The following is a 42,404-nucleotide window of genomic DNA, read 5'->3' as shown; positions in this document are numbered from 1 at the left end:
GAACATCGGTTCAAGACCACGAGGCCGCTGAGGAAGCGCTGCGTCACGCAGGGTTTAAGCAGTAAGCCTGGGCCGTTGAACGATCGCCTTGCCGTCAATCGACAAACGTCCACAAAGAGGTGGAACCGTTGCTCGTGAGGGACCGGCGCGGACGGCCGGATCACTCCGATAACTGCCATTGAAGCCCTGGCGGCTCGAACGGCGGCTTCGGGTCGGCAAGGAGCATTCGAATTTCTCGTAAGCGAGGCCGTCCCTGGAACGTCGAGTGCCTGTCGAACACTTGAGTCGAAGCGAGGTGCACGATTGCGCCCTAGGTCCGCGCTTTACACCACGCTCAACTTGTCCACGACGCGCTGTACTCCCTTCGCTGACCACGCAGCCCCGCACGCAGCGCGCTTTTCTGCCAGCGAACTGACAGTACCTGTCAGCGTTACGACCCCGTCGTGCACGTCGATTGCGATGCTGGCGAACTCTCGCTGTGCACGTCGCGCAAGTGCTGCAGAAATCTGGGTGCCAACGTCCGCGGCGACTTTATCGGCCCGGACGGTGATCTGGTTCGACACACCCATTACTCCACGCATGCGGCTCACCAGCATTTCAGCGGCATGATGCTGATAGCCCCAGTCGACTTCGCCGGCAAGGGCCACGCAACCGCGTTCGACCTCGACCTGAATGGCGTCCTTGGGGAAGTCTTCCTGCCACTTGAGCGCCGATAGGATCGCGGTGGCGAGATCCTCGTCGCTGTGCGACGCAGGCGACGATTCCGGGACATTCAATTCGATCACGAGCGCGCGGCAGCCGGTCACGCGTTGCGTAGCCTTCTGCGCCGCGAGTTTCTGTGCGTAACTCGCCACTGCCCCCCGAGCGTAACGATGCGATCATGAACCGTTACCCTGGTCTGCCTGGCGTCGATTGCTGGGTCCCAGAGCAATTCCTGCTCGACGTCTTGTTTTAGCGCTTGATCTGACTTCATCCCGGTCTCCTGCACAATCGTCGACGGCGCCGAAGGACGCCGCCACGGCGACGCATCCCGCACGTGGCGTGATGCACAACTTCTAGCATCGTCCGAAGCGTTCTGGCTATGTTGATATCGATCAACCCAGAGCTTCGGTGTCCGCGGCCGCGGCCCGGCCCCGGCGCGCACCCGCTATGACGGTGATCGGCCAGAAACGGTTACATGCTCGGCGCGTTACTCGGACACTCGTAGGATTGCTATTCATTAGATAAACGACATTCGAAGCCGCGCACCTTCATGCTGCTCCACACCCCCGATCTCGTCAAACGCGGCAATTCCAGACCGTTTCAGGAGTTTGGAGCAGCCCCCGTAAGCCACTGGACGCGGTTATCGACGATGGCGCGATCCCGGACGGGCACCTCTACGAAGGAATACAACCATCCCGTCGCGCGGGAATTCTTCAGACCACGCGCTGACCACTCTCGGCGTGAAACTTCATCGCCCGGTGATAACGTGGGAAAGGAATAGTTGACCGGCAGGTCCGTACCGTCATTTTGTTGATCAGAGTCAACCAACCCGACTGGATCGGCGCGATGATCCAGCGAACGGCCACGTACCGTTCGCAAGATTTAGCGATTTAGTGGGGGTCGACGATGGGAATTGGTATGCAAATAGCCTATCTTGGCCTCCCGGGAACCGCATCCCTGGAGGCAGAAGCGGCCGTGCAACTATTGCGCCTTCAACCGTACGGCACCTACTTCTCGGATTGTCAACTGGTGATCGAGCATGTGGGCCAGCGCTCAGGAAGTAGTCTGTACGAGGTTCGCCTTGAAATCGGGACCGCCGCGCTCGCACTGAGACGCATCGCACGTTGCGTACGCGACAGCGCCGAAGCGGCTATTAGATGTGCGTTCAATAAGGCGGTGCGGGCACTCGAAATTCTTTCCGCACATGGCAAGCTGTGAAAAACAACAAGCGCAGCGGCGACATTATGTCTTCGGCCACTGGTCGAATCGACTATGAACATATACTGTCCGACGCGAACGGAGGAACGGCGGTTGCACCTCAGAAGCAGCCGTTAGGCTGCAGCTAGGCCCTGTGGCCGCAAGGGATCGAAGGCCCTTGGTTGTCGTCGCGGCCGTATCTCTGATAAGGCTTCGCTATAATCAATCGCTTCCCGGCGTCGCCATGTCGAAACAATGTCTTCCAAGCGAAACAGGTCCCCCGGCCGAGCCCGCAGGCCGCTGACGAAAGCACTTCTATTGCCGATGGCTCGCGCCTCCGCCAGTGAGCGGTCGCTGTCCTGTCATCTTGCGCTGGTCGCATGCCGCGACGGACATGGCAACAGCCATCTGGTCAATGAACTTATGCGCGCGGTGTACCTGAGCTGGTATCTGCAGCGTGCTGGTTATGGCAACCAACTGGTGGAGCAGTTCAAGGTCGCCGAATATGCGGTCGAGAACACCTTGGCGCACGCTCACGAGACGGGGAGTGGTGGCTTGCGTCTGAGGTAATCAGCGACTTTGAAGCGCTGCTTTCTCTCTATGACGCCCAGCTCGAAAGGGCTCCTCTTCACGAAGTATTCCAAGCGGAGCGGCAGCTGCGGGTTTTTCTGACGGGAACGGACCATTCCCCGATCCCGTAATCGCCGTATAGGTAAGCCTTGGCAGGTTACCATTCGTGGCCGAGCCCCCGCCGACTGGATCATTGCATAATTGATTGAGCTGTCGATATAGTTCGTATTCCTTTATAGTTTACATAATGATATTGATCAATTTCGGGTATATGCTGGACTGCGACATAGCGACCGCGGAGCGCGCGCCGGACGCGTTGTGAAAATCTGCCAAAGTCCTTGGGCAATTCCCTTCACGTGCAGGAAGGCGCATGAACACAACCGCTTTCGGCGCGAACTGATCGCGCCATTTGACTCGGCAGAATAGTTGTTCTGTTCGAGGTTGAGGAGGCGAGTACGACGAGCATCCTCGCTGTTCGGCACCAGCACGAGGATGACTATCACCAGGCAACCGCCTGCTCACCCGTTGCATCATCGAACAACCAGTCAAGGGCAGCGTGCGAGCGGCGAATCGTCGGCACGGTGAACGACGGACATCCTCGTTGCGGTCCTCCTGCAGAGTAGGGCTGGACAGTATCTCCGGAATCATGCCTCGTCACTCGGATCGAGTAGTTCGAGTCTGAATTGCCATCCTTCGAAGGCCATCAGGATCGCACCGAAATCGTTCCATTCCACACGCCGGCCATCGATGACGACACACGGCTGGCGGACGTCTTCGACCCCATTCCACTCGATACGGCCTCTGACCATTGTGTCAGCGACCTGCAGGCCACCAGCGTCCTCGCGTAGGTGTTTCATTGCCAATGCGCGCATCATCTTCTGCACAAGCTTTCCGAGCAGCACGAAGGGATCTGATCGCGGCTCGTCGAGAATCTGGAACCAGTATCCTTCTGATTCGTCGTCGTCCGCAAGTTCGAACGCTTCAAGCGAAAGCTGGTCCCCGAGCAGAAGGCTGCGGAAGTGGAATTCGTGCGAGCCGCCATCCATGTCGAGCAGACGAACCGGCGTGAACTGCGGATGTTCGAAGCCGACAATATCAGCCCACTGCGCCATGTCCTCGTTGAAACACCGGCTGCAGAGCAGGCGGTAGGTGCCGTCTGATGACGCCGCATTCACGGTATCGTACGGTGGCGTTCTCGCGCCGCAACGGACGCAGGTTTGCTCGGTCATCAATGCACCATCACGTATCGCCCGGCAAGGACGTTGCATCATTGTCGCATGTGCGTCAGGGTGCGCGTCGGCCCGCTCAAAGACGATTTTTATGCGCGGCAGCGCAGCCTTCAGCATGGCGTACCACCCTCAAAGGAGTTGCACGACGAACTTGCCGGTTGATTTCGTGAGATCTGTCGGGTGATGCGGTCGCCTTCTGGATCTACGCCCCAAATGCTGCAACCGGCTCGGGTAACCAAGGTATCGGCACGTCACTCGCGAATGTTCTGCCAGGGATTGATACTGTTGAAGTCGCTGACCGTCTTTCTCGCGAGGTTGTCGACAGTCTTCTTTCCCTTAACTGGCGTGTGTGAACGGCAACTGGCGTGGTCCCTCCGATCGAAGGGTCGCACGCAATCCTGGTTGATTGCCAGGACTACCACCGAGGTACATAGACATGACTCGAATGTACAACCCTCCGCAGCGGGGCGAGACGCTATGCGAGGACATGCCGACGGCGCTCGTAGTGTCGATTACTCAAGCCGCCAAGCAGTTCGCCGTCGCGCGCAGCTCTTTCGCGCATCCTGAACGAGCATACCGGCATCTCGCCGGAGACAGTGCTGCGCCTCGAACAGTGGCTCGGCGTCGCGAACGGTGGCAGCGCGGCCGTCAGTGCGGGCGTTATCGTGACGACGGCTTTGACTATTGTCTCGTTTCCAGCAACAGTCATTTCATACATTAGGTATTTACCCTAACGATAGTCCCTCTTAGACTGTGTCCATGGGCTGCAAACAAGTGCGTTTGTAGCACCACATAAAACAATCTCTGGAGGTAGGAATCATGAAATCGCTCATCAAAGCTGTCGCTGTTGCACTCGTCCTCTCAGCTCCGGTCGCATCGTTTGCTCAATCGAACCAACCGGTTACGCGCGCTGAAGTCCGCGCTCAACTGGTCCAGCTCGAAAAGGCCGGCTATAACCCGTCGACCGCAAACAGCGACGATTATCCGCAGAACATCCAGGCTGCAGAAGCCCGTGTCGCTGCGCAAAACCAGCTTGCACAAGCTGACACATCTGGAGTTGGTGGCGTCGTTAGCGGTTCGTCGGTGGCCGGCGTCCATGCCTACAAGAGCGAGGCAGAAGCCACTGGCCCGCACTCGATCTACTTCGGTCAATAACCGGTCAGGTTGGCAAGCCGCTGGCACACCAAGCGGCCGCCAGCATCGCTTCACCTCCTGGGTGAGCAGTAGGTCTGCGCACCGCCATTCACGCAACTGGCTCGCTATCGAGGTAACTGCCGTGGCGAGCCAGTTGCGTATCAAATACCTCCACCGCCAGATATTCTGGCGGGTTTGCCCAGCGACCCTGTCTGGGCTTTTTTTGGTGCGCCGAACTGGACTGAGGACTCGCACCCCTAACTGTTGCACATGCGAAGCACTTCTAGTGGAACGCAACGGTTTCCATGGTTTATAAATGCAACTAACCGTCTAATACCAACTCCCAACTCACAACACCAAACCCAAGTCTGCAAAGGGTGAGGGCGAACCGTGCACCCCTACGTCCGTCGTCTCTAGTGCTGGGGGCGGTCCGCCGCCGAGCGTGCTCTGGTAAATTGGAAGCGATTGACAGCAACGGCAACAGTTAGCCGATGAACCCACGTGTTGTGATGGACGTGCTTGATTTCACCGCTGGCGTGTCGTCGGACGGGAGCGAAATCGCCTTCCGGTTGCCAGACCCATTGATGACGCCGAGTGTGTAATTCCGCGCGAGGCACCCGACGTCCATTTCTGGCTGTCGGTAGGCGCCGGTGCTGGTGGTCGATGGTAAGGGTGCGTCTGTCGATCTGAGGCATGAGCCTGTCCTTCCTTCGATCTTCGATCGTCTATATCTTCGGGAGCGAGCGGGATCATCGCGTTCAGGTGCCCGAAGATGCGCTATTCAGTCGCGAAGCCACGGTAGGGCGCCAGTGGCACGATGCAGACCGCCTCTTGCATGCCCAAACCAAACAACGGCAGCCTGTTCAGGGCAGACTTTGCGCCGTCTTCGGACTCGACTTCGAGCAGGAGGCATGCGCCCCCCACGTCGCCACGGTGCCAAATGTGGCGCACGATGCCCTCGCCATAGAGTTTGCGAACGGCGGCGGTTTCGGCTGCGAGCCTCTCAGGGGTATATTCGGAGTCCGGAAATTTTTCGCTACGGCGGCGGGTTATGACGATGTATTGCATTTGATTGCTCCTGGTGTGTTGCCTCGAAGGGGAGCGCAGCGGAGCGTTGGGGGGGCCGGATTGTGCCTCCAATGATGACTACGCGTGTCAGCTCTCAAGAGGTAGAAGGCGGGAAAACCTCAGGGTTCGAACGAGGTTGCGGTGGCCCGCTCGCGCCAGGCCGCCATGTCGGAATGTACTTTCGCGATCTTTTCATCAATCCTGGCAAAGGCATCGGCGCCCAGCGGCAGCCGCAATGGCGGGGCCTCGGATTGCGCAGCCGCAATGATCACCTGCACAGCCTTCGCCGGATCGCCGGGCTGGCTACCATCGCGGCTTCCGACGTTCGCGCGTGTCACGCCGGCGGTGGACGCGTAGTCCTCGATCACGCGCTCGGCTTTGGACATGGATTGCGACGACAGGAATTCGGTCCGGAAGTAACCGGGCTCGACGATCATCACGCGAATGCCGAAAGGTTTCACCTCCAGGGCAAGCGCTTCGGACATGCCTTCGACGGCAAATTTGGTCGCGTTGTAGATCCCGAACCCGGCCGAACCCGCCATGCCGCCAACCGACGAGAAGTTGATGATCAGGCCGGAACGCTGTTCTCTGAATGAGGGTAGAACCGCTTGTATGACGTTCAGCGTTCCAAACACATTCGTTGCGAACACATGTCGCGCTTCATCCGGCGAGACCTCCTCGACCGCGCCGACCATGCCGAAGCCGGCATTGTTGACTGCTACATCGATTGGCCCGACGGTCTCGATGATATCCAGGACGACTGCGTGCGCATCCTCCGGGTTCGTCACGTCGAGCTTGAATACGGTCAGATTTTCATGGCGAAGATCGCTGAGGCCGCTGCGTGTCGTACCAGCGACATGGTGTCCATTCTTCAGAAGTGCTTCCGACAATTGCTTTCCGAAGCCTCGGGAAATTCCAGTTATCAACCAGTTCGACACGATTTAACTCCTCTGCGTTGTTCATCTCGTGCAAAAAGGATACGATTGGCCACGCTCACCGTCCAATTGACTATCATCGGCTCTGTGATTAGATAACCTTATGAGCCCGATCGACGTTAAACATCTGCGCTATTTTGTCGGCGTCGCCGACGAATTGCATTTCGGACGCGCGGCAGCAAAGCTCGCGGTAACGCAGCCAGCGTTGAGCCAGCAGATCGCGGCGCTGGAAGCCATTCTGGGTGTGCAGCTTCTGGTCCGTGATCGCAGAGGCGTCGTACTGACGGCCGCAGGTGAGGTCTTTCAGGCGCAGGCCATCGAGATCCTGGCCCAGATGGAAACGATGGTAGAAGTCACGCGTCGCACCGCATTTCAAAACGAACAGCGGATCGCGATCGCTATGGTCGAATACACCGATCTGCCCTTCATCGTGCCTGCGTTGACGGAACTGCAGAAGCTCTATCCCAACGTCAAGATCAACCGCAAGGAGATGGTGTCAACGCAGCAAATCAAGGCCCTGATCACCCACCAGATCGACATTGGCATTGGCGTGCTGTTGACGAATGAAGATCAGACTGCGAACGTTTCGACCCGGTTTGTCCTCGACGGGCGATGGCTATTGGCCGCGCCGCGCATTCACCGGCTAGCCCAGGTCAAGGTTATTCATCTGACAGATCTCCTGGACGAAAACCTGATCATCTTTTCCCGCAATGTCAACGAGCCGCTCTACGATGCTGTTCTGGCGAGCTTCCAACGCGCCAAGGTTGAGCCAAACTTCGTCTACGAGACCACACAAGCGCAGATCGGTCTGCGCATCGTCAAGGATAGTGGCGGACTAATGCTCGGCGCCGACTACGTGTTGAGAGAGAGGCACGATGACATCGTCTATATCCCGATCGAAGGGCTCCCGAATTTGAACGTGCATATCTTTTGGCGGGAGCAGGAAAGCTCCGGTCTCGTCCTGGACTTCGTGGAGTTCCTGGCTGAGGCGGCACTGCGTGACTGAAGGCACACGGCGTCTTTCCGCTGTGCTGGGATCGAGAAACCGCGTCGGGTAAATATCTTTCAACTATCTTCGCAACGACCGTGGGGTCAACCCCGTTGTACCGTTTTCTGTCTATGGCGAACCACAAGAATCAACATCCGGAATCGAACGCTACCCCATCGAATAGATCGCTCGAGCGAGGGCTCGAACTGCTGCGCGCGTTCGGTCCCGGTGCGACGCTTCTCGGCAACGGAGAACTCGCGGAACGCACCGGCCTGCCGAAGGCGACGGTGAGCCGCCTGACGCGAACACTCGTGGAGGCGGGCTATCTCGAGCACGATGTGGTACGCAGGGCGTACAGACTGGGCCTGCCCGTACTCAGTTTGGCGCAGGCGTTGCGCAGCGGATCCACAGTACTCAATGCTGCAGGACCGCTAATCCGCGACACTGTCCAGGCAAAGCGCATCAATGTCGGAATCGCAGGCGCCGACCGGGAAGAGATGGTCTACCTTGAGTCCATTCGTTATAACCAGCGAGCCTCATTACGTACGATTGTCTCGGGACAACGCGTGCCGATGGAACTGACTTCGCTCGGGCGCGCGTATCTCGCAGCGCTGCCGCAGGCGGAATTCACCGCCCTGATGGACGCGTTCAAGCGGCGCAAACGGTGCGGCTGGGAGCGTCTCGAGCGGGAAATCACTGAAGCTGTAGACGATGTGCGCCGAAGTGGCTTCTGCGTTGCAAGCTGGCAGCCGGAGGTGATCGCACTCGCGACGCCCCTCGCCATTCCTGGACATCGTTTGCTGGTCCTCAACTTTAGCGTCCGTACGGCGGCGTCAAACGACAGCGTTGTAAGCGAACTCGCGGCGCCCCTGCTGCGTCTGCGCGACGAGATTACAGCCGCGTGCGCGCGCCTGGAAGGCTGAAGACTGCACGCTTCTCTTTCATTCCCGGCGTTCACTGATCGCGCGCGCTGGAATACCTAGCACCACTGCAAGACCGCCGAGAATGGAGACGAACGCAACCGCATAGAGGCCCACGGCGCTGCTGCCGAAGTGCGTCGATGCATAGCCGATGACCGAAGGTGCCGAAATCCCGCCAAACTGGCCGAGGCTGCTAATGAGGCCGATGCCGCTTGCTGCCGCGGTGCTCGACAGGTATGCGGGTGGGATGGTCCAGAACAGCGACAGCATGCCCAGATAACCAGCCGTCGCGATGCAAAGCAGTGCTACCAGAATGCCTGCGTGATTCGCCGCCGCCGGCAAAAGCGCGACGCCCAGCGCGGCCATCAATGCGCTTGCCATGAAATGCCACCGCCTCTCCAACATGCGATCCGAGTTCCGGCCGAGCAGGTACATCGCGACTGCGCCGGCCACATACGGAATCGCGGAAAGAAGCCCAATGTGCCAGTAGTTCGATACGCCGCTTTTCTGGATCACGCTCGGTGCCCAGATGTGCACGACGATGCTCGCCCACGGCACACTGAAATAGGCGAACGTCAGGAAATAGAACTTTGGCTCCTTCAATGCGACCCAGATCGAACCATGAGCGCGTGCGGCCTTCGTTTGCGCGTCCCGGTTAAGCTCCGCCAGCAGGAGAGCCTTCTCGCCGTCCGAGAGCCAGGTCGCCTGATCGGGGCGGTCCGTCAGATAGACATAGGCAAAGACACCGGCGATCACTGAAGGAAATCCTTCGAGAAGGAACAGCCATTGCCAGCCGTTGTAGCCAAGTAAGCCCGACATGCTATTGAGAATCCATCCCGACACGGGTCCACTGATAATGCCGGATACGCAGATCGCCGTCATAAAGATTGACGTGACTCGGGCCCGCCGCGCGGCCGGAAACCAGTAGGTGAAATAGAGAATCACGCCCGGGAAGAATCCTGCTTCTGCTGCGCCCAGCAATACGCGCGCGATGTAGAACTGCGTCGGCGTCTGCACGAATGCGGTGCCCGCCGAAACGATGCCCCATAGCGCCATGATCCGCATGAGCGTTTTTCTCACGCCGACTCGGGCGAGCCACAGGTTGCTCGGCACCTCGAAAAGCATGTAACCCACGTAGAAGAGCCCTACGCCCAGACCGAATGCGGCGTCGGAAAGACCAATGTCACGCGAGAACTGTAGGTGCGCAAAGCCGATATTGGCGCGATCCAGATACGCGAAGACGTAACAAATAAAGAGGAACGGCAGCAGCCGCCAGGTGACTTTCCGGTAGACAGCCTCTGTCTGTGGTTGCGCGACGGCGCTTACGTCGATCGGATTGGAACGGGCTGCGTGCATCATGTCTCCGGGCTTGTATGGACCGCAGGATCGTTCATGGCAAGTGTCCTGCGTTGGAATCCATTATCGGCGCCGAACGCTCGATGACAATCAGTCAATTCCATCCAGTGGAATTGCTCAACCCTAGGGATAAAACTCGCTCCGTTCCACAGAATGGAATTGATGGGGTGTCGCGGGTGGCCGGTGGGGCTAAGCTGCATTGGCAGTTTGATCAGTCAGTCGACTCCAATTCAACCATCGAGACGCGCATGAGCACATCCATCATTCAAGTCACCATCGACTCACAGGTCGCCACGATCGCGCTGAATCGTCCTGAAAAGCGTAACGCCATCACCAACGAAATGCGTGCCGAACTGATCGCGGCGCTGGAGACCGTGTCGCGCGACCGTGACGTACGCGCCGTGGTGTTGACTGGCAACGGCAAGGGATTTTGCGCTGGGGGTGATGTAAGCGGCATGGCGCAACGTATGGAAGCGCCCGCCGGCGAGGTTGCGTTCAATGGTTGGTCCCGTCAGCAACTCGTGCACTACACAGTCGATCTACTTTACTCGATGCCCAAACCTACCATCGCCGCAGTCAACGGCGCAGCGGCCGGCCTCGGTGCTGATATGGCGCTCTCCTGCGACTTTGTCCTCGCGTCGCAGGATGCGAGCTTCACGTGGAGCTACATCAAACGCGGGCTGATTCCCGACGGCGGTGGCATGTACTTTTTGCCGCGACGGGTCGGCCTCGCGCGGGCGAAGGAACTGATTTTCAGCGGGCGCAAGGTGGATGCAAAGGAAGCGCTGGAAATCGGCATCGCGGATCGCCTGAGCGAGCCGGATTCGCTCATCACCGACGCTCACGCCTGGGCCGCTGAATTGAGCCAGGGTTCGGCCACAGCGCTCGCGCTGGGCAAGAGCATTCTCAACCAGAGCTACGAACTGTCCGCGCATCAGGTGTTTGCACAAGGCAGCCAGGCACAGGCCGTCTGCTACACAAGCCGTGAACATCGCGACTCGGTGCTCGCATTCCTGAACAAAACCAAGTGAGCACGAAGGAGATCGACATGAACGCAATTTCAAAATTGATGCATCCGGCGAGCGTAGCGGTAATCGGCGCATCGGCGGACGCAGCCAAGACTTCAGGCCGCCCAGTGGCTTACCTCAGGAAGCACGGCTTCGGCGGCGACATCTACCCTGTTAACCCGCGTTACGACTCGATCGATGGCCTGCCCTGTTATCCCGATGTAGCGTCCTTGCCGCACGCGCCCGATGTCGGCATGGTGCTGCTTGGGGCCGAGCGCGCCCACGTTGCGGTGCGGGATTTGGCGAGCCGCGGAACGAGCGCGGCAATCGTGCTGGCGAGTGGCTATGCAGAGATCGGCGAGGAAGGTGCCAGACGTCAGGCGCAATTGATCGAGGCAGCAGGGTCCATGCGCCTGCTCGGCCCGAATACGATCGGGCTCGTCAATCTCACCGATCGCATCACGCTGTCAGCAAGCGGTGCGCTGGAGACCGACGCTTTCACAGTTGGTGGGATCGGCGTGGTATCACAAAGCGGGGGAATTCTTGGCTCGCTGTTGTCGCGGGCGGCAGCACGCGGTATTGGCCTGTCAAAGCTGGTGTCGACGAGCAATGAAGCAGATCTCGACATGGCAGACTTCGTCGATTATCTGGTTGACGATGATTCGACTTCCGTTATCGCGCTCTACATGGAAGGGCTGCGTCATCCGGACCGATTCCGGCGTGCGGCGTTACGGGCGGCGGCAGCAGGCAAGCCGGTCGTGGTGTTCAAGATCGGCCGCTCAGAATCCGGCGCACGCTCGGCGGTCTCGCATACGGGCGCGCTGGCCGGCTCCGACCGCATGTACGAAGCGCTTTTTAGCCAGGTCGGCGTGATTCGCGCCCAGACGTTTGCCGATTTACTCGACATTCCTCATGCGCTCGCTACGCGCCGCAAGCTCTCCGGGCGACGGGTGGCGATTCTGACCTCGACCGGCGGCGCGGGTACGCTCGTCACCGATACCCTCGGCATGGCGCACTTTGAGACCCCGCCTCCTGATGAAACGACTGCTGCAAAGCTGCGCGCGCTCCAGACCGGCGATCATGCAGTGCTCGACCGCAATCCGATCGACGTGACGCTCGCGGGTCTGCAGCCGGCTCTCCTGCGCGGTGCGATCGGCACGCTACTCGACAGTCCGACTTACGACGCGGTCGTGGTTATCGTTGGATCATCGGGCCTCGCGATGCCTGACCTGATGGCTGACGCGATCCGCAGTTCGCTGCCCGGGAGTGACAAACCCGTGATGGCATTTGTAAGCCCGCACGCGCCGGAGATCACACAGTTGCTTAACGGGCAGGGAGTGCCGGCGTTCTCATCGCCCGAAAGCGTGACGAGCGCACTTGCGGCGATGTGGCAGTACGGCGAGTACATGCACCGCACAGTGAGTTTGGACGAACAACACTCTGAAGCAGAAGTCAACGTGAGCGATCTACCCGCAGGATCACTAAACGAAGCGCAGTCGAAAGACCTTTTTGCCCGCTTCGGTGTGACAGCGGTACGCGAGCGTGTCGTCACGAACGCGAATGAAGCCGAAAGCGCCGCTCGCGAGCTGGGTGACAAGGTCGTGCTCAAACTGCTGTCGAACACGATCACCCACAAGAGCGATGTCGGCGGCGTAGCGGTTGGGGTCACTGCTGACAGCATCGGGGTGCGCTTGAACCGTATGCGGGACGACGTTGAAACCGCGACTGGCGTATCTGCGAATGCGTTTCTCGTTCAGGAAATGGTGACCGGTGGAACGGAACTGATTCTCGGTCTTCGTCGAGACCCATTGGGCACAGCATTGCTGCTCGGCATGGGCGGCGTCACAGCGGAATTGTTCAAGGACACGACGATGCGACTCCTCTCCAGCGAAGCGCCGCTGTCGCGCGATGACGCACTCGAGATGATTCATGAACTGAAAACGTGGCCGCTGCTCGACGGGTATCGTGGACGGCCGCGCGCTGATATTGATGCCCTCGTGACCGCAATCGTCGGCTTTGCGCGAATGGCGGTGCAGCTTGGCGGGCGTATTGTCGAAGCAGAAATCAATCCGATCTTCGTGTTGCCAGCAGGACAAGGCGTGCGGGCAGCCGACGGCGTTGCTGTACTCGCATCGGAGCCTCACGATGAATGACGAGGCTCTAGTCATACTCTCATCAAATTCTTGCTAAGAAGGCGCCTATCCTCATGAGATCGATGCGGCTCTCCAAGCCTTTGGCGTCGCGATGAGCCCCTTGGCCGTTGCTGACATGCTGGGACTTGATATCGCGTGGCGGATGCGCAGAGTTCGTGTAGCAAGTCGCCCTGCCGATGTACGCTATATCGACATTCCCAACAGGTTGTGCGAAGCGGGCTGCCTCGGGCGCAAGACGGGCGCGGGTTATTGTCAATACGCCGCCGGTTCAAACGCTCGCTAACGCCTCGATCGTCGCATCCAGAAGTGCACGTAGTCGCGCGACGCGACGCAGATCGCGGTGATAGCCAAGCCAGACATCGCGCCCAGGCGGCGCTTCGCCCAGATCGATCCGCCGAAGTCCAGGCGTCGCATCGCCAAGCGGGCAAGGCAGCACGGCGAAACCACTTCCTTCGACACACATGCGCGCCTGTACGCCACGATTGTTGCTGCCGAACACAATCTTCGCCTTGGGCAGCATGCGCTTGACCCACTCGACGTCGGGCAGCGAACCGAACGCGCTGTCCATGCTGATCAGCTTGTGTCCGTCACCTTCCCCGCAAGAAGGCGGGATCAGATCGACATGCCCGTACAGCGCATAGTCGATGTGCATGAGCTTGCGCTGGATGACGTCGGGTTCGTCAAAGGGCGTAATGCGGAACACCAGATCCGCTTCGCGCCGAGCGAGGTTGTAGAGGCGCGAATCCGTGACAAGCTCCAGCGAGATACCTGGGTGCTTCGCCAGAAAGCGCGCGAACACCGGCGTGAGTATGTGCATGCCGAACCAGTCCGACGACGAGACCCGCAGCAGCCCGGTTAGCTGCGTTTCCTTGCCGGTTAACGCGCGCGTGAAGCCAAGCGCTTCCTCCTCCATTCTCTCGGCATAGGACAGCACAACCGCGCCGTCGTCTGTCAGGACGAAGCCATCGCTGGTGCGCTGAAACAGCGTGTGTCCGAGCGCTTCCTCGAGCGCGCGCAACCGGCGGCCCATGGTCGGCTGGGTCTGTCCAACGCGCTTTGCAGCCGCCCCCAGCGTGCCGCAGCGGGCAATCGCCAGAAAGATCCGAACATCGCTCCAGTCGAACGTCATCTCATTCATTTTTGTTTGACATCTGTGCAATAACATTAATTTACATGCTTTCCGGCATGGCTCATTCTGCACGTATCAACTTGTTTGTTCCATCGGAAAGGAAATGATCATGACCATGCAGGCGCTCGTCCTCAATCGCTACAACGGCCCGCTCGAATTGACAGAAATCTCAATGCCACAAGCCGCGCACGGCCAGGTGCGGGTGCGCATTGCCGCGAGCGGCCTCAATCTGCTCGACACCAAGATACGCGCCGGAAGCGCAGCGCATGCCAAACATCCGCTGCCGCTGCTGTTAGGCATTGATATGGCCGGCGTAGTTGACGCCATTGGCCCCGGCGTCACCGCGTTCAAGGTCGGCGACGAGGTGTACGGGATGACGGGCGGCGTTGGCGGCATTCAGGGCTCGCTGGCCCAGTATGCAGCAGTCGATGCAGACCTCCTCGCGATCAAACCGGCCAATCTTTCGATGCGCGAAGCCGCGGCACTGCCCCTCGCGTTTATCACGTCGTATTCCGGCATTGTCGATCGGGCGCGTTTGCAAGCGGGGCAAACCGTGCTGGTACAGGGAGGAGCAGGCGGTGTCGGGCATATCTCGGTGCAACTGGCGCGCGCACTCGGTGCACAGGTCTTCACGACAGCGAGTTCACGGGACCACGATCTCGTTGCGCGTCTAGGCGCTACGCCGATCGATTACCGGGCGCAGTCTGTGGAGCAATACGTCGAATCATTGACGCAGGGCGCAGGCTTTGACCTGGTGGTAGACACCGTTGGCGGCCCAACGCTCGATGCTTCGTTCGCCGCAGTCAAACATTTTGGTCACGTGGTCAGCGCGTTGGGTTGGGGTACACATTCGCTGGCTCCGCTGTCGTTTCGCGAAGCGACGTACTCAGGGGTGTTCACCCTATATCCGCTCCTGACGGGTCTGCAACGCGCGCACCACGGAGAGATGCTGCGCGAAGCTACACGACTGGCGGAAGCCGGCAAGCTCATGCCGAATCTCGATCCTCGCCGGTTCGATCTAGGGTCAGCGGAACGCGCCTATGTTGCCATAACGGACGCTACCGCACGTGGGAAAATCGTGGTGGACGTCGCATAAGGTGCGCTGAGTTAACGTGAAAACTGGCTGGGGTTTCGATTTTGGCAGCAGCAAAGGGCCGCTATCAGCCGATGCCCCGCTGTTTGGTTACCTTTCGCGACTGTCTGTTCATGGCCGGAAGTACGCGTTCGCACAAACCGCCGGAAAGCTGCCATTGAGAATTCCAACATCCTCTCGGCGACACCGTCGTCGAACTGGTGCAATCGGCGAACAAGAGCCGTCGACGATTTTGATTCGGGCGGCAAAAATCAGCTTGATACCGGTCGTTCGATCACCGCCGACGGATGTTTCTGTTAGAGCCTCTTTCGCATGCACATGGCGGTCGAAGGGCACAGGACTGCGAACTGCCTGCACAACCGCACCTCGCTGGGTACATCGTCGCGACTTGCCAGCTCATAGCCGGCTCGCGCAAAAAAGCGCTCAGCAGTCGTTATCAGCAGCCAGACTTCCTGTTGGCCGAGTGAGCGTGCGTTGTCTTCAAGCAGTTCGACCAGCTTCCTTGCGACGCCTGTCCCGCGCCATTCTGGCGTGATGGCAAGCGATCGCAGGAGCACACTTGAGCCGAGCTGCTCGAGACCGCCGCTACCGACAACCGTTCCCCTTGCATCTTCGGCAACGAGGAATCCTTCGATGAGCGTCGTCGAGACATCTTCAACAGGTAGATCGTTCGCGTTTAACAGGTTTTGGATCGTGCCGAGGTCGGCTTCGTTGGCCTTTCTTATCTTCATGGCAGTATGCTCACTCGAAACTGGCCTGATGTTCGACAAATTTTTTGGCAGAGGCGAAGCGTATGGCGAGAATGAACGCAGCAGCTGAAATCAGCGACACCAACAGCACAGTCCATTCGACAGGCACATAATTGCTGCTGACCGTCCAGATCGCCGCGGCTGAAATCGGTGCGATCCCCTTGGCAATGTTCGAGGGCATCGATAGCAGTCCGCTCACAGCTCCATAGCCCTCCGTCCACATCACGTCCTGCACAATCGTCCCGCGCAGGATCGTCATCATGCCGTTGGCGCCACCGTAGACGACTGCGAACAGAATCAACAATGCAGACGACGTGCCTGCGCACATAAGAACAACAACCGACGCGGGAAACGCTGTTGTGATAACGATGCCGACAATCGACGGACGAACATTGCGGCCGATCGTGAACCACAGCACGCGCGCAAGCACCTGAGCCGGACCGATCACCGCCATTGTCATCAAGATCATTGCTGGCGACACTCGCGGCTCCGCCATGAGCGGGACCAGGTGGAAGGTCAGCGCCGCAAATGTCGCATAGTAGGCCGTGAAACAGACCGCAAGCGCCCAGAATGTCGGCGTCCGTAAAGCGCGCCCGGTTGCCGCTTCGTTGGTCGCCTTCAGCGCGGCCTTGTAGTCCCGATCGTCTTCGCGGGGCGCATCGCGACCGATTGCGAAAACATGTATGGGTAGACAGATTGCCAGATTGAATCCGGCAAGCGCGAGCAGCGCGTCTCGCCAGTGGAGAAAGTCGACCAGAACCTGTGTCAGGGGGATAAAGACGGTACTGGCGAAGCCGGCCACCAACGTGACCAATGTAATCTTTGTGCGAAAGCTGCCTGGAAAGTCCCGTGTGATCACCGCGAAAACCGGATCGTAAAGCGTCGCGGCCATTGCGACGCCAAGGCCGATCCAGACGACAAACAGTGTCACGAGGCTATGTGCCTGCGACCACAGCGCCAGCATCGCTGCGGCCAACACTGTCCCGCAGACCATGACACGCCGGCCGTGGCCGTGGTCGATCCACTTTCCGACCGGATAAGCCGCCAACCCTGAAATCAGCAGGCCGACCGAGAGCGCTGCGTTCGTCGCCGTCCGGCTCCATCCCATCGCTCCTTCCATCGGCACGACAAACAGGGAGAACGCGTAATAGATCGATCCCCAGGAAACGAGTTGCGCAACTGCGAGCGCCCACGTTGCGATAGTGTCGCGATCACTGTTGCGTCCGTCACTCCGTTTCGCTGTCGTCGGTGTCTGCATTCGTGGTCACTGCCTCATGGTTCATGGCGGCCGCCGCTAGTGTTATTGCAAGCTCCGGGTGCGCTTCTTTCCGTTCACTGTAACGATCTGTCAGGTAGTCCGAGCGGTCACGTACCAGCAGCGTGAACTTGTACAGTTCTTCCATCACGTCCACGACACGATCGTAATATGCCGAGGGTTTCATCCGACCGTTTGCGTCGAACTCCTGCCAGGCCTTCGCCACCGAAGACTGATTCGGGATGGTCACCATACGCATCCATCGCCCAAGAATGCGCAGCGCGTTCACCGCGTTGAACGATTGCGATCCACCGCACACCTGCATTACCGCGAGCGTGCGGCCTTGCGTAGGGCGAACGCCGCCGCTTTCCAGTGGTAGCCAGTCGATCTGGTTCTTGAATACTGCCGTCAAGGTTCCGTGACGTTCCGGGCTGCACCAGACATGCCCTTCCGACCACTCCGAGAGTTTCCGTAGTTCGACCACCTTCGGATGGTCGGCCGGCACGCTGTCAACAAGCGGCAGGCCGTGCGGATCGAAGACACGCGTTTCCGCCCCGAAATGGCGCAGGATGCGTTCGGCTTCGAGCGTGAGAAGTCGGCTGTACGACGTAGGACGCAACGAACCGTAGAGCAACAGGATTCGCGGCCCGTGCTGCGAAACTGCACGCGGTTCGAGCTTCTTCAGGTCAGGCGTGTCGAGATGCGGGGCGCTGACGTTAGGCGTGTCCTGCGTCATTAGAGAAGTCTCCTCCCGTCGCTATCGACAACCTGCTCTCCGTCCTCTTTCATGAATGATCCTTTCTGCCCAACAGGCAGGATGTCGAGCACGACCTCGGACGGCCGGCACAGACGGACGCCAAGCGGTGTCACGACTAGCGGGCGGTTAATCAGGATCGGATGTTCCATCATGGCATCAAGCAACTGCGCATCGGTCAAGGACGTATCGCTCAGACCGAGCTCGGCGTAAGGCGTGCCCTTTTCACGCAACGCGGCGCGTACCGTCAGGCCAGCTCGAGAAATCAGATTCTTCAATGTTTCCCGATCAGGCGGAGTCCTCAGATACTCGACAATTTGCGGCTCGATCCCGGCATTGCGGATCATTGCCAGCGTGTTGCGCGACGTACCGCAGTCGGGGTTGTGATAAATCGTGACGCTCATATCTGTTGCCCCCCTGTGCTGTGTTTCGTTTCGTACCAGTTCTGCGAGCGGTTGACAATGCCGACGACGACGAGCATCACCGGCACTTCGATCAGCACGCCAACCACTGTGGCCAGGGCTGCACCGGAATGGAACCCGAACAGACTGATTGCCGTCGCAACCGCTAGTTCAAAGAAATTGCTGGCACCGATCAAACTCGATGGCCCAGCGACGCAGTGCGCAACGCCGAGCCTGCGATTCAACAGGTAAGCGAGGCCGGAATTGAAGAACACCTGTATCAGGATCGGCACCGCGAGCATGGCGATAACGAGCGGTTCCTTGACGATTGCCTGTCCCTGAAAGGCAAACAGCAGGACGAGTGTCGCGAGCAGCGCGCTGATCGAGTACGGGCCGAGATGTGCGACCACCTGCCGGAAATGCGCTTCTCCTCTGGCCAGCAAATGCCGGCGCAGCAACTGGGCAAGGATGACGGGAATGACGATGTATAACCCAACCGAAATGATCAACGTATCCCATGGCACCGTAATCGCGGACAGGCCAAGCAGGAGCGCTACAAGGGGCGCGAATGCCACGATCATGATGGAGTCATTCAGCGCCACCTGAGAGAGCGTGAAATACGGATCGCCTTTGCAGAGTTGTGACCACACGAACACCATGGCCGTGCAGGGGGCCGCGGCCAGCAGGATCAGGCCGGCAATATAGCTGTCGAGCTGGTCGGCGGCAAGCCACGACGCAAACACATGACGGATGAAAATCCAGCCCAGCAATGCCATGGAGAAGGGCTTGACGAGCCAGTTCACGAACAGCGTCACGCCGATGCCGCGCCACTGGCTCCTCACCTGGGTCATCGCGCCGAAATCGATCTTGATCAGCATCGGAATGATCATCACCCAGATCAGCACACCGACAGGAAGATTGACGTGCGCCACTTCCATCCGGCCGATCGCCTGGAAAAGCTGGGGCAGCACCTGCCCGACCAGGATGCCGCCCACGATGCAGAGGGCAACCCAGACCGTCAGATACCGCTCGAAAAATCCGATTGCCGGCCGTGCCGTGCCGATCGCTGTATCAGTGCTGCTCATTTGATTCCTCTGCGGGCTTGTCACCGATCGCGCGCATTTCGCGCTGAATCGCATTACGGTCCAGCACATGCAGAGGCAGATTCACGAACTGACTCACGCGGTTCATGATCTGCCGATAGACCTTGCTGAATACCTTGCGTTTCTCGTCGTCGCTACCCTCGAAAGCCGCCGGGTCCTCGAAACCCCAATGTGCCGTCATCGGGTGGCCTGGCCAGATTGGACAGACTTCACCCGCAGCCTGGTCGCAGACCGTGATGACGAAATCCATGTGCGGAGCGTCAGGCGTCGCAAACTCGTCCCAGCTCTTGCTGCGGAGCCCCGCTGTGTCATAACCCAGCGCTTCACAGCGTTCAATGGCGAACGGGTTCACCGCCCCGGATGGGTGACTGCCGGCGCTATACGCCTGAAATTTGCCCTTCCCAAGTACGTTGAAAAGCGCTTCGGCCATGATGCTGCGCGCGCTGTTGCCCGTGCAGAGAATGAGAATCGAGTAAGGTTTGTCGCTCACGGACGGCTCCGGAAAGTCACGATAGGTTCAATTAGCCGGCGTGCAGCATGCAGCCGACGATTGCGGATGTGATTGTGATTGGACGCGCGAGTGACCGTAGACCGGCGCGGCTTCGAGTGTTCGAAACGTTTCCCAGGCGACGCCCTGCGGATCAATGGTCCACGCTTTGTCCGACCTGGCATAGCAACAGGTCGTGCCGGTTTGCGCCGCAATAGGCAGTTGCGCCGTCGCGAATCGCGCATTCATCTCTTCCAACTCCGCGTCGGTTTCGACCTGAATGCCGACGTGATCAATACCTGGTTTTGCACCACGCTGCGAAATCGCGAAATTCACCGCGGGGTCCTTCAACTCCCATTTGCAGTAATCGGTCTTTAGAACGGTGGGCTCGGCGTTGCCGAACATCGCGCTGTAGAACCGAATACTGTCGCCAAGATTTTCGACTGCGACATGGATATGCATACGCTTCATGGTGTGTCTCCGCAGCAGTTTGGAAGATCGCTCGGGGCACAGGTCGCACCCGCGCAGCAGTTCTCCGTCAGGAAACTGATCAGACCCGTCATGGCATCGAAGTTCGCCGTGTAGATAACGAAACGCCCTTGCTGTCGCGGCTTCACGAGGTCTGCATGTGACAGGTCCTTCAGATGAAAAGACAGGCTTGAAGGGGAAAGCTCCAGCTGCTGCGCGATTTCACCGGCGGCCATACCGTTTGGACCGGCCACAACCAGGGCACGGAAGATCGCGAGGCGCGATTCATGGGCGAGCGCGCTCAGGGCGCGTACAACGAGGTTTGAGTCCATGCCCGGAACAATAGATCATTCATTTTAACATTTCAAGTATTATTGAATTAATGGCTAGGGCGCTACGGGGCGACAACGTGCCACCTCCGTTGCGCGGAGGTTCGGCAGGGTAGGACACGGAATGTACGTCCGATAATTGGCGCTACAGAATCAGTTCCCTGCTACCCATCAGACATGGAGGCTCTCATGCGACTACGCTTCGCGACGCCTGACGATGCTGAGGCCATTTCATCGATTTACGCCCCAGTAGTAACAGGCACCGCCATCTCTTTCGAACTTGAACCACCGACGGCGGACGAGATGCATCGGCGATTGATCGCGACATTGCGACGGCTCCCATGGCTAGTCAGTCTCGATGATGCGGGTCTGGTGAATGGTTACGCCTATGCTGGCGCTCATCGTGAGAGGCAGGCCTACCAATGGTCGGTCGATACAACAGTCTATGTCCGCGCTGCCAGTCGAGGGCGAGGTGTTGGTCGCGGACTGTACGAAGCCTTGCTGGCGGAGCTAACGGAGCTAGGCTACGCGCGGGGGTTCGCAGGCATCGCGCTGCCCAACGCCGCGAGTATCGCGCTGCATGAAACGATTGGATTCAAGCATATCGGTGTCTATGAAAAGGTCGGATTCAAGCTCGGGGCATGGCGAGATGTCGGTTGGTGGCAAAAGACGCTGCGTTCTTACGCAAGTGAACCTGTTGCGCCGAGAGCTTTTGACGCACCCGCCAATTTCTGAAAACTTCGATTGAGTACCAAGGTGATATCAACCCGGCCACGCGTGTGGCGGGCGCGTAATTCCATGCTGTCGGAAACCAATGTCAGTCCCGCGAAAAAACCGCTTTGAGCGTTTGCTTTGCGACCGGCTTGAGACAATGATTGAGCAACTGCGACAGGCAGTTGTGGGTCGATCTCGGTCCTTCGATGTCTGAGGGGAGGGGCGCGAGCCGCCAGATCACTGCGGCAGTAGATCTGGCCACATGGGTAGCCGTGATAACAACTGCCATGACATGTCCACGCGAGCGTCACACTGATGCCACCTCCGCGAGCATCACCGTGCGAGCGGCGGCGGGTCAACTGAGGATCATTTCGGTCTGGCAGGCTTGGGGTCAGCATGCCTCGCAGGCGAAGCGGACCACGGTTCACTACCATAGAAAGCATGACCTCGAAGAAATGACGGTTACGTTCGGGTCTGTTTGCGCCGCTGAACTGAGGGAGATCACCCATCGCCTGAGCGAACTGCCGCGGGTCGTGGCAGCCTCGCTCCACACTGCAGGAACATCGTCTCCAAATACTCGCAGTGAGGCCGATCGGAAGCGGGGCCGCTAACGCGGCGCCAGGTTTTTTGGGCTTCCTCGACCAGTTTGAATGCCGACCTCCGCACAACATAGAGCGTCAAGGATTTCGCGCCTGCCCGTCCGATGTCGGACTGCAGCACATCCGGCTGCAATAACTCGAGTCGCACGGGCAGAGAAGCGAGCGAAGATCATGGCATATCAAAATCAAGCGCGTGTGACCGACAAATTACTCTCCGCTCCATCTTCGATCGGCAGCGTCACTCGCGTCAGCATCAGCACGTTCAACCATGAGGCGTAGCAAGCTTGCCCAGCGATCGGCAGCGTCAGCCACAAGCTGATGGCATTGTAGGTAACGCTGACGTTTTGAACTATCGGGATTAAATTTCCTGCCAATTGCACTTTCGGCCATCGGCGTGGCTCTGAACGGCGGCAGTTTTTTCAGGTAGCGGGAGCGTCGGCGCAGAACCATAGACGTTGACCTTGCGCGCCATCTGAACGGTTGCGGATTTCAGAGGTGAGCCAATACGGGAGAGCGCGGCAGTGACGGAAGCAGATACGAAACCGGGCATGCGCGCCAACGAACTACCGCTGTACGGGATTCTCGCGTGAGCTGAGGGCAGTTGACTTGATTTTGCGTGTGCTAGTTGCAGGGCATCTCCGCACGGCGGAAGGTGTCGCCTTGACCCGTGACAATGGACCGGTGAATCTGCTTCGGTTTTTTTAACCGGCAGCCCCGGCGGTGCGGCATCACGTCACGGGTAGGCCCACGGGTGGACCCTATAATGGACTCCTGATTCTCAAGTTCCAGATGCGCTTCGCTTTGCCACAGATAGCAAACCATGCATATTCTCGTCCCTATCACTTTTGTTCTGATTATCGGCAGCATGGCTTCGGCGCTGTATTTCATGATGGACGATCGAGGCACGACGCAGAGGATGGTCTGGTCGCTGGCGACGCGCGTCGGCTTGTCGATTACGCTTTTCCTGTCCATCCTTTTTGCGCACTGGATGGGCTGGATCCAGTCTACCGGCATTCCCTTTGGGCGCTAGAGTAGGGCAGCCCGCGCGATAAGACGCGTGAAGCTGCGCGGTCCGACGTGCACGTTGATGGACGCTGCGTTTGAACCGGAAACTCAGTGGGCCGCACGGCTCAGAGTCGGTCTGCCTTGACGAGGACTGTCAGCTTTTCCCGCTCGGTAGCAACGCTTTCCTGATCGTCCGACGGCCAGTCGAGAACCACTCCATCGTCGAGCGATTCCCGTACCAGCGACGAGTAATCCCACTTGCTCAGCTTCCCCGATTGCAGCGCCTGCCCGATACCACGCCGGAGATCCACCGGGAAGCTGGCATAGCCGCCCGAAAGTGCCGCATACTGCCGGGCGTCGATTTCGGCGGACGCGTGATGTGATGCCCAGGACACGACGGCGACGATCGCCATGAACGGCACAGCCGTGTAGCGGAGAATAAACTTGATGGGTGTCATTGCACGTTTTCGGGTAAACGCTCGAGCCACGAACGTGCTGACCGGAGGCTCGATCTGATGCGTGACATCAGCAGCCAGTAGCCGAGTTGGGGGGGCGGCCTGCGACAAGCCGCAGGCCGTGCGTCTGGTGCGCTCTGAGCGAACAGGAAACGGCATCAGACGCCTGGTGAATGTATCTGACTTCGGTGAGGTCTGCGCGCGGCACTTTGTCACAGAAATGATCGACCCGCCAGCCTTCGTAAAGCTGACTATACTGAAAGGAATCGCCTTGTTTCAGGTGTGCCTGGCTCAAGCGGCGTGCTCCGGGCAGGACTTCAAGACGAACAGACCTGGCCGCAGGGAGACACGTATGTTCAAGCATCTGCTGGTGCCGACCGATGGTTCGGCACTTTCTGACGCCGCCATCCAGATGGCGGTGACGCTTGCCACAGAACGCGGAGCAAAGGTCACGGGGCTCCATGTCATTCCGGAATTCCACGTCCTGGCGTATGGCACTGAAATGATCGCGGACACCGAGGACCAGTTCATTCAGATTACCCGACAGCATGCGGATAAATATCTCCTGGTCGTCACAAAAGCGGCCACCCAGGCCGGTGTCGAGTGCGATACGGTTACCAGGAACCACGCTCACCCGTAAGAGGCGATTATCAGCGTGGCAGCGCAACGAAACTGTGATCTCATTGTCATGGCGTCCCACGGCCGAGGCGGCATGCGTGCCTTGTTGCTCGGCAGTGAGACCCAGAAGGTGCTGACGCACTGCCAGATCCCGGTTCTTGTCGTCCGGGAGCCGACATAGACCGGTGCGGGTCGTGTTGTGGAATCCAGCACGCAGGCAACTGAATCAAAGCCGTCTCCGCCCCGGATGTACATCGTCGTCCGCGCTTCGCTCGCGGTCATCCCGGCGCGTGTCTCTCCCCCATCGCCGGTACGGCGCGAGGCTGGCAACGGTGACCGTGGACTTCAGGTTTTTTGCGCGTTTGCGGAAAACGTCGGCTGGTGTACTGAGCCGGTTCGGTATTCAGTCGGCACGTCCGCTGCCCAGTGCCCACACCGCGACAATCACCAGAAAGATCGAGCAGGAGCCCCACTGGGTCAGGACGCTTGACCATGCCAATGCTGGATTTGAAGTTGCCTCTGTATGGCCGGCCATATGCAGGAGCACGCCGGGCGCGAACTTCAACCGCCGTTCCACGGCCCACCACTTCAGAGTCAGGGCAATCGACGCCAGTCCACTGCCGATCACGATGACGCCGAGGAACGGGTCACCACCCGTGTGGGACCGCCGGGACGCGAAGTGCCGCGTGAGGCATGTCAGGGCGGTGCCGTTGACGATGGCCGAGAGCATCACAAACCATAGTGGAAAGCGCAGGCTGATTGCCACCATGAAGACGATTATCGTCAGCACCTGTGGCCATGCTCTGCCGATTGCTTTCAGTCGGCTCAATTGCTCACTCATCGCGCGTCGTCCGTAAAAATATCAGCGTGGCACACTGGGGCGGTCATCACACGTGTGCTCCGTGCGGAACCCTTACCCATGAACACCGTGATTGGTGAGTGTCCCGGACCGTGATCATGGCGGGGAGGTTGCGTGTTTCGTACGAAGCGCTGCAAGAATGCCCCTCAGGATATCGATGGGAGGCGGCGGACAACCCGGTATCGTGACGTCGACAGGCAAGAAGTTCGACAGTGGCCCACACACGGCGTAGCTTCCCCTGAACATACCGCCTGTGCAGGCGCACTCGCCGACCGCGACGACGAGCTTTGGGTGGGGCGTCGCTTCATATGCCCGGTGTACCGCTTCTTTCATGTTCAGTGTGAGAGGGCCGGTGACGAGCAGCATGTCGGCATGGCGGGGACTCGCGACGAAGCGGATACCGAGACCTTCGATGTTGTAGTACGGATTGTTGAGTGCATGGATTTCCAGTTCGCAGCCGTTGCAGGATCCCGCATCGACCTCGCGAATGCACAGCGCCCGGCCGAGCACATCGAGTATTTCCTGCTGGATCCGGTGGCCTTCGGCCCGCCATGCGTCATCGCCCTCGGGCACGCGCAGAGTCGGCGTGCCAGTTGTCGCGATCTGTTTGAGAAGTTGCCACATTACAGGTCGTGTCCCGCGTAGTTCAGATTGAACGACTTGTTGATCAGTGGAAAATCGGGAACGATATTGCCGATGATCGCGTGCTCCAGGGCCGGCCAGTTGTGCCACGACGGGTCATGGCAGTGGCAGCGCGAAATGGCGCCGTCGGCTCCGGTCTCGAGTGCGATGAGCACATCGCCGCGCCAACCTTCGATCCAGCCGACCCCGCAGGATGGCGAACCGCCGTGTTCAATCGGGGTGACGATGTTGCCGTCTGGCAGGTCGGCGAGGAGAGTCCGGATCAACCGGACCGATTCGTAGATCTCGTTGAACCGGACCGCGACCCGTGCTGCCACATCGCCCCGGTCATCGCTGACCATCTGCGGCTGAACCTCGTGGTATGGCGCGTAAGGATGATCAATACGCACATCGATTTTTCGGCCGCTTGCTCGTCCGACCAGCCCGCACACTCCGAAGTGCTCCGCCACACTTGCGGAGAGGGTGCCCGCACCAGCAAAGCGATCCTGCAGTCCCGATTGATCCTCGTAGATGCGCTGCATCACACGAACCTGCGCATCAATCTGGTCGCACTGTGTCAGTATCGCGGCGACGAAGCGCGCATCGATGTCCGATGCCATGCCCCCGGGAACGATCCGATCCATCAGATAGCGATGTCCGAAGACCCGGTCGTTCAGGCGCAGCCAGTCTTCCTTCAGACGGGAAAACTGTGCGAGGCCATACGCGAACCCCGCGTCGTTGCCGAGCGCTCCAAGATCACCCAGATGGTTGGCAATGCGCTCGCGCTCGAGCAACAGCGCGCGCAGCCACTGCGCGCGTGGCGGAATCCGCCCATTCAACGCGCGCTCGACCGCCATGCAATAGGCCCAAGTAAAGGCGACCGTGGTGTCTCCGGCGATGCGTCCTGCGAGACGGTGCCCGTCGAGCGCGGGCACGCGCTCGAACAGCCGCTCGATTCCCCGGTGCGCATAGCCCAGCCGCTCCTCGAGACGCAACACCTTTTCGCCGACGACCGAGAAGCGGAAGTGCCCGGGCTCGATCACGCCTGCGTGGATCGGACCGACGGCAATCTCGTGGACACCGTCACCATCGACGCGGACGAACGGATAGTCCGCTTCTTGGGATTGAAACCGCTCGGTCCCGGAGGACAATTTCTGCAACGGAAAGTAATCGGCAGGCCAGTTGCCATGATTCAGCCACGGCCGTGTATCTTCGGCGCCGATCGCACGCAGCCCGACCAGATCGTAGACGGCCCGTTGCATGCGTGTCGCGCACGGAAAAACCGTCGATATATCCGGGTATCCGTCGCTGTCTCCATGCCCGTCGCCTACCGGCAACTGAAGCCACAGGATGCCGTCTTCCAGCGCGTAAGCGGCGGAGATCACGAATGTGCCCGGGGCTTCTTCGGCACCCCACAGGGAGATCAGACGGCCACCTGCCTCGCGCACCATACCGGCGGTGCGGGTCCACGTGTCGGAATCGACTCGTGCGAGAAAAGCCGACGACCTGCCCGCAAAAACGGACAGGCGAACCAGGTTGGGAAGCCCGAATGCCTCGATGCGCATGTGTCACCCCGCGATCATGGCCGCCGCCTGCCGATACCACGTCGCAAGATAGGGCGGAATGTAGAGCCCGAGCATCAAGCCGATGCCAAGATGGACGAACACGGGCAGCAACGCCGGCGGGTGTTCGAGAACTTTGGCCGTCGTGTCGCCGAACACCATGCCCTGCACGCGCACGAAGATGGCCGCGAACGCCACTGCAAGCGCGAGCAACAGGAAGGGCGTGGCCCACGGCAGTTTGCTCATCGCGGTCGTCAGAATCAGGAATTCGCTCGCGAAGACACCGAATGGCGGCATGCCCAGAATCGCGAGCGCGCCGAGCATCATGCCCCACCCAACGGTTGGGCTCACGCGTAACAAGCCGCGGATGTCGTCGATCGCCTGGGTGCCGGCCTTTTGAGCCGCGTGCCCGACCGTGAAGAAGATGGCCGACTTGACGAGCGAATGGACCGTCATGTGCAGCAGGCCCGCGAAGGTCGCGATGGGGCCGCCAAGCCCGAAGGCGAACGTCATCAGACCCATGTGCTCGATCGACGAATACGAAAAGAGCCGCTTGACGTCTTTCTGCCGGAACAGCGAAAAAGTTGCGACCAGCACCGAGACCAGCCCGAATCCGACCAGCAGATGTCCCGGCAGGCCGTTATGGAGTGCACCATCGGCCAGCACCTTGCAGCGCAGGACCGCATAGAGCGCGACGTTGAGCAGCAGGCCGGACAGCACGGCCGAAATCGGCGTAGGGCCTTCAGCGTGCGCATCGGGCAGCCAGTTGTGCATCGGCACTAGGCCGACTTTCGTGCCATAGCCGATCAGCAGGAACACGAACGCTAGCGAAATGATGGTCGGGTCGAGACTGCCCTTGACCGCGTTCAGACTGGTCCAGAGCAGCGCATCGCCGCCGCCGAGCTGCCGGCTTGCGGCGAGATAGAGCAGGATCGTGCCGAACAGCGCCTGCGCGATGCCGACGCCGCACAGGATGAAGTACTTCCACGCGGCTTCGAGGCTGGCTGCGGTGCGATAGACGCTGACGAGCAGGACCGTCGCGAGCGTGGCGGTTTCCATGGCGACCCAGAGGATGCCCATGTTGTTGGTCAGCAGCGCGAGCAGCATCGCAAAGATGAACAGCTGGTACATGCTGTGGTAAAGGCGCATGCGAGGGCCGGTCATCTTGCCGCGGTCGCGCTCGATGCGCATGTACGGCCTTGAAAAGATCGACGTGGTCCAGCCGACGAAGGCCGTCAGTGTGACCAGGAACACGTTGAGCGGATCGACGAAGAAGAGCTTGCCCAGCGCCAATGCAGGCCCGTGCGCCACGGTTTGCACGGCAAGCAGCGTGGCGGCGACAAATGTCAGGAAACTGAAGCCGACGTTGAGTTCCGCCGCGACATGGTGTTGTCCCACGAGCGCCAGACTTGCGCCTGCGAAGAGCGGGATCGCAAAAACCAGCAGCAGTACCCAGGCTTCAGTCATCCTTGAGTTTTTCCAGGTGATGAATATCCAGACTATCGAACTGCTCGCGGATCTGGAACATGAACACGCCGAGGATCAGGATACCCACCAGCACATCGAGTCCGATGCCGAGTTCGACGATCATAGGCATGCCGTTCGTTGCCGCGGCAGCGGCAAAAAACAGGCCGTTTTCCATCGAAAGGAAGCCGATCACCTGCGATATCGCCTTGGCGCGGGTAATCATCATCATGAATGACAGCAGCACGCAGGCGAGTGCGATGCCGAGCGTGCCGCGCGCAACCGACGAGGCGAGCTGACTGATCGGCGACGCGACATTGAACGCGACGATCACGAGCACGATGCCGATCAGCAGGGTGGCGGGAATATTGAGGAGCGACTCCACATCCGCTTTGACGTTGAGCCGCCGGACCAGTCTGTAAAGAATCCAGGGAATCAGGCCGACCTTGAGCACCAGCGTCAATGCGGCGGAGATATAGAGGTGTACGTCGGCGGTGACGTATCCCAGGATGACATTGGCTGACACGAGCGTCAGGCCCTGCAGCGTATAGAGGTGAATCAACGACAGGATCCGGCGCTGGCTGAGCATCGCAAACGACAGCAGCAGCAGGATGGCGGCCAGAAAGTTGACGATCTGCGTGGCGAACCCGTGCATTCAGGCCCCCAGCAGAAAGTGGACGAGCATCCCGATGACGGCCAGCAGGAAGGCTGTCGCGAGAAACTCGGGCACGCGGAAAATGCGCATTTTCGCGTTGGTCGTTTCAACTACCGCCAGCGCGGCGCCACCCACCAGCAACTTGGCGAAGAGCAACGGTATGGCGAGCAGCAGCGCCATCGGATTGCCGGCCTCTGCGATCCCCCACGGAATGAACAAGGCGAGACCGATGCAGGAGTACGCGAACAGTTTGAGGCTCGCGGCCCACTCCAGCAGGGCGAGATGCCGGCCTGAATATTCGAGGATCAGCGCCTCGTGGATCATCGTCAGTTCGAGGTGCGTCGTCGGGTTGTCGACCGGCAGGCGTGCATTCTCGGCGAGCGACACCATCGTGAATGCGATCCCTGCGAACGCGAGGCTCGGATAGATTGCCAGCTCGCGATGGCTGAGCGTTGCGACGATACTGGTCAGCAGGGTGGACCGCGTAATCAGCGACGCCGAAAACAGCACCATCAGCAAGGCAGGCTCTGCGAGGAAGCCCACCAGCATCTCGCGACGCGCGCCGAGCGTGCCGAACGCGGTGCCGATGTCCATCGCGGCCAGTGAGATCATGACGCGGGCCAGCGCGAAGAGACCCACCAGTGCGATAGCGTCAGCGGCGGGCGACAGGGGCAGGTCGGTTGAAAGGGTTGGCACGATCGCGCAGGCGAGCGTCATACAGGCCCAGACAATATACGGCGCGCCGCGAAATATGGGGCTCGCGTGGTCGGCGACGACCGACTCCTTGTTGAACAGCTTGTGAAGCATCCGGTAAGGCTGCCAGATGCTCGGTGCCCGGCGGTTCTGCAACCGTGCGCGGCACATGTTGACCCACCCGGTCAGCAGGGGAGCCGCCGCCAGTGCGAGCAGGATCTCCAGACCCTGGGAGAGTAATCCGGAGAGCGTGATCATCGCCTCACCAGCATCAGCAGCACGATCAGCACAAGAAAGCTGTGCATCAGATAGACGGCGATGCGACCTGTCTGGAGCAAGCCGGCCAGTGCCGCGACGCGCCTGACCAGCCGCTCGATCGGCTCATAAATCAGGGTCCACGCGCGATCCGTCACGGTGACGCTGTACACGGGGCGGCTGTCAAATGGAGAGGGCAGTTTCCGTTCGATCCTGAACAGCGGCGCGAAGATTTCGCGGATCGGCTGCCCGAACCCTTCTGCCGTGTCCTGCATGCGCGCATTCACGAACGGAAAGCCACAGGCCCAGGGTGTCGCCCGCCGCAGGCGCCCATGGTAAAGACGGCGTACCAGCACCCACGCGAGCCCGCAGCAGGCAACGAAGAACACCAGGAAAACCAGCGGCATGTAGCTGGCACGGCCTACACTGGTCGGTGCGAGCAGCAGCCACCCGTTCCGCGAGACGGTGGGTCCGATGCCCGCGCCAACCAGCATCTGCGTGACGCGATCCAGAACGACCACGAACTGCACCGGCAACAGCCCGAGCAGTACGCATATCGCTGCGAGCCACACGAAGCCGACGCGCTCCCACGGACTTGCATCCCGTGCCTCGCGTAACTTCGCCTCGCGAGGCTGACCGAGAAAGATGATGCCGAAGAACTTGACCATCGTGTAGCCGGCGAGCGCAGCCACGAGAGCAATCAGCGCGGCGACGAGCGGCACTACCATGTTCAGGAACGGGTCAGGCAGGCCGGGTGTGAACAGAAAGCTCTGCAGTAACAGCCATTCGGAAACGAAGCCGCTCAACGGCGGCAGGCCCGCACCGGCAAACGCGCCCACGAGAGCGGCCCACGCAGTCCACGGCATGAAACGGATCAGGCCGCCCAGACGGCCGAGATTGCGTTCGCCGGTGGCGTGGAGTACGGAACCCGTCCCGAGAAACAGCAGGCTCTTGAAGGTAGCGTGGCTGGCGATCTGGTAGAGCAGGGCCGTCAACGACAAGGCGGCCAGCGCATTCATCCCGTACGCGCGAAACAGGATGGCCAGCCCCATGCTCACGAACATCAGCCCGACGTTGTCGATCGACGAGTACGCAAGCAGCCGCTTCATGTCCGTCTGGATGGCGCTGAACACGACCCCGAACAGGGCGGTGAAGAGCCCGAGCATCAGCATGAGCACGCCCCACCATGCGATTTGCACGTGCAGCAGGTCGAACACCGTGCGCAGCACGCCGTACAGGCCCGCTTTCAGGACAAAACCGCTCATGAGGGCTGACACCGGTGACGGCGCTGCCGGATGTGCCTCGGGAAGCCAGACATGCAGTGGGAAAATGCCTGCCTTCGTGCCGAAGCCGAACAGCGCCAGCAGAAAGGCGACGGACGCCCAGAACACGTCCAGATGCTGCTCGCGCATGTTGGCGAACGTATAGTCGCCGGTATTGGCCTGCAACAAGCCGAAGCACAGCAGGAGCGCCAGCGCGCCGACGTGGGAGATCAGGAAGTAGAGCCAGGCGGCCCGGCGAATCTCGGCAATGCGGTGATTGGTCATCACCAGGAAGGTGGCCGACAGTGTCATCGTCTCCCACGCGACCATGAAGCAGTACGCATCGTCCGCCAGCAGCAGCACCGCCATGCTCGCGAGGCACACGTGATATTCGAAGCACAGCAATCCGGGTGGCGTGCCCTCGCCCTTGCGGAAATAACCGGCGGAGAACGCGCTTACACCCGTGCTTACCACACCAAGTACCGTGAGGAAATACGTCGACAGGCCGTCGAGCCTCAGATGAAACGGCAGGTCCGGCAACCCGAGCGGCAGGACGGCTTCCTGGGGACTTGAGAAAACACCCGTCAGGCCGAGTGCGCACAGAAGCAGACCGAATACGGCGCCCAGTGGAAACAGGCCATGCGCCACCACGCGTGTGCGGTGCAGGTTCGCGAGTCCCAGAACCCCGACGGCCAACCAGCCGGCGACCACCAGCAGCACGTAATGGATGACCAGCAGATGTTCCATCGGCGTTGTCTCCGGTGCCGTCAGACGTCCTGTTCGACGGTCAGTGTGTTGGACGAAGGGTATCCCGGAACGGCCTCTGCCCGGTGATGACGTTCCATTTTTTTGACATACCGGTACAGGTCGAGCCCCATCGATTTCGTGATGGCTTCCGCGCGGGCATAGAGGTCAAGCCATCCAGGGACGGTGCCCTGTTTGACCCCGATGGCAATTGTGTTGCCTTCACGTCGTGCCATGGTGTGGAACAGTTTTCCGTCACACGCGCGACGTATCCGGTCCAGGTAGGTGGCGAGTCGCGGATCGCTGTTCAGCAGGTTGGCCACCAGCACACCTTCGCTGCGCAGCGCGGCATGGCAGCAGTCGTAAAAGAACTGGCTTGACAGGCTGGCGGGTAAGCCGAATGCGTCGAATCCGTCGAGCAGGATCACATCCGCGACACCAGCCTTGTCCGGGAGGTATTCGGCTGCGTCGGCGTGCACGATCCGGAATCGCTCCGATTCAGGCGGGATGAAAAAACACTCGCGTAACGCGATCACTCTTTCGTCGATTTCCACCGTGGTCACCCGTGCCGACGGAAACTTGTGAAAGCAGTATTTGGACAGCGATCCACCGCCTAGGCCTACGATCAGAATGTCCTTGGGATCGAGGTGAAAGAGCTGGAACGACATCATGGCCCGCGTGTACGACAGGTCAAGCTCGAGCGGAGCACTCCTGCGCATCGAGCTTTGTATGCCGAAAGCGTCGAAACACAGCGACCGCGTGCGCAGGCCCTCGCGTACTACGGGTTTGCCAAAGGTCTTTCCCCAATGCTCCGCGAGAGCATGCCTGAACTGATTGTTGTGATCGGCTGACAATTCCATGGTTTCCTGAAGTTGCAGATCAGTTACCGCTAGCCTGAGCCATGCAGCGACCGGTGAGTCACGGTAGCCTTAATGTGTCCGCCCGTGCGATGCCGCCCCGGTTATCAGGCGATTTTCGAAACGCGACACTGCATGAGCGAGCATACGCGCCGCGTTTTCGAACAGGGCGTCCGGTTCGAGCATGACGGCTGCTTCAGCGAGACGCCCTTGCGTGATGGATATGGCGATCACCAGCGCGATGGTATGGAAGCTCGCGTGCGCCAGCTTCAGTTGCTGAAGCTCGGGAGCGTCCTCCCACCGCACGCCATCTTCATGAATCCAGCGTCCGAGCGCGCAGCAACGTTCGTTGGCGAACGCGGATGTGACGAGTCCCACGCGCTCGTGCATCCCCCCGAGCATCCCGTTACGCAACGCGACGCCAGTTAACCGATGCTCTTCAAGCGTGTTGTCAAACGGCATGGCACTTCTCCTTAATGCGGCGCGCCAGGCGGCCGCCATTCTGCAGGTTGCCTGGCTTTGTCCCCCCGCTACCACGAACCGCGTCATCCCTGCGTCGCTGCCGACGTGTATGCAACTGCAGCTTCACTGCGCGTTGCTCCCCTGGGAGGGGAGTTTTCGTCAGCGACATCAAGTTACCAGCTGATGATAATTACGTTATCATCCTAGCAGCTTTATTGATCCGGTTCCACACGTGATGACCCGTCGACAGGCGTGGAGTACGTGTTGTGTTCGTTCGGGGCATCGGGAATGCGGGCGTTCATCCTGCGCGTGGAATTTCAGGCAGCCAGCTTGCTGCACCAGTCCTTGTCTGCGCCGAAGCGCGGTTGGGACGCGCGAACACACGAGTCAATACCTGATGCCAGCACACTATTTCCGGACCCTGACGGGAAGGGATCGCAGCACCGAGGCCAACAGGCAGCTTGGTTTCTCGCTTGCGTTCGTGGCTGGCGCTACTAACGCCGGCGGCTTCCTGGCGGTGAAGCAGTACACGTTCCATATGAGCGGCGTAGTGTCCTCGATTGCCGACCAGGCGGCGCTGGGCGACCTCTCACTGGTTCTGGCCGGCGCCGGATCGCTGATCTCGTTCCTGCTGGGCGCCGCCTGTTCCGCCGTGCTCGTCAACTGGGGGCGACGCCGGCGCCTCCACAGCCAGTACGCGTCGCCGTTGCTGATCGAAGCTGTCCTGCTTCTCTGTTTCGGGCTGCTCGGTAGCCATCTGGCGCTGTGGGATACGCTGTTCGTACCAGCGACGGTTATGCTCCTGTGCTTCATCATGGGTCTGCAGAACGCCATGATCACCAAACTGTCCGGTGCAGAAATCCGTACCACCCACATGACCGGAATCGTGACGGACATCGGCATCGAACTGGGCAAGCTCTTTTACTGGAATTCCGCGAGGACCGATTCCGGCGCACCCTTCGTACTGGCGAATCGGGCGAGGCTGAAAGTGCACGGGACGATGCTGGCCATGTTCGTCGTCGGTGGCTTTACCGGTGCGATGGGATTCAAGCACATCGGCTACGCCTCGACGGTACCGCTCGCGGCCGTGCTGATTGTGCTGGCCATCGTGCCCCTCGTTGACGACCTGCGCGCGCGGGTCTATCGACTCGACCGCTAGGCGCCGGGCATAGGTCGCGAGACGGGTTCCGGGTCAGCGCCGGTTACGTTATCGGCGCCTTTGCGGTGGCTGCCGCTCCCCGATCCCGGCAGTGCAGGGTGCACCCGCCCGTTCAGGAGTCACGTCGACCCTCGATGCGGAAACGCTCTCGAAGCACACGTGCGTGCGCATGAAGAACCGGCGAACAGCCTGGTCCGTTTCTCGGAATGGACGCCCTCAAATCATGATAATATTATTATCATTGACTTATCCTGAAATGCTAATAATATAGCAGGCTTGGGCAAGAATCTTGTTGGTCACGTTGCAGGCCGGGCTTGCGCGAAACGAGGTGTATGCCTGCGCGCGGCAGGGAGGTTGACGTGATTGATGCAAGTGTTCCGCTGCTGTCCCACGACTACACGCACCTGTATCTGCGGGACGTGATGGGTCGTCGCGGACTGATCGTCGTCGGCGTGGGCCGGGCGGGCGAACGCGGATTCCAGATGCTTTACCGTTTTTCGGATATCTGTGACCGACTGGAAGAATGCGGGGTCAACGTCATTTTCGTCTATCAGAAGGAATCCGCCCGCCATGTCCTGGATGCGACCTCGCTGCTCGGGGCGCGCTACAGGCAGAAGCCATTTCTGCTTCTGGACGACGATGGCCAGTTTTTTGTCGGGCCGCCACATCCAAGGTCGCTTCGCACCGCCTACCTCGATCGGGAAATGAGGCGGCTCGACACGGCCGAAATCGCTTTGGGGAATGAAAAGTGGGACCCGCTGCTGCGGGCTTTCTTTGCCCGGGTCATGGCAGGTTTGATGCACTGAGCGCGCCCGGTGGGTGCGGGCCCGGGTTACGGTTTATGCATAGGGGAGAGGATTGGTCGAGGCATTGGTTCAGGTAGGCGACCCGTGGGGTTTGAACGGACACGGGTCAGCGAGGCTTGCCGTTCACGCATCCCGGTTCGCGAGCGACATCATCTGCGTGGCGAACGGCCGGTCCGTCAATGCCAAGGATGTCATGTCGGTGATGTCCCTGCGGGCAAAGCCAGGCACGCAGTTGCACATCCTGGCAACTGGTCCTGACGAGACCGCAGCGCTGGAATCGCTCTCGACCATGCTGCATACGCAGGAATCCTTTTGATGGACCGCTGCAAGGGAAGTGTGGCTCACTCCGGCCGATTGCCCCTGCACCGGAACCTTTCGATCACGCACATGAAAAGAAAGAGGAAGGCGAACAGGCCGGTGGTCATAGAGAATGACCAGGTCGTTTCGCTGTAATTTGATGCGCGCGGGGTGCAGAGCACCATGTTGCGACGCGATCCGTACGCCCTTGCGCTGGGCTATACGCGCACCATGATGGGCTTCCTGCTGTTCCAGCCATTCCCGCGCCGCATTTCGATGATCGGTCTGGGTGGCGGTTCGCTGGCGAAATATTGCTATCGCCACTTGCCCGACACCGTGATTGCCGTCGTCGAAATCGACCCCCAGGTGATCGCACTGCGCGACCGGTTCCATGTGCCGCGTGACGGTGAACGCTTCAGGGTGGTTTGTGCCGATGGGGCGCAGTACGTCACGGTTCCGGATCACCGGCCCGACGTGCTGCTGGTCGATGGTTTCAACGCCGATGGTCTGCCCGCAGAACTGGGTAGCAGGACGTTTTATGAAGCCTGTCGCCGCCGGTTGAGCGATGACGGCGTCCTGGTGGCCAATCTGGTGACCGACGAACCGGACTTCCATCGCTACCTGCGCTCGCTCAAGGAAGTCTTCGCGAACGCGGTGACGCTGGCGCCGTCCGAAGGCAGTGAACACAACGTCACTGTTTTCGCGTGGAAAGGAGCGGATGAGCTTCCGTCCTTCGCCGCGATGCTCGACCGGGCGCGCGCACTCGGACCCACACATGCGGTGAATCTCCATGCGACGGCCACGCGCATCGAGTACGGCAAGAAATTTAACTGGCATCGATATGAACAAACGTGCCGAGCGGATGCGTCTGTCGCGGATGCATAGTACCTCTGCACGTTCGCGACCTGTTTGAACAGGCGCATTCTCGAGGATAGAAGATGACAGCGGGAAGCGACAACGACAGCAATACTTTGACCCATGCGGCCATCTGGGCGCTTGAGCGTCTGGCCCAGCAGCGATACGGCCGCGATGCGCCCACATTAAACTGGTCGGTCGCTCAGGAACTGCGTAACGCCGGGTTGGTATCCGTCCCCGCGAATGGGCGAGGCGGTGTGTCGATTACCCGGGCTGGACAGGATTTTCTGCGTGCCAGGGCGGAGATTTAGCGCACCGTCGCCGCGCATTGCACGCCGTTGGCTTTCCAGCCGTTGAATGGTTGGGCATCGGCGGCGCATGTGGGAATCGCCGTCCACCGTGTGGTTCTGGCGCCACGAAGATGACTCGGGCCATGCGATGTATTATAATTTAATTAACATAATTGGACTTCGCCCCGTCATGGAAACGAAAAGCGCTCGACTCACGATTCTGATCGATCCTGTGAAGAAGGAAGCGTTCGAAAAGCTGTGCGCGGCGCAGGACCTGACGCCCTCCCAGGTCGTGCGGCAATTGATCCGCGACTACCTCGATCAGCATGGCGTCAGCTACCGGACCAAAAGCGCAATTGGCGCGCGTCCGCGCCGGAAAACCGCCTGAGGTACGCCTGCGCCAGATCAGCGATGTGTTCCCGAGCAGGCATCGCGCTGGCCCCTGGTTCCACAGCACCACAGGTCTCCTGGGCAGGCTACTTCACCACGCATCGGCAAGATAGCACGATGCACGTAACGTGGCGATGTCCGACCGCCGCGGACGCAACAATATGACAGGTCGCAGGATGCACCGGCTTGAGACGAACGCCGAGTTGCTGTGCTTTCTCACGCTATCCGAGATATTTGCCTTCCGTACTACCGGAGCGTGGCTGCAGCCCGATCACCTTGTTGAGAGCACGAGGATCTGGCTGCGTCGCCACGATCATCATGCCGGCTGGCGCCTGCGGGTTGAATTGAGTCGAATGGCCACGGATCTCGCGCAACAACTTGTGAAGGCCGGCGACATCGTGCGCGGCCAACTGGACGTATCCTGGTACTTCACCCGCGACATGCAGATCAACTTCGCATCACCGCGGGTGATCGTCGTCTACGCCCGATGCGTGGCGACCCTGAGCAGGGGCACTAGCGGCGGTGCGGCATAGCCCTGGCATTCAACACACCGATGTTGCCTTGCCCATCCCGGTTCCCGGCACCTTGAATGTCATATCTCCCAGGGGCCTTTGCATGCGGTGCCTGTATCGACCATCGCGCGTGGCTGCATTTTAGTGGATGTGTCAAGCGGCGCTTCCGTTGCGGTCGCACGGATCAGGCGTCTGTCAGCCGGTCAGCTTCTGTCTGAATGCCCAGTCCGAAGCGAGCCCCACGCCTTGCTTCAAACGGCGCGCGGCCCCGCGCAGGTTCAGCGGATGTGTCGCGGCCAGGGCGCCTGCACGCGCGAGGAGCTTATCCCGGGAGGGAAGGCCCGGCGCGCCTTTCCAGGCGAACAGCGTGTAGTTGCAACTGTCCTCGGCCATGAAAATGGAAGGCGACTCACCGAACACTGAACGCGCCTCTTCCAGGTAGTATGGAATATGCGGATCATCGACGACGAAATTTGCGACCAGCACACCACCGTCGGCAAGCCGCGCGTCGCAAGCCGAGTAAAAGGCAGCGTTGCCCAGTTGTGCGGGCATGCCGTGAGCCAGAAAACCATCCACCAGAATCACGTCCGGGCGCGCATCGTTGCTCCTGACGTATTCCGCCCCGTCCGCGCAGATTACTTCGAGTCGCTCATCATCGGGCGGAATGTGAAATGTGTCGCGCAACGCGATCACCGCGGGATCGATCTCGATGGCCACTATCCTTGTATCCGGAAGATGCCGGTAGCAGTACTTGGCCAGCGATCCACCGCCTAAACCGATCATGGAAATTCTGGTGGGCGCTGGCTGCAGCAGCAGGAATCCCATCATGGTCCGGGTGTAGCCGAGCGCCAGCCTGTCAGGGTCACTCCGGGACATGAAACTCTGCGTGGCCAGCAGATCGAAATGCAGCGAAAGCGCGTGCTCGGTTTCCAGCACCACCGGCGCACCGTCTGCGGATGGCCCGGCAAGAAACTTCATATAGGCGTCGAACGACGCGTAAGAGTGATCCATGGCGCGGTCTACACGAGGTTACTGTTCGGTTCTTCGGTTCGCCCACCGCGTGCGATGACCGCTGCATCTTCGGGTTGACTGGCGGCCCGTATTTTCCCTCTGGTTCCAGTCCGTGCAGAAATGAACGTCCTGCCCCCCCGGGGCCATTAACCTGCGACGGGACGACTAGCTCCCTTCCGGCATAAACGTGTGCACAGGCAGGCGGTGGATGATGATAATGATATTATCATGGCATACGCTCCTCGTATGCCTGACGTCCAGGCGCGTCGAGGTCACGGTGTTGATCGATCCAGCGAACAAGGCGACTTTTGAGACTCATCCACATCAATGCCTGCATGAAGTTGCCTGGCGCGTTCGCAGTCAGACACGCGCATGCGGGAAGACGATGCCGGGACGGATACGGGAATAAATCCGGAAGCCCGCGTCCTATAGTGCAGCAGTCGGCGGAAAAGGCCTTTGCGACATGTCGAAGGCGCACGTGGCGGCCGGGCCAGATTTGGCGGCACCACGCGCGTGCCTGTCGCGGCCCGGCAAGGCAGAACCACCGACTGGATCAAGGGAAGGCTCAGATGAATTCAGCTCCACGCAACTACGGCCTTGGGCGTCTGCGCCTGCATCACGGTCCGGTCAGTCCTGATGGTCACCAGGCGCATCGCGACGTCATGCTGAAGGCATCACCCGATGGCAGAACCGCCGTGCTCGTCGAGATCGAGGAGCGGTACAGCGATCATCATGCGACGGGTCCCGAACAGGAGGTCCGGTATGAGATTTCGGTATCTGAACTTGTCCAGCTGATCGGGGCGCATGGTGCGCGCCTCTGAGATGGTTCATCACCTCGCGAAGGCTACCGCACGTGCCGCGAGCTAACCCGGGCGTCATATTCAAAGGAGCGACCGCGTGACGAAGAATGCAGTGAAGAAGCAGACACTGGACGTGGTGCCGGACAACATCAACGTGAATAATGGACCTGCCAGTATTGCAGCCACGGGGCGTCCGCGCACGGCCGATGCGGCCGGAACCGTTCCACCGCGGACCGGTTTACGCCGGATGAAAACAAACGCACTTGTGTACGATACCGGTGCCGCGCTTCCGGATGAGTCCGCTGGAGAAAACGACGGCCGCTCGGGCCTGCGCGCGCTGATCAAGCTCGGAAATGAACGCGGTTTCGTCATTCGTAGGGAAATCAGCGATTGCCTGCCTGAGCGCCTGGCGCAACCTGATGCGATCGAAAACGTGATCAGAGCCTTCAGCGACATGGGCATCGCCGTATTCGAGCAGGCACCGGACGTCGAGTCCATGGTGATGCACGATCATGCGGTCGCGGGTTCGTCTGATGAGCAGGTCGAGGAAGAGGCCGTGGCGGCCATCTCGAGCGTGGACGCCGAGTTTGGCCGCACCACCGATCCCGTGCGCATGTACATGCGCGAGATGGGTGCCACTGAACTCCTCACCCGCCAGGGGGAGATAGCACTTGCGCAGCGCATCGAAGAGGGCCGCAACGACATGATCCGGGCCATCGCTTCGTGTCCGACAACGATTGCGGAGATACTGGCGATCGCTGACGCTGTTGCCAGCGGTGAAACGGCTATTGAAGAGTTCGTCGATGGGATGATCGACCCCGCTGCAGTGGAAATGGATGACATTGTTGCCGTCGCGGAGGAAAGCGTCGATGGCGATCCGGTCTTCGACGAGAACCAGGGAGCCGAAGATGATGACGGTGCAGAAGCCGCGTCGACCAATCTGCAGAGCGAAACTCTGAAGCGTGATGCGCTGGCGAAGCTGACGACGGTGGCTGACTGGTTCGAGCAATTGCGGGATGCATACGAAACGGAGGGTTACGGATCGGGGCGTTATCGCGCCGCACAGGCAGCGATCGAGACCGAACTGATGACGATCCGCTTTACGGCGCGCACGATTGAGCGTCTGACCAGCGCGTTGCGGGTATCCGTTGACGGGGTCCGGACCATCGAGCGCGAAATCGCGCGGATCGCGGTTGACCGGTGTGGTGTGCCTCGTGAGATGTTTGTCGCGCATTTCCGGGGCAACGAGACCAACCCGGCGTGGCAGCAACAACTCCTCACAGCAGGGCACCCGTTCAGCGGCGTGCTGGAGCGAAACCTTCCTGCGATCCAGCTGGAACAGGAAAAGCTACTTGCTTTGCAAAAGCGGGTTGTGCTGCCGCTCGATGACTTCAGGGAGGTCTGTCGGGCAATGACTGCAAGTGAAGCGAAAACGCTGCGCGCGAAAGGCGAAATGATCGAAGCGAACCTTCGACTGGTGATTTCGATCGCGAAGCGGTACGTGAACCGCGGCCTGCTGTTTCTCGATCTGATACAGGAAGGCAATATCGGCCTGATGCGGGCTGTTGACAAGTTTGAATACCGTCGTGGCTACAAGTTCTCTACCTATGCGACCTGGTGGATCCGGCAGGGCATCAGCCGGTCGGTCGCGGATCAGGCGCGCACCATCCGGGTCCCGGTTCACATGATCGAGTCGATCAACAAACTGAAACGGATCTCGCGCCAGATCCTGCAGGAGACCGGCCGGGAACCCGACGCCGCCGTGCTGGCGGAGCGGATGGCGATGCAGGAAAACAAGGTTCGGGCCATGCTGCGGATCGTCAGGGAGCCGGTTTCCCTGGATGCGTCCGTTGGGGAAAACGACGACACGTCCGTTAGTGGCCTGATCGAGGATCCGGCAGCCATTTTGCCCGACGATGCCGCGCTCCACGCCAGCATGCGCGATGCCGTCAGCGAGGCGCTCACAACGTTGACGCCGCGTGAAGCGAAGATTCTGCGTCTGCGTTTCGGCATTGAGAGCGGCAGGGATCACACACTGGAGGAACTCGGACAACAGTTTGATGTGACGCGTGAGCGAATCCGCCAGATTGAAGCCAAGGCGCTGCGCAAGCTGCGGCACCCGGCCCGGTCCGGGCGATTGAAGTCGTTCATGGACGAGGAGTAGAAACCAGGGGCGACAGGCGTCCCTACAGTGTGCTTTGTATGCAGGCGGAGCCTCATGGGGACTACGAGTGGCGATCGACGGCTGGCGACGAAGCATCACTGCGTCGCAGCTGCAAGGCAACCAGGGCACGCCGATGGAGGGCATTGGGCCTGCCCATCCACGGAAACCGGCATCGATAGGCATCACCACGCAGTGAACGACTTGCGACGAAATACCATGAGCACCGACAAGATCAATCTCGACATTCACAGGATTCTGACGCTGCTGC

Annotated in this window: 44 protein-coding genes and 4 pseudogenes (1 of these 48 only partly in view); 22 read left to right on the top strand and 26 right to left on the bottom strand. The window is 60.0% G+C overall.

What is annotated here, in order from left to right; all coding sequences use genetic code 11:
• Positions 1-323 precede the first annotated feature (323 nt).
• Positions 324-973: pseudogene (locus FSO04_RS04660) on the bottom strand (BON domain-containing protein).
• A 647-nt stretch (positions 974-1,620) separates the two neighbouring features.
• On the opposite strand from FSO04_RS04660, the gene FSO04_RS04655 reads away from it, so the two are divergent.
• Both FSO04_RS04655 and FSO04_RS04650 read left to right on the top strand, forming a co-directional pair.
• A complete protein-coding gene (locus FSO04_RS04655) occupies positions 1,621-1,920 on the top strand; it encodes a hypothetical protein (RefSeq protein WP_233464742.1) in 300 nt (99 codons plus the stop codon).
• Between the two features lie 303 nt (positions 1,921-2,223).
• On the top strand, positions 2,224-2,469 hold the full coding sequence (locus FSO04_RS04650; RefSeq protein ID WP_233464741.1) for a hypothetical protein: 246 nt from the start codon (positions 2,224-2,226) through the stop codon (positions 2,467-2,469).
• Positions 2,470-3,113: 644 nt separating this feature from the next.
• On the opposite strand, the gene FSO04_RS04645 is transcribed toward FSO04_RS04650, so the two are convergent.
• Both FSO04_RS04645 and FSO04_RS49065 read right to left on the bottom strand, forming a co-directional pair.
• A complete protein-coding gene (locus FSO04_RS04645) occupies positions 3,114-3,581 on the bottom strand; it encodes a DUF7713 domain-containing protein (RefSeq protein ID WP_233464740.1) in 468 nt (155 codons plus the stop codon).
• Positions 3,582-3,698 (bottom strand): annotated as a pseudogene (locus FSO04_RS49065) (DUF7685 domain-containing protein); the annotation flags it as partial. It lies immediately after the preceding gene.
• Between the two features lie 819 nt (positions 3,699-4,517).
• On the opposite strand from FSO04_RS49065, the gene FSO04_RS04640 reads away from it, so the two are divergent.
• Positions 4,518-4,853 carry a DUF4148 domain-containing protein gene (locus tag FSO04_RS04640; protein WP_154558575.1) on the top strand — a complete coding sequence of 112 codons (336 nt, stop codon included), beginning with the start codon at positions 4,518-4,520 and terminating at the stop codon, positions 4,851-4,853.
• 756 nt (positions 4,854-5,609) lie between these two features.
• Here the strand turns inward: FSO04_RS04640 and FSO04_RS04635 are convergent.
• Together FSO04_RS04635 and FSO04_RS04630 are read right to left on the bottom strand one after the other, a co-directional pair.
• The gene (locus tag FSO04_RS04635) at positions 5,610-5,900 is read right to left on the bottom strand and encodes a muconolactone Delta-isomerase family protein (protein WP_097389185.1); all 291 of its coding nucleotides are present in this window, start codon (positions 5,898-5,900) and stop codon (positions 5,610-5,612) included.
• A 119-nt stretch (positions 5,901-6,019) separates the two neighbouring features.
• The gene (locus FSO04_RS04630) at positions 6,020-6,838 is read right to left on the bottom strand and encodes an oxidoreductase (RefSeq protein ID WP_168435566.1); all 819 of its coding nucleotides are present in this window, start codon (positions 6,836-6,838) and stop codon (positions 6,020-6,022) included.
• A gap of 100 nt (positions 6,839-6,938) precedes the next feature.
• Here FSO04_RS04630 and FSO04_RS04625 point away from each other — a divergent pair, with 100 nt between their 5' ends.
• Positions 6,939-7,841 (top strand): LysR family transcriptional regulator, encoded by a 903-nt coding sequence (locus tag FSO04_RS04625; RefSeq protein WP_154558574.1) that lies wholly within the window; start codon positions 6,939-6,941, stop codon positions 7,839-7,841.
• Positions 7,842-7,954: 113 nt separating this feature from the next.
• On the top strand, positions 7,955-8,746 hold the full coding sequence (locus tag FSO04_RS04620) for an IclR family transcriptional regulator (RefSeq protein ID WP_154558573.1): 792 nt from the start codon (positions 7,955-7,957) through the stop codon (positions 8,744-8,746).
• A gap of 18 nt (positions 8,747-8,764) precedes the next feature.
• Here the strand turns inward: FSO04_RS04620 and FSO04_RS04615 are convergent, their stop codons facing one another.
• Entirely contained in the window at positions 8,765-10,099 is a 1,335-nt protein-coding gene (locus tag FSO04_RS04615) for an MFS transporter (protein WP_154558572.1), read from the bottom strand.
• Between the two features lie 248 nt (positions 10,100-10,347).
• On the opposite strand from FSO04_RS04615, the gene FSO04_RS04610 reads away from it, so the two are divergent.
• From FSO04_RS04610 to FSO04_RS04600, 3 genes and pseudogenes are all read left to right on the top strand, one after another.
• Entirely contained in the window at positions 10,348-11,130 is a 783-nt protein-coding gene (locus tag FSO04_RS04610; protein WP_154558593.1) for an enoyl-CoA hydratase/isomerase family protein, read from the top strand.
• Between the two features lie 17 nt (positions 11,131-11,147).
• On the top strand, positions 11,148-13,259 hold the full coding sequence (locus FSO04_RS04605; RefSeq protein WP_154558571.1) for an acetate--CoA ligase family protein: 2,112 nt from the start codon (positions 11,148-11,150) through the stop codon (positions 13,257-13,259).
• Between the two features lie 49 nt (positions 13,260-13,308).
• Positions 13,309-13,542: pseudogene (locus tag FSO04_RS04600) on the top strand (3-hydroxyacyl-CoA dehydrogenase family protein); the annotation flags it as partial.
• Here FSO04_RS04600 and FSO04_RS04595 read toward each other — a convergent pair.
• Positions 13,528-14,397, bottom strand: coding sequence for a LysR family transcriptional regulator (locus FSO04_RS04595; protein ID WP_154558570.1), 870 nt, complete (start codon positions 14,395-14,397; stop codon positions 13,528-13,530). The pseudogene FSO04_RS04600 and the gene FSO04_RS04595 sit on opposite strands and share 15 nt — an antisense overlap.
• A gap of 100 nt (positions 14,398-14,497) precedes the next feature.
• On the opposite strand from FSO04_RS04595, the gene FSO04_RS04590 reads away from it, so the two are divergent.
• Positions 14,498-15,484, top strand: a complete 987-nt coding sequence (locus tag FSO04_RS04590) for a zinc-dependent alcohol dehydrogenase family protein (RefSeq protein WP_154558569.1) — start codon at positions 14,498-14,500, stop codon at positions 15,482-15,484.
• Between the two features lie 293 nt (positions 15,485-15,777).
• Here FSO04_RS04590 and arsN2 read toward each other — a convergent pair whose 3' ends face one another.
• From arsN2 to FSO04_RS04550, 8 genes are read right to left on the bottom strand one after another with little or no spacing between them, the layout of a single operon-like run.
• Positions 15,778-16,251: an arsenic resistance N-acetyltransferase ArsN2 gene (gene arsN2 / locus FSO04_RS04585; RefSeq protein ID WP_154558568.1), complete on the bottom strand. Its 474-nt coding sequence runs from the start codon at positions 16,249-16,251 to the stop codon at positions 15,778-15,780.
• A complete protein-coding gene (locus tag FSO04_RS04580; protein WP_154558567.1) occupies positions 16,223-17,488 on the bottom strand; it encodes an MFS transporter in 1,266 nt (421 codons plus the stop codon). The genes arsN2 and FSO04_RS04580 overlap by 29 nt, the downstream gene beginning before the upstream one ends.
• Positions 17,457-18,221, bottom strand: coding sequence for an arsenical resistance protein ArsH (arsH, locus tag FSO04_RS04575; RefSeq protein ID WP_154558566.1), 765 nt, complete (start codon positions 18,219-18,221; stop codon positions 17,457-17,459). Before arsH ends, FSO04_RS04580 begins: the two co-directional genes overlap by 32 nt.
• Positions 18,221-18,643, bottom strand: a complete 423-nt coding sequence (gene arsC, locus FSO04_RS04570; RefSeq protein ID WP_154558565.1) for an arsenate reductase (glutaredoxin) — start codon at positions 18,641-18,643, stop codon at positions 18,221-18,223. The genes arsH and arsC overlap by 1 nt, the downstream gene beginning before the upstream one ends.
• The gene (gene arsB / locus FSO04_RS04565) at positions 18,640-19,725 is read right to left on the bottom strand and encodes an ACR3 family arsenite efflux transporter (RefSeq protein ID WP_154558564.1); all 1,086 of its coding nucleotides are present in this window, start codon (positions 19,723-19,725) and stop codon (positions 18,640-18,642) included. Before arsB ends, arsC begins: the two co-directional genes overlap by 4 nt.
• Positions 19,712-20,233, bottom strand: a complete 522-nt coding sequence (locus tag FSO04_RS04560) for an arsenate reductase ArsC (RefSeq protein WP_168435565.1) — start codon at positions 20,231-20,233, stop codon at positions 19,712-19,714. Before FSO04_RS04560 ends, arsB begins: the two co-directional genes overlap by 14 nt.
• Positions 20,234-20,260: 27 nt before the next feature.
• Positions 20,261-20,701, bottom strand: a complete 441-nt coding sequence (locus FSO04_RS04555) for an ArsI/CadI family heavy metal resistance metalloenzyme (RefSeq protein WP_154558563.1) — start codon at positions 20,699-20,701, stop codon at positions 20,261-20,263.
• Positions 20,698-21,030, bottom strand: coding sequence for an ArsR/SmtB family transcription factor (locus FSO04_RS04550; protein WP_154558562.1), 333 nt, complete (start codon positions 21,028-21,030; stop codon positions 20,698-20,700). The genes FSO04_RS04555 and FSO04_RS04550 overlap by 4 nt, the downstream gene beginning before the upstream one ends.
• A gap of 186 nt (positions 21,031-21,216) precedes the next feature.
• Between FSO04_RS04550 and FSO04_RS04545 the strand changes: the two genes are divergently transcribed.
• Positions 21,217-21,762: an arsinothricin resistance N-acetyltransferase ArsN1 family B gene (locus tag FSO04_RS04545; RefSeq protein ID WP_154558561.1), complete on the top strand. Its 546-nt coding sequence runs from the start codon at positions 21,217-21,219 to the stop codon at positions 21,760-21,762.
• Positions 21,763-23,160: 1,398 nt separating this feature from the next.
• Positions 23,161-23,370: a twin transmembrane helix small protein gene (locus FSO04_RS04540; protein WP_154558560.1), complete on the top strand. Its 210-nt coding sequence runs from the start codon at positions 23,161-23,163 to the stop codon at positions 23,368-23,370.
• A 100-nt stretch (positions 23,371-23,470) separates the two neighbouring features.
• Here FSO04_RS04540 and FSO04_RS04535 read toward each other — a convergent pair whose 3' ends face one another.
• Entirely contained in the window at positions 23,471-23,803 is a 333-nt protein-coding gene (locus FSO04_RS04535) for a hypothetical protein (RefSeq protein ID WP_154558559.1), read from the bottom strand.
• Positions 23,804-24,152: 349 nt separating this feature from the next.
• On the opposite strand from FSO04_RS04535, the pseudogene FSO04_RS04530 reads away from it, so the two are divergent.
• A pseudogene (locus FSO04_RS04530) lies at positions 24,153-24,599 on the top strand (universal stress protein).
• 222 nt (positions 24,600-24,821) lie between these two features.
• On the opposite strand, the gene FSO04_RS04525 reads toward FSO04_RS04530, so the two are convergent.
• The 9 genes from FSO04_RS04525 to FSO04_RS04485 all read right to left on the bottom strand — a co-directional run bounded on the left by FSO04_RS04525 (position 24,822) and on the right by FSO04_RS04485 (position 33,852).
• The gene (locus tag FSO04_RS04525; protein ID WP_154558558.1) at positions 24,822-25,259 is read right to left on the bottom strand and encodes a hypothetical protein; all 438 of its coding nucleotides are present in this window, start codon (positions 25,257-25,259) and stop codon (positions 24,822-24,824) included.
• Positions 25,260-25,373: 114 nt separating this feature from the next.
• Complete coding sequence (locus FSO04_RS04520; RefSeq protein WP_154558557.1) at positions 25,374-25,901, bottom strand: NADH-quinone oxidoreductase subunit B family protein; 528 nt, start codon at positions 25,899-25,901, stop codon at positions 25,374-25,376.
• Positions 25,901-27,463: a hydrogenase large subunit gene (locus FSO04_RS04515; protein ID WP_154558556.1), complete on the bottom strand. Its 1,563-nt coding sequence runs from the start codon at positions 27,461-27,463 to the stop codon at positions 25,901-25,903. Before FSO04_RS04515 ends, FSO04_RS04520 begins: the two co-directional genes overlap by 1 nt.
• A gap of 3 nt (positions 27,464-27,466) precedes the next feature.
• Positions 27,467-28,927: a hydrogenase 4 subunit F gene (locus FSO04_RS04510; RefSeq protein WP_154558555.1), complete on the bottom strand. Its 1,461-nt coding sequence runs from the start codon at positions 28,925-28,927 to the stop codon at positions 27,467-27,469.
• Entirely contained in the window at positions 28,920-29,579 is a 660-nt protein-coding gene (locus FSO04_RS04505) for a formate hydrogenlyase (RefSeq protein ID WP_154558554.1), read from the bottom strand. Before FSO04_RS04505 ends, FSO04_RS04510 begins: the two co-directional genes overlap by 8 nt.
• Positions 29,580-30,530, bottom strand: coding sequence for a respiratory chain complex I subunit 1 family protein (locus FSO04_RS04500; RefSeq protein WP_154558553.1), 951 nt, complete (start codon positions 30,528-30,530; stop codon positions 29,580-29,582).
• Positions 30,527-32,536: a hydrogenase 4 subunit B gene (gene hyfB / locus FSO04_RS04495; RefSeq protein ID WP_154558552.1), complete on the bottom strand. Its 2,010-nt coding sequence runs from the start codon at positions 32,534-32,536 to the stop codon at positions 30,527-30,529. Before hyfB ends, FSO04_RS04500 begins: the two co-directional genes overlap by 4 nt.
• 20 nt (positions 32,537-32,556) lie before the next feature.
• Complete coding sequence (locus tag FSO04_RS04490; RefSeq protein ID WP_267905010.1) at positions 32,557-33,393, bottom strand: fused MFS/spermidine synthase; 837 nt, start codon at positions 33,391-33,393, stop codon at positions 32,557-32,559.
• Positions 33,394-33,462: 69 nt separating this feature from the next.
• Positions 33,463-33,852, bottom strand: a complete 390-nt coding sequence (locus FSO04_RS04485) for a CZB domain-containing protein (protein ID WP_154558551.1) — start codon at positions 33,850-33,852, stop codon at positions 33,463-33,465.
• 397 nt (positions 33,853-34,249) lie between these two features.
• Between FSO04_RS04485 and FSO04_RS04480 the strand changes: the two genes are divergently transcribed.
• From FSO04_RS04480 to FSO04_RS04450, 7 genes are all read left to right on the top strand, one after another.
• Positions 34,250-35,011 carry a YoaK family protein gene (locus tag FSO04_RS04480; RefSeq protein WP_154558550.1) on the top strand — a complete coding sequence of 254 codons (762 nt, stop codon included), beginning with the start codon at positions 34,250-34,252 and terminating at the stop codon, positions 35,009-35,011.
• Between the two features lie 359 nt (positions 35,012-35,370).
• On the top strand, positions 35,371-35,817 hold the full coding sequence (locus FSO04_RS04475) for a hypothetical protein (protein WP_174825274.1): 447 nt from the start codon (positions 35,371-35,373) through the stop codon (positions 35,815-35,817).
• Between the two features lie 52 nt (positions 35,818-35,869).
• Entirely contained in the window at positions 35,870-36,133 is a 264-nt protein-coding gene (locus FSO04_RS04470) for an HPr family phosphocarrier protein (RefSeq protein ID WP_154558548.1), read from the top strand.
• A 152-nt stretch (positions 36,134-36,285) separates the two neighbouring features.
• Entirely contained in the window at positions 36,286-36,999 is a 714-nt protein-coding gene (locus FSO04_RS04465; protein WP_233464738.1) for a fused MFS/spermidine synthase, read from the top strand.
• Positions 37,000-37,052: 53 nt separating this feature from the next.
• Positions 37,053-37,280 carry a hypothetical protein gene (locus FSO04_RS04460; protein WP_154558546.1) on the top strand — a complete coding sequence of 76 codons (228 nt, stop codon included), beginning with the start codon at positions 37,053-37,055 and terminating at the stop codon, positions 37,278-37,280.
• 169 nt (positions 37,281-37,449) lie between these two features.
• Positions 37,450-37,647, top strand: coding sequence for a ribbon-helix-helix protein, CopG family (locus FSO04_RS04455; RefSeq protein ID WP_011493367.1), 198 nt, complete (start codon positions 37,450-37,452; stop codon positions 37,645-37,647).
• A 130-nt stretch (positions 37,648-37,777) separates the two neighbouring features.
• The gene (locus FSO04_RS04450) at positions 37,778-38,182 is read left to right on the top strand and encodes a hypothetical protein (RefSeq protein WP_154558545.1); all 405 of its coding nucleotides are present in this window, start codon (positions 37,778-37,780) and stop codon (positions 38,180-38,182) included.
• A 174-nt stretch (positions 38,183-38,356) separates the two neighbouring features.
• Here FSO04_RS04450 and FSO04_RS04445 read toward each other — a convergent pair whose 3' ends face one another.
• Positions 38,357-39,172, bottom strand: a complete 816-nt coding sequence (locus tag FSO04_RS04445) for a fused MFS/spermidine synthase (RefSeq protein ID WP_154558544.1) — start codon at positions 39,170-39,172, stop codon at positions 38,357-38,359.
• Positions 39,173-39,741: 569 nt separating this feature from the next.
• Between FSO04_RS04445 and FSO04_RS04440 the strand changes: the two genes are divergently transcribed.
• The 3 genes from FSO04_RS04440 to fabZ all read left to right on the top strand — a co-directional run.
• Positions 39,742-39,993: a hypothetical protein gene (locus FSO04_RS04440; protein ID WP_154558543.1), complete on the top strand. Its 252-nt coding sequence runs from the start codon at positions 39,742-39,744 to the stop codon at positions 39,991-39,993.
• Between the two features lie 226 nt (positions 39,994-40,219).
• Complete coding sequence (gene rpoD / locus FSO04_RS04435; protein ID WP_233464744.1) at positions 40,220-42,136, top strand: RNA polymerase sigma factor RpoD; 1,917 nt, start codon at positions 40,220-40,222, stop codon at positions 42,134-42,136.
• A 216-nt stretch (positions 42,137-42,352) separates the two neighbouring features.
• Positions 42,353-42,404: the beginning of a 3-hydroxyacyl-ACP dehydratase FabZ gene (fabZ, locus tag FSO04_RS04430; RefSeq protein WP_154558542.1), read on the top strand. It continues 404 nt past the right edge of the window; the window shows 52 of its 456 coding nt (coding positions 1-52); its start codon is at positions 42,353-42,355; its stop codon lies off the right edge, out of view.

This window comes from Paraburkholderia madseniana (genome assembly GCF_009690905.1).
Lineage (GTDB): Bacteria > Pseudomonadota > Gammaproteobacteria > Burkholderiales > Burkholderiaceae > Paraburkholderia > Paraburkholderia madseniana.
Note: the sequence above shows the minus strand (reverse complement) of the source record. Positions and strands in the feature narration are given on the sequence as shown.

Coding starts and splice junctions, on each gene's coding strand:
- FSO04_RS04655 (WP_233464742.1), top strand. CDS start 1,621: ATGCAAATAGCCTATCTTGGCCTCCCGGGAACCGCATCCCTGGAGGCA.
- FSO04_RS04650 (WP_233464741.1), top strand. CDS start 2,224: ATGGCTCGCGCCTCCGCCAGTGAGCGGTCGCTGTCCTGTCATCTTGCG.
- FSO04_RS04645 (WP_233464740.1), bottom strand. CDS start 3,581: ATGGCGCAGTGGGCTGATATTGTCGGCTTCGAACATCCGCAGTTCACG.
- FSO04_RS04640 (WP_154558575.1), top strand. CDS start 4,518: ATGAAATCGCTCATCAAAGCTGTCGCTGTTGCACTCGTCCTCTCAGCT.
- FSO04_RS04635 (WP_097389185.1), bottom strand. CDS start 5,900: ATGCAATACATCGTCATAACCCGCCGCCGTAGCGAAAAATTTCCGGAC.
- FSO04_RS04625 (WP_154558574.1), top strand. CDS start 6,939: ATGAGCCCGATCGACGTTAAACATCTGCGCTATTTTGTCGGCGTCGCC.
- FSO04_RS04620 (WP_154558573.1), top strand. CDS start 7,955: ATGGCGAACCACAAGAATCAACATCCGGAATCGAACGCTACCCCATCG.
- FSO04_RS04615 (WP_154558572.1), bottom strand. CDS start 10,099: ATGCACGCAGCCCGTTCCAATCCGATCGACGTAAGCGCCGTCGCGCAA.
- FSO04_RS04610 (WP_154558593.1), top strand. CDS start 10,348: ATGAGCACATCCATCATTCAAGTCACCATCGACTCACAGGTCGCCACG.
- FSO04_RS04605 (WP_154558571.1), top strand. CDS start 11,148: ATGAACGCAATTTCAAAATTGATGCATCCGGCGAGCGTAGCGGTAATC.
- FSO04_RS04595 (WP_154558570.1), bottom strand. CDS start 14,397: ATGAATGAGATGACGTTCGACTGGAGCGATGTTCGGATCTTTCTGGCG.
- FSO04_RS04590 (WP_154558569.1), top strand. CDS start 14,498: ATGACCATGCAGGCGCTCGTCCTCAATCGCTACAACGGCCCGCTCGAA.
- FSO04_RS04580 (WP_154558567.1), bottom strand. CDS start 17,488: ATGCAGACACCGACGACAGCGAAACGGAGTGACGGACGCAACAGTGAT.
- arsH (WP_154558566.1), bottom strand. CDS start 18,221: ATGACGCAGGACACGCCTAACGTCAGCGCCCCGCATCTCGACACGCCT.
- arsC (WP_154558565.1), bottom strand. CDS start 18,643: ATGAGCGTCACGATTTATCACAACCCCGACTGCGGTACGTCGCGCAAC.
- arsB (WP_154558564.1), bottom strand. CDS start 19,725: ATGAGCAGCACTGATACAGCGATCGGCACGGCACGGCCGGCAATCGGA.
- FSO04_RS04555 (WP_154558563.1), bottom strand. CDS start 20,701: ATGAAGCGTATGCATATCCATGTCGCAGTCGAAAATCTTGGCGACAGT.
- FSO04_RS04550 (WP_154558562.1), bottom strand. CDS start 21,030: ATGGACTCAAACCTCGTTGTACGCGCCCTGAGCGCGCTCGCCCATGAA.
- FSO04_RS04545 (WP_154558561.1), top strand. CDS start 21,217: ATGCGACTACGCTTCGCGACGCCTGACGATGCTGAGGCCATTTCATCG.
- FSO04_RS04540 (WP_154558560.1), top strand. CDS start 23,161: ATGCATATTCTCGTCCCTATCACTTTTGTTCTGATTATCGGCAGCATG.
- FSO04_RS04535 (WP_154558559.1), bottom strand. CDS start 23,803: ATGACACCCATCAAGTTTATTCTCCGCTACACGGCTGTGCCGTTCATG.
- FSO04_RS04525 (WP_154558558.1), bottom strand. CDS start 25,259: ATGAGTGAGCAATTGAGCCGACTGAAAGCAATCGGCAGAGCATGGCCA.
- FSO04_RS04520 (WP_154558557.1), bottom strand. CDS start 25,901: ATGTGGCAACTTCTCAAACAGATCGCGACAACTGGCACGCCGACTCTG.
- FSO04_RS04515 (WP_154558556.1), bottom strand. CDS start 27,463: ATGCGCATCGAGGCATTCGGGCTTCCCAACCTGGTTCGCCTGTCCGTT.
- FSO04_RS04510 (WP_154558555.1), bottom strand. CDS start 28,927: ATGACTGAAGCCTGGGTACTGCTGCTGGTTTTTGCGATCCCGCTCTTC.
- FSO04_RS04505 (WP_154558554.1), bottom strand. CDS start 29,579: ATGCACGGGTTCGCCACGCAGATCGTCAACTTTCTGGCCGCCATCCTG.
- FSO04_RS04500 (WP_154558553.1), bottom strand. CDS start 30,530: ATGATCACGCTCTCCGGATTACTCTCCCAGGGTCTGGAGATCCTGCTC.
- hyfB (WP_154558552.1), bottom strand. CDS start 32,536: ATGGAACATCTGCTGGTCATCCATTACGTGCTGCTGGTGGTCGCCGGC.
- FSO04_RS04490 (WP_267905010.1), bottom strand. CDS start 33,393: ATGGAATTGTCAGCCGATCACAACAATCAGTTCAGGCATGCTCTCGCG.
- FSO04_RS04485 (WP_154558551.1), bottom strand. CDS start 33,852: ATGCCGTTTGACAACACGCTTGAAGAGCATCGGTTAACTGGCGTCGCG.
- FSO04_RS04480 (WP_154558550.1), top strand. CDS start 34,250: ATGCCAGCACACTATTTCCGGACCCTGACGGGAAGGGATCGCAGCACC.
- FSO04_RS04460 (WP_154558546.1), top strand. CDS start 37,053: ATGACAGCGGGAAGCGACAACGACAGCAATACTTTGACCCATGCGGCC.
- FSO04_RS04455 (WP_011493367.1), top strand. CDS start 37,450: ATGGAAACGAAAAGCGCTCGACTCACGATTCTGATCGATCCTGTGAAG.
- FSO04_RS04445 (WP_154558544.1), bottom strand. CDS start 39,172: ATGGATCACTCTTACGCGTCGTTCGACGCCTATATGAAGTTTCTTGCC.
- FSO04_RS04440 (WP_154558543.1), top strand. CDS start 39,742: ATGAATTCAGCTCCACGCAACTACGGCCTTGGGCGTCTGCGCCTGCAT.
- rpoD (WP_233464744.1), top strand. CDS start 40,220: ATGAAAACAAACGCACTTGTGTACGATACCGGTGCCGCGCTTCCGGAT.